Source organism: Xenorhabdus japonica, from assembly GCF_900115195.1.
Classification (GTDB): domain Bacteria; phylum Pseudomonadota; class Gammaproteobacteria; order Enterobacterales; family Enterobacteriaceae; genus Xenorhabdus; species Xenorhabdus japonica.
Window position 1 is genome coordinate 1 of the sequence record NZ_FOVO01000031.1, and the last position, 41,039, is coordinate 41,039.

A 41,039-nucleotide genomic window follows, 5' to 3' on the forward strand; every position below is an offset into this window, starting at 1 on the left:
TACACCGGATTATTAACCATCTTGGCGAAATTCTGGCCCTCAAAATCACGGCCGGAAATACGGATGATAGGAAAGTGGTTCGGGAATTAGCAAAAGAATTAATCGGTTCCTTGTATGGCGACAAAGGTTATCTTAGTCAGGAAGTGGCAGACGATTTAGCGAAAAACGGTGTCACTTTCATCACGAAAAAGCGGAGTAATATGAAAGCGAGTGTGCTGGAATATTGGGATAAGATAATGTGATCAAGGCGTTTTATTATCGAAACGGTTAATGGGCAATTAAAAAATATTTGTCAAATAGAACATGCTCGTCATCGAAGTATAAAAGGATTTCTGTTGACTGTTTTAACGGGGTGAATGGCTTATTGTCATAAAAAGAAGAAACCATCACTGAAAGTTTTCTACTCAGAAGAAAAAGATATTCCAGTGACGGCTTAAACAGAATTGGGGTTAACTAGTTTTAATCAAAAATGATTATTTATTCGGGCGCATTGCCGGGAACAGAATAACGTCACGAATGGTGTGGCTGTTAGTAAACAACATCACCATACGGTCGATACCAATCCCCAAGCCTGCTGTTGGTGGCAGACCGTGCTCCAGCGCAGTCACGTAGTCTTCATCATAGAACATCGCTTCGTCATCACCTTCATCTTTTTGACGAACTTGCTCTGCGAAACGTTCTGCCTGATCTTCCGCGTCGTTCAGCTCCGAGAAGCCATTACCAATTTCACGACCACCGATGAAGAATTCAAAACGATCAGTAATGAATGGATTGTCATCGTTGCGACGTGCTAGAGGAGAAACTTCTGCCGGATATTCCGTAATGAATGTCGGCTGAATCAAGTGGCTTTCAGCGGTTTCTTCAAAAATTTCACACTGAACACGACCCAAGCCCCAGCCCTTTTCAAGGTCGATACCTAAAGATTTCGCGATAGCAACTGCTTTACCCATATCATCCAAATCTGCCATGTTGGTTTCTGGACGATATTTGCAAATCGCTTCTTTCATGGTCATCTTGACAAAAGGCTTACCGAAATCGAATTCTTGTTCGCCATATTGCACCAATGTTGTACCCAGTACATCTTGAGTCAAAGTACGGAACAGATCTTCGGTCAGTACGATCAGATCTTGGTAGTCCGCATAAGCCATGTAGAGTTCCATCATGGTGAACTCTGGATTATGGCGCGGAGAAACACCTTCGTTACGGAAGTTGCGGTTGATTTCGAAAACGCGCTCAAAACCACCTACCACCAAACGTTTCAGGTACAGTTCCGGTGCAATACGCAGGTACATGTCGATATCCAGCGCGTTATGGTGCGTGATGAATGGACGCGCACTTGCACCACCAGGGATCGCCTGCATCATTGGTGTTTCAACTTCCATGAAGTCTTTTTTGATCATGAAACTACGCAATGCAGACATCACGCGGGAGCGGATCTGGAATGTATTGCGTGATTCATCGTTCGCAATCAGATCCAAATAACGCTGACGGTAACGGGTTTCCTGATCTGCCAAACCGTGGAATTTATCCGGCAGTGGACGTAGTGCTTTAGTCAACAGACGCAGCTCAGTACAGTGAATGGAAAGCTCACCTGTTTGAGTTTTGAACAACTTACCTCGTGCGCCTAAAATGTCACCTAAATCCCATTTCTTGAACTGAGTGTTGTAAATGCCTTCTGGCAGATCATCACGGGAAACGTAGATCTGAATGCGTCCACCCATGTCTTGCAGGGTTGCAAAAGATGCTTTGCCCATGATGCGGCGTGTCATCATGCGACCGGCAACAGTCACTTCGATGCCCAGCTCTTCCAGTTCTTCCTTAGTCTTGTCATCGTATTCTGCATGCAGATCTTCGGAAATGTTTTCGCGACGAAAATCATTTGGAAAAGCAATGCCGTTGCTGCGCAGTGCAGCCAGTTTTTCACGGCGGGTTTTCAGTTCATTATTTAAATCAGGAGCCTGTTCAGCTCCCTGATGTTGTTGTGACATTTTAGTTCCTCATAGGCCAGCTTTTAAGCTTGCTTCAATGAATTTGTCCAAATCCCCATCCAGCACAGATTGCGTATTGCGGGTTTCTACACCGGTGCGCAAATCTTTAATACGGGAATCATCTAAAACGTAAGAGCGGATCTGGCTGCCCCAACCGATATCCGATTTGTTCTCTTCCATTGCTTGTTTATCTGCATTCTTCTTCTGCATTTCCAGTTCGTACAGTTTCGCTTTCAACTGTTTCATCGCCTGATCTTTGTTTTTATGCTGAGAACGGTCTGTCTGGCATTGAGTTACAATACCAGTCGGTACGTGAGTGATACGTACAGCAGATTCAGTTTTGTTAACGTGCTGACCACCAGCACCAGAGGCACGATATACATCAATGCGTAAATCAGCCGGATTGATTTCGATATCAATATCATCATCCACTTCTGGGTAGATAAAGGCGGAGCTGAATGATGTATGGCGACGACCACCTGAATCAAAGGGGCTTTTACGTACCAAGCGATGAACGCCCGTTTCTGTGCGTAGCCAACCGTAAGCATATTCACCAATGATCTTAATGGTTGCAGATTTCAAACCAGCAACGTCACCATCAGACTCTTCAATAATTTCCGTCTTGAAGCCCTTGGATTCAGCCCAACGCAGGTACATACGCATCAACATGCTGGCCCAATCCTGAGCTTCTGTTCCACCTGATCCCGCCTGAAGATCCAAATAGCAGTTTGCGCTATCATATTCGCCAGAAAACATGCGACGGAATTCAAGTTGACCCAGTTTCTCTTCTAACTGTTCCAATTCAGCGACTGCTTCATTGAAGGTTTCTTCGTCATCAGCTTCAACTGCCAATTCCAGCAAGCCGTTCACATCTTCTAAACCCTGAACGAGCTGATCAATTGTTTCCACGATGATTTCAAGTGACGAACGCTCTTTACCCAACGCCTGTGCCCGCTCCGGTTCATTCCAGACATCAGGCTGTTCGAGTTCAGCATTGACTTCTTCTAAGCGCTCTTTCTTGGCATCATAGTCAAAGATACCCCCTCAGAACTGCTGTCCGCTCAGACAGGTCCTGAATGTGATTTTTTACCGAATTAATTTCAAACATATTTTGTGTCTTATACGTTGTGTATTATGAATAAATAATGGTCGCATGGATATTTTCGAACCGCGTATTGTAACGGATATATCAAAGGGTTTATACCCTTCATCTTTTAAAGTGCAGCTTTATTGGCTGCTACTTAAAAGATGAAGAGTAAAAGCTAACTGGGTATATAACATTGCCGGAGATTTGATAATTCAGTAGGGCCAAATATGCTGGATCAAAAGCTGAACATCACGATTACCCCGAAATTCGTTAATATCCAGTTTATAGGCTAGTTCTACCGTTTTGACACTATTATCCGGCCAGCGGCTGGCATCAATGTTAAATGCAATGCCATCTAACATAGGCCCACCATTTAATGGCTCAAGCATGACTTTCAGGTGATTTTCACCAACGATGCGCTGTTGCAGTAGTTTGAATTTACCGTCAAAAATCGGTTCTGCAAATGCCTGCCCCCACGGCCCCCCGTCACGCAGGATTTCAGCAACTTCCAGTGATAGTTCTCCTAACGCCAATTCACCATCGCTCCAGATCACACCTTCTAATTGGGCAATATCCAGCCAGTCTGCCACCAGCTCGGAAAAATGACGCTGAAACAGGTCGAATTTGTCTTGTTCGATTGACAAACCTGCTGCCATCGCATGACCACCAAATTTCAACATCAACCCCGGATACAGGGTATCAAGGCGTTCAAGTGCATCACGCATATGCAGACCATTTATGGAACGTCCCGAACCTTTCAAATTGCCATCACCTGCCGGAGCAAAAGCAATAACCGGACGGTGAAAACGCTCTTTAATTCGTGATGCCAAAATTCCCACTACGCCCTGATGCCATTCAGGATGGTAAATTGCTAACCCGTAAGGTAACTGAATATGGGTCTGCTCGATTTTATCGCAAATATGCAAGGCCTCTTGCTGCATGCTCTGCTCGATCTCCCGACGAGTTTGGTTCAGGCCATCCAATTCACAAGCAATCTGGCGAGCCTGTGCCATATCATCAGTCAACAATAACGCCACTCCAACAGACATATCATCCAAACGTCCGGCGGCATTTAATCTTGGTCCCAATGAAAAGCCCAAATCACTGGCTGCTAATTTTGTTGATTCCCGTTTGGAAACTTCGAGCAATGCCCTTATCCCCGCACAGCAACGCCCTGCTCGAATGCGGTTTAATCCTTGATATACCAGAATTCGATTATTGGTATCAAGAGGAACTACATCGGCCACTGTACCCAATGCCACTAAATCCAACAACTCAGCCAAATTAGGTAATGGAATGCCTTGTTGTTCAAACCATGCCAATTTGCGCAATTCTGCCCTGAGTGCAGACATCAGATAAAATGCGACGCCAACGCCCGCTAAGGATTTAGAAGGAAAGGCGCAATCTATTAAATTGGGATTAATAATGGCATCCGCGGCTGGCAATGTTTCACCCGGTAAATGGTGATCAGTAATAATCACCTTGATACCGTGTTGATGTGCCGCTGCAACACCATCATGGGATGAGATCCCATTATCCACGGTGATAATCAAATCCGCGTTTTCTTTGACAACTTCATCAACCACCTGAACGCTTAATCCATAACCATCTTCAAAACGGTTTGGAACAAGATAATCAAGGTGACGATATCCCATTGCACGTAAAGCGCGAATGCTCAATGCTGTGCTGGTTGCTCCATCTGCATCAAAATCCCCAACAATCACAATGCGCCAATGTTCATGTAATGCTGTAACCAGCAAGGAAACGGCCTGCTCAATGCCATTAAGGGATTGATAATTGAGGAGACCCTTTGCGCCACGTTCCAGTTCATCAGCTTGGTGTATGCCACGCATAGCGTATAAACGGCGCAATAACGGATGGATATTGTGGGGAAGATGGCTGGAATCCGCCGTTGGTCGGCGGCGGAGTTGTGTTTCTCTATTCACAGGTTTCTATTCACTAGCTTGCATTCACTGAATGGGATGCATTATCGATTTCAATTAGTTGCTATGTTTCTTCAGCACATCCAGTAAATCTTTCGGTGCTAAATAACCCCTAAGCACGTAACCATCTTTCAGGATAATGGCTGGCGTACCCTGAACACCAAATTGGTGGCCTAGCTGATATTGTTTCATGATATCAATTTTGCATTCTTTAATTGGAGAGACTTTTTCACCTTTAAAAACAGCGTCCAATGATTTTTTCGGTGTCGCACTGCACCAAATGGACTGCATATCTTTAGCTGATTGATGGTGCTCCCCATGACGAGGGAACGCCAAGTAACGGATAGTGATCCCCAGATCGTTATATTCTTTCATGTCCTCATGCAATTTCTGGCAATAACCACAAGTGATATCAGTAAAAACAGTGACAACATATTTTTCTTTTGGCGCTTTGTAAATAATCATTTGATTTTTAAAAGATTCCAATTTTTTAACTAAAATCTGATCGCCAATATTTTTCAATATCTTGCCACTCATATCATAAAGTTGCCCCGTTAACGTATATTTACCATCATTAGACATATAAATGACGCCACTCTCGGTTAAAATTGCACTCACACCAGGAAATTGTGATGGAGTAATGCTTTCAGCGGTTATTTTCCATTTAGACAGTGACTTATTGATAGCACTCTCACTAGCAAAAGCATTGCTGGCAACAGCAGTCAACAATAATGAAAGGCAAAACGTAATCTTCTTCATAATTTGTTCCCTTATATTCATCTAACTCTGAAGCTATCCACGGGGATGATGTTGTTGATGAAGCGCTTTGAGACGTTCGGTTGCTACATGAGTGTATATTTGAGTTGTCGAGAGGTCACTATGACCTAATAACATTTGCACAACACGTAAGTCAGCGCCATGATTGAGTAGATGTGTTGCAAAAGCATGGCGTAATACATGGGGTGACAAGCGTTCAGTGTCAATCCCTGCCAATACGGCATAGTGTTTGATACGATGCCAGAATGTCTGGCGTGTCATCTGCGTCCCCCGCTTACTGGGAAAAAATACATCAGAGACAGAGCCATTCAATAACCACGGACGCCCATATTCCAGATATTTTTCCAACCAATAAACAGCCTCTTCCCCCAGAGGAACCAATCTTTCTTTATTTCCCTTACCCACAATTCTGATCACTCCCTGACGTAAGTTCACATCGGACAGGGTCAGGCCAACCAATTCTGAAACTCGTAACCCACAAGCATAAAGCACTTCTAACATAGCTTTATCCCGCAATTCAATTGGTTGGCCAGCCAAAGGGACACCAAGCAAATCTTCAACTTGTTTTTCGCTTAAATCCTTGGGCAAACGCTTAGGCAATTTAGGCGCAGATAATAACGCTGTTGGATCATCTTCCCGCATTCTTTCACGATAAAGATATTGAAACAACCTTCGCATCGCGCTCAGTAATCTGGCTGAACTACTCGCTTTATAACCACTATCCACTCGTTCAGCCAAAAATGATTGTAGTTCTACTGACTGTACTGAAAGTAAATCATGACCATAATGCACTAGCCAATTATTCAAGGCTTGTAAATCAAGTCGATAAGAAGCCAAAGTGTTTTCGGCCAGATCTTTTTCCAGCCATATAGTATCGAGAAATTGCTCTATCAGAGGATTGTCCGATGAATATGGCTCCGTTGAATTTTGTTTAAGTGAATTATTTTCCGATGAATGGTTGTCTGACAGGTTGTGTTCTTTTGGCATAAGCCCTCCTTTCTGTCTGCCTATCTACGCCTTCCTATCGGCCATTATGCCTGAAAAAGCAATTATTCTGTTACAATACCGCCCCTGATATTCAAAACTCCCTGATAAATAATGATGAAAATTGGTCTCTTTTACGGTTCCAGTACATGCTATACAGAAATGGTAGCAGAAAAAATACGCGATATACTCGGTGAAGATCTGATCGACATACATAATGTCAAGGATTGTGATCCCCAATTGATGGAAGAATATTCTGTCCTGATCCTCGGTATCCCAACTTGGGATTTCGGGGAGTTGCAGGAAGATTGGCTGGCTATTTGGGATCAGCTTCTCTCATTGGATCTGGCAGGAAAAATCGTTGCCATGTATGGAATGGGGGATCAAATCGATTATAGTGAGTGGTTTCTGGATGCATTGGGAATGCTGTATCACCACTTGCTACCGACAGGTGTACAGTTTATTGGGTTCTGGCCGACAGAAGGTTATGAATTTACCAGCCCGAAACCTTTGTCCGAAGATGGCAAACAATTTGTCGGGCTGGCTTTGGACGATGTAAACCAATTCGAACAAACAGATGAACGTTTAAGTGAATGGTGCATGCAAATATTGGCTGAAATGGAAGCGCTGTTTTAGCTGTCCATTTTAGCTATCAGGGTATTGGCGCATTAGTTGATTCAAATGACGCCACGCCTCGGATGACATACTATCTGATGCCACCCATAATCGGATTGGCGGTTGATAGCGCACATTTTCTGTTTGATTAAAGGCATGGAGCATAACGACCATTCCATAGCGATGGAACCACGGTGGCTGAGTAATGCTCCAAGCGGCTTTTTGCCAATGCACTTTGTTGCCTTTGAACAGCACCAACCTGCCCTGACATTGCCGGATATTTTTCTGACTCCACATCCAACTGCTTATGATGATGGCAAACATTGGAAGCCAAAAGTAAGCACTGTTAATTGGCCAGGGAGTCAATAAAGCCGCAATAGCAACTGCGCCATGTACGCCCGTGGAAAACAGGCGAGTATGGCGAGATTCTTTTAGTTTATTGTTCCACAGGACCACGGGCTTGGTTTCTGCTTTGGATTAATTTCACCATATGATAAAGCTCGTCATCTTCAGGTCGTCCATAATTCATCAGCCAATTGAAAAGATCAGGGTCTGGACATTCCAGTAAACGAACAAAAATCCGTTTGTCATCATCATTCAATGAATCATATTCATACTCAAAAAATGGCATGATAGAAATATCCAGTTCACGCATTCCACGACGACATGCCCAGTGAATACGTGCTTTATTATCAATATCCATGTTTAAAAAGCCTCTTTATCATTTTCATTCGTGCCATTGGGACAGCAATATTAAGATCAGGGAAGAATAAGATCGTGACAATTAGATCACGAAAGATTAACAAGTTACCCATCGTTTTAAATATGATCACGGTTGCAAAATTTCATAGTCGGGCAAGATTATCAACGATTCTGGCCTGTTTTTCATCACCAACCGGGGTGGAATCACTAGATATATCGACAAGTTGCGAAGTATATCGCAACAAGTTGGTAATAAATTCATTATCCATAAATAACAGGAATAACCCCTTTGCATTAAGCTACTTCTCTTTTACCATTAGCATTATTTCTCAGATAGTTTACTGGCAGGAGCTGCTATGGCTTACCAAATTCCGTTTTCTGCACAATATCCATCCCCTTCTGCAACACTCCCACTGACTTTAATTTCCCTTGATGACTGGGGAATCGTGACAGCTACTGGAGCTGATGCAGAAAAGTATCTGCAAGGACAAATTACAGCAGATCTTACCTCTCTGAATGATAACCAGCATGTGTTAACCGCACATTGTGATGCCAAAGGCAAGATGTGGAGTAACTTACGGCTGTTTCAGCTTCAGCGAGATGAAGGTTTTGCCTATATTGCACGCCGTTCATTATTGGAAACACAATTAACTGAATTAAAAAAATATGCCGTGTTTTCCAAAGTGACGTTTGCCAAAGATGAAGAAAATATCTTGCTTGGTGTAGCCGGAACAGGAAGCCGGGAAGCGCTGGCAACACTCTTCCCAACCCTGCCCGATGCTAAATCTCCCGTTATTCAGCACGAAACCACAACGCTTCTCCACTTCACACTTCCCGCTGAACGTTTCCTTTTAGTTACAGACAGAACAACTGCCGTTAAATTAACTGAAACATTAATCGAAGAGTTCCAGTCGCAGTTGAATGACAGCCAGCAATGGCTGGCACTGGAGATTGAAGCAGGATTCCCGGTGATTGATGCAGCCAGCAGCGTACAATTTATTCCACAAGCGACAAACCTTCAGGCAATCGAAAATAGTATCAGCTTTAAAAAAGGCTGTTATACCGGTCAGGAAATGGTGGCTCGAGCCAAATATCGTGGGGCAAACAAGCGAGCCATGTATTGGCTGGCAGGTAATGCCTCGTCTCTGCCTGTCGCTGGTGACGATTTGGAATGGCAATTAGGCGATAAATGGCGTCGGACGGGTTCAGTGCTGGCGGCGATCAAACTGGTTGATGGTTCAATCTGGGTACAAGTGGTCATGAATAATGATATGGAAATAGAAAGCGTATTCCGTATCCGTGAAGATGAAGGTAGTACAATCACCATTCAGGCATTGCCTTATTCACTGGACGAAGAAAAATAATTATTGAGGTTTTATATGTCATTATCTATATCTTCTGTTGATTTCGGCCCTTTCACCGATGTCATTGCGTTTATCATGGAGCTGGATAAGTTAAAATATGTCCATCGCAAAACGAAATTATTGAATAACACGCGCCATGAAAACTCTGCAGAACATAGCTGGCATTTTGCTCTTGCTGTGCTTGGTTTTGCTCCTTATGCCGGGGATGTCAATATTGGTCGCGTCGTGCAAATGGCTTTGATTCATGACATTGTTGAGATCGATGCAGGTGATGTTATCGCGTTCGATCTGGCCGCCCGTGAAGCTATTTACGAACAGGAAGTTAAAGCGGCTAACCGTATTTTTGGGTTATTGCCGGAAACCCAGCGCGATTACTTTCTGGAACTTTGGCACGAATACGAAGATTCCATCACTCCTGAAGCGCTATTTGCCAAAACACTCGATAGAATTATGCCGGTATTTATGAATCTGCATAACCAAGGGCAGAGCTGGGTTGAGAACAATATTCGTTTTGAGCAAGTTTACAACCTGCTTCAATTTGTTTCCGAAAGTTACCCTGAGCTATGGGAATATTTGCTGCCACAATTGGAAGCCGCAAAAGAAAAAGGTTGGTTAAAATAACTCCCGCCTTGATCTTCTAAATCAAGCTGTCAGAATCAGTCTATACAAACTCTGACAGCTTCAAGTTAAATTTTTAAACATACTCAAGTCATTAAACATATTCAGTTAACCCCCGTCCTGCTGGACGAGGGCTTAATTGCATATTCATAAATCGCTATTAACGATAATCTTCAATGGGCGCACAGGAGCAATGTAAATTGCGGTCACCGTAGACATCATCAAGACGTTTAACTGTCGGCCAATATTTATTGGCTTTGGTTTCCACGGTTGGGAAAACGGCAGTTTCACGACTGTATGCATGATTCCAATCAGCGATCAGTTCAATCTGGACATGTGGTGCATTGACTAATGGGTTATCTTCCAAAGGCCATTCTCCTCTTGCCACTTTGCTGATTTCTTCCCGAATTGCCAGCATTGCGTCAATGAAGCGATCAATTTCAACTTTGCTTTCTGATTCCGTTGGCTCAACCATCAAAGTTCCCGCAACTGGGAATGACATAGTCGGGGCATGGAAACCGTAGTCAATCAAACGCTTGGCGATATCCATCTCACTGATACCGAACTCTTCTTTCAATGGGCGAATGTCCAGAATACATTCGTGGGCAACATATCCATCACGTCCGGTATAGAGGATCTCATAGGCTCCTTTCAGGCGGGATGCGATGTAATTTGCATTCAAGATCGCAACTTGGCTGGCTTGTTTCAGTCCTTTTGCTCCCATCATGCGAATATACATCCAGCTAATTGGCAGAATAGATGCACTACCAAATGGCGCTGCGGATACTGCACCTAATGTAGTGACTCCGTCTATTTCTACCACTGAATGACCCGGCACAAATGGGGCAAGGTGTTTTTTCACGCCAATCGGCCCCATGCCTGGGCCACCGCCGCCATGTGGGATACAGAAGGTTTTGTGCAGGTTCAAGTGCGAAACATCTGCGCCAATAAAACCCGGTGTAGTAATCCCCACTTGAGCGTTCATATTCGCGCCATCAAGGTAAACCTGACCGCCATTTTGATGAATGATATCGCAAATTTCACGGATGGTTTCTTCATATACACCGTGAGTTGAGGGATAAGTCACCATGATACAAGCAAGATCATTACTGTGTTCTTCCGCTTTTTCGCGCAAATCAACCAGATCGATGTTGCCTTCTTTATCACAGTTCACAACGACAACGGTCATGCCCGCCATATGTGCAGAAGCAGGGTTTGTACCGTGAGCCGAGCTTGGGATCAGGCAAACATGGCGATGTTGTTCACCGCGGCTGGTGTAATAGCGGCGAATTGCCAGCAGACCAGCATATTCCCCTTGTGCACCGGAATTGGGCTGCATGCAAAATGCATCATATCCGGTCAGCAGTACCAACCAATGGGAAAGCTGGCTGATCAGCTGATGATAACCCTCCGCTTGCTCTGGTGAGCAGAAAGGGTGCATATCGGTAAATTCAGGCCATGTAATCGGTGTGATTTCCGCTGCTGCATTCAGTTTCATGGTACATGACCCCAGCGGAATCATGGCTTGATTCAGCGCCAGATCTTTACGCTCAAGACTGTGCATATATCGCATCATATCGGTTTCACTGTGGTAACGACGGAAGTTGTCATGTGTCAAAATTTCGTCATTACGCAGCATGGAGGCAGGAATAGATTGGCTGTCTGCCGCTATTTCAAGATCAAGAGCATTGATATCCAGTATTGAGTCAGAACCCGTTATCACTTGAAACAGGGTTATCAAATCTTCACGGCTGGTTTTTTCACTCAATGATACCCCAACAGCACCAAGAATATCGGTACGCAGGTTAATGTGCGCTTTTTCCGCTCTTGCCAGTACCTGAGCCTTATCTGATACTTCAATGGTCAATGTATCAAACCATGTTTTATGACGCAGTGTGACACCTGCTTTTTGCAAGCCAGCAGCCAGAATGTCTGTCAGACGATGGATACGACCAGCAATGCGCTTCAGACCTTCTGAACCGTGGTAAACAGCATACATTCCTGCAATGTTCGCCAGCAAAACTTGAGAAGTACAGATATTGGAGTTCGCTTTTTCACGGCGAATATGCTGCTCACGTGTTTGCATCGCCATGCGCAGTGCCCTGTTGCCTGCCGCATCACGGGAAACACCGATAATACGCCCCGGCATGGAACGCTTGAATTCATCACGGCAGGCAAAGAAAGCTGCATGAGGGCCGCCGTATCCCATCGGTACACCAAAACGCTGTGCAGAACCAAATACAATATCAGCACCTTGTTTACCCGGCGCTGTCAGTATGACCAGTGCCATAAAGTCCGCAGCAACACTAACGATGATTTTACGTGCTTTCAATTTTGCAATAAGGTCACTGTAATCGTGAACTTCGCCCGTTGTTCCCACTTGTTGCAGCAGGGCACCAAAGATCCCTTCCAGTTCCAGTACTTTTTCTGCTTTATCAACAATGACTTCAAATCCAAATGTTTCAGCACGGGTACGCACAACATCCAACGTCTGTGGATGAATGTCATCTGCCACAAAGAAACGCTCAGCGCCTTTCAGCTTGCTGATCCGTTTTGCCATTGCCATAGCTTCTGCTGCTGCTGTTGCTTCATCCAATAATGAAGCAGAGGCAAGATCTAATCCCGTCAGGTCAATGGTAACTTGCTGGAAATTCAGCAAAGCTTCTAATCGGCCTTGAGAAACTTCTGGTTGGTAGGGGGTATATGCGGTATACCAGCCAGGGTTTTCCAGCAAATTACGCAAAATAACAGGGGGAAGTATTGAGGGTGCGTATCCCATACCGATATACGATTGATAGCGTTGGTTCTGGCTCGCTATCGCTTTCAATTCAGCCAATGCCTGTTGTTCAGTCGCTCCTTCACCAACCGCAGGAGGCTCTGATAATGCGATATCACGGGGAACGATTTTATTGGTCAGATCATCAAGAGAATTTGCACCGACTATCGCCATCATTTCTGTTTGCTGTTCAGCAGAAGAACCAATGTGGCGACGAATGAATTCACCTTGATTTTCAAGTTGGATTAATGTCTGAGTCATTGATGATAATTTCCTGAAACTAGCTATACCTTTTATCTTCCAAGTTACATTTTTGTGTTCTGTCACTTGAAATCTATTGGCTATAAAAAACAAGTACATAAAAAAGCCCCATTCACAATGTGATATGGGGCAATCAAACTCAATTACTCGTCTTCTTCCAAGAGGGACTGATAACCTTCAGCATCAAGCAAATTAGTGAGTTCACTCTCATCAGTTATTTTGATACGGAACAGCCAACCTTCGTTATAGGGTTCACTGTTCACTAATTCGGGAGAACCTTCCAGCCCAGGGTTAACAGCGATAATCTTACCGCTCAGTGGCGCGTAAATATCAGATGCCGCTTTGACTGATTCTACAACAGCACAATCATCACCACTATTTACCTCTATGCCTATTTCAGGCAAATCAACAAATACCATATCTCCCAATAATTTTTGGGCGTGTTCGGTAATACCTACGGTATATTCACCATCGCCTTCCGAACGAACCCATTCATGTGATTCTGTATATTTTAATTCTACTGGTACATGACTCATAGTTGCCATCTCCTTGTTTTTTGTTCATAGAGCAAAACGTTACAACAACTAAAACATTACAATAATCAAAATATTACGACAAAAAACTACTCTACTAGCGATTTACCCATCCGCACAAAGCCCGGTTTAACAACCTGAACGGGAATTTCACGATTACGGATCTGGACAACCGCCTGTTCACCAATACCTTGTGGTACACGTGCAAGAGCGATGCTAAATCCTAAGGTTGGGGAGAATGTTCCACTGCTAATAACTCCGGAACGCATTTCGCCTGAATCATTAGTGAAACTAACCGTTAAACCGCCACGCAATACTCCTTTTTCACGCATGACCAATCCAACCAATTGTTCAGTGCCTGTTTCACGTTGCTTCTCCAATGCTTCGCGGCCAATGAACTGACGATCTTCCGGTTTCCAGGCAATTGTCCATCCCATGTTGGCTGTCAGTGGTGAAATGGTTTCATCCATTTCTTGGCCATAAAGATTCATACCTGCTTCGAGACGCAATGTGTCACGTGCCCCCAATCCAGCAGGTTTCACGCCTACTGCCAATAACTGTTGCCAGAAATCTGCCGCTTGTTCTTTAGACAATGCGATTTCATAACCTGCTTCACCGGTATAACCCGTCGTTGCAATAAATAGATTTCCCGACTGAACGCCAAAGAAAGGTTTCATCCCGATTACTGTTTGCTTCTGTTCATCACTTAGCAATAATTGAACTTTGGCTTGCGCGTTTGGACCCTGAACAGCAATCAGAGCCAAATCATCACGCACGGTAATCTCAACGTCATATTCCTCAGCATGATGGTTAATCCATGCTAAGTCTTTTTCACGGGTCGCCGAGTTAACAACCATCCGATAAAAGTTATCAGTGAAGAAGTAGACAATCAGATCATCAATGACGCCGCCAGAAGCATTTAACATTCCAGTATAAAGTGCCTTGCCCTGCTCGGTCAGCTTGGCAATGTCATTGGCCAGAAGGTAACGGAGAAAATCACGGCAACCAGTACCGTGTAGATCCACAATTGTCATGTGGGAAACGTCGAACATCCCGGCATCAGTACGCACTGTATGATGCTCGTCGATTTGTGAACCATAGTGCAGAGGCATCATCCAGCCATGAAAATCTACCATGCGTGCTCCGCATGCCAGATGTTGATCATATAGTGGGGTGTGTTTTGACATTATTTCCCTCTTTCCATTCTTGACATGAAAACATTCGTGACCTGAAAAAACATACGGCGTATTAACCGACAGGTGTTGGATCATGAAGCAAAGAAGCGGTTAATAACGCAAACAATACCTTGGAATCAGAAGTTATCACTGAAACAGGAAATGAACCATAAAATAAATTATCTACACTGTAGTGACAACCTTAAAAAACACTCACTATCATGCATAATTTTTATCTAATTTATTGTGTCAGAACCCTCAAGATTTTTAATAAGGCAGTAAGAAACAATATATTCAAGTTAAAAAAAGGCTAAAGTGTGAAGTAAATCTACTTAACACACCTTAGACTAACATTAGAAAAACTAATTATAAACAATGAGCTGAATTAGATCTTTTCAACTGAAGAGGTTTGAGAAGTCAGCCAATCAGGGAGATCATTGAGCCCCATTGCATAGCGAAGCAATTGCGGTTTCATTCCTGGTAAGTGATCAGCCAGTGTTAACCCAATTCCCCGCAATAATTTTTTAGCCGGATTATTGCCATCAAATAACTGGCGGAAACTCTGCATACCCGCGAGCATAACCGCAGCACTGTGTTTGCGGCGACGTTCATAGCACCCCAAATAGAGATACTGACCGATGTCTTTTCCTTGCTGGTTCAAGCGATTCAATTCACCGATCAATTCTGCTACATCCATAAAGCCGAGATTGACGCCCTGACCAGCCAGTGGGTGGATAGTGTGTGCTGCATCACCCAATAGTGCCATTCGATGAGCAGCAAAATTGCGCGCATAACGTCCCATCAATGGTATGGTTTGTCGATCACTGATCAGTTCACATTGACCAAGACGCATATTAAATGCCACGCTCAGTTGCCGATTAAACAGTTCCGGTTCCATAGATTTACGCTGTTGCGCAAATCCAGACGGTAATGACCAAACAATCGAACATAGGTGAGGATCTGGCAGTGGCAAGAAAGCCAGTATTCCATCACCGTGGAAAACCTGACGTGCAACATTGGCATGAGGTTCCTCAGTACGAATTGTCGCCACCAACGCATGGTGTTCATAATCCCAGAAAGTCAGCGGTATATCTGCATATTGACGCAACCAAGAATGAGCTCCGTCTGCGCCAACAACTAAACGTGAAGTCAGCATTCTTTCATCAGATAAAGTGATGAAGGCTTCGTTTTCCCCCCAGACAACATTCTTAAGAGAGGATGGAGTAAAAATCATCACGTCTGGCAGACTTTCCACACGTTGCCAAAGCGCTTGTCGGATTACATGGTTTTCGACGATATGGCCCAAGTGTGTCAGGCCATTTTCCGCCACATTGAACTGAATACGCCCGAAACTATCCTGATCCCAAACTTCCATACCCTGATAAGGTCTGGTTCGCATCGCAAGGATATCCTGCCAAACACCAAGGTGGGTTAGTAATCGTTCGCTGGCTGCATTGATGGCTGAAACCCGCAACGCATATTCATCATTGGCATCAAATGGCTTTGTCGGTGGGTATTCTTCTACAATCGCGATGCGCAAACCGCTACCTTGCAAACCACAGGCCAGCGCAAGGCCAACCATTCCGCCCCCTGCGATCACCACATCAAATGATTGCATTTTTTCTTTCCTCTTAATCTGCCAATGGTGACTGTGCAACCCAACCCAATGTCCGACAGGCAAATAGATCCCGCATTGGTGGTAATATTTCCATCGTCATCAAGCCCAAATTCCGCCCAATTTTTAACGGTAAATAGTCATTGGCGAATAACCTGACCAATCCATCTGTGATCCCAATGGTGGTTTTACGATCTGCCTGACGCTGTTGCTGATATTGTGTCAGGGTCTTATGGGAACCAATGTCTTGCCCTGAAGCAGCCGCTGCTGAAATAACCTGTGCCAGAGCCATAACATCACGCATCCCTAAGTTAAAACCCTGACCGGCGATCGGATGCAAGGTTTGGGATGCATTGCCTACCAAGGCCAGACGGTGGCTAACCTGCCTACTGGCTGTCGACAAAGCCAACGGATAACTGTATCGTTGGCCGGTTTCCAGCATTTTCCCCAAACGCCAGCCAAATGCTTTTTGCAGATGTTGGAGAAATTCGTTTTGGTTCCAGTTATTGATTTCTGATTGTTTTTCCAGTGGGTGACACCATACCAGCGAACTGCGCCCCTCGGACATAGGTAACAGCGCCAATGGGCCATGTTTGGTAAAACGCTCGAATGCCCTTCCTTGAGGATGTTCAGAAGTCAGTACATTGGCAATAATTGCTGTCTGTTCATAAGATTGCCGCTGGAATGGTATATTGCACGCTTGAGCTATCGCAGAGTGACTACCATCCGCAGCCACCAGCAATTCTCCTGTCAGTTTTTCGCCATTATCCAGCGTAACCACCACAGAACTTTCCAAACGGTCAACAGAACTCACTCTGGCCGGACAGTGAAGTTTAATATTTGAAGATTGTTTTAATAAATCAAAAAGATGGATTCCAGCATCATGCAATTCAATCACATTGCCTAATGCCGGTATATCATAATCATCGGCGCGGATATTGACGAAACCGCTATTACCACGATCGCTGACATGAACGTGAGTTATTGGGGTAACACTATGTTGTAGCACAGGCCAGATGCCTATCTGATTCAAGCGCTGACATGTCCCATAAGCCAAAGCAATAGACCTTGCATCAAAACCGGGATGCTCCTGAATGGGTTCTGCTGCTTCAATCAAGGAGACTTGCAATTGACCCCGACTCAGCGAAGCAATAGCCAGAGCCAATGTAGCCCCAGTCATTCCTCCGCCCACAATAATCACGTTCATTAATAGCTTCCTGATTACTTTAACTTTTTCTGATTACTTTTATCTTAATTGTGCTTTGCCTGTGCCATCAGAGCTTCTATCTCATCCGGATCTTTCACGACAAATTCAGTCAGGTTTTCATTTCCTGTTTCCGTTATCACAATGTCATCTTCAATGCGGATACCGATACCACGGTATTCCAGCGGGACATCCGCATCTGGTGCAATGTAAAGCCCGGGCTCTACAGTCAGCACCATACCGGGTTCAAGGATGCGATTACGATCAACACCGTAATTGCCTACATCATGCACATCCAGCCCCAGCCAGTGACTCAAACCATGCATGAAAAATTGGCGATAAGCATTGGTTTCGATCAATTGTTCGACTTCGCCATGCATAATTCCCAATTTAACTAATCCCTCTACCATGACGCGTACAATTTGCTCCGTAACCTTGTTTATGCTGGTACCCGGTCTGTACAGTTCAAGGGAAAGGTTGATGGCTTCCAGCACAATGTCATAGATTTCACGTTGGGGACGCGTAAACTTACCATTTACTGGGAATGTCCGCGTAATATCACCAGCATATCCCTCATATTCACCCCCGGCATCGATCAACACTAAATCACCGTCTTTCATGCGACGATCATTTTCAGTGTAATGCAGGATACACGCGTTTTCTCCCGCCCCAATGATGGTGTTATAAGCCGGGTAACGGGCACCCTGACGGGTAAATTCATAGTGAATTTCGGCTTCAAGCTGGTATTCAAACATGTCAGGACGGCAAACCTGCATCGCTCTGGTATGTGCTTGGGCACTGATTTCTCCAGCTTTACGCATGATTTCCAATTCTGTTTTTGATTTAAACAGACGCATTTCATGTACCCACGGACGCCAGTCTGCCATAACCATTGGAGCACTGAGATTACGACGACCGTTTTTGCGCAATTTATCCAAAGCACCAAATACGATTTGGTCAGCGTACTCAAATTCTCCTTGAGCATGATAAATCACTTCCAGACCATTCAGTAACAAATAAAGTTGTTCATTGATATCATCGAATGGCAGGGCACGATCCACCCCCAATTTTTCTGGTGCAGCTTCTTGACCAAGACGGCGACCAAACCAAATTTCCGCAGTCAAATCACGAACTCGATTAAACAACACACTATGATTGTGAGTTTCATTGCTTTTGATCAGTATCAGAACGGCTTCCGGCTCATTGAACCCTGTCAGATAAAGAAAATCACTGTGCTGACGGTAGGGATATTCACTATCTGAATTACGTGTCGCAGGCGAGGCAGAAAAAATAATGGCGGCACTGGCTGGTGCCATTTTTGACAATAATGCCTGACGACGGGATAAATATTCTTGCTTATTAGTCATACCCTCTCCTGCAATTCCATTGTTAGTTATTATGCCCTTTATCGTTCAAGTCGCTGTTTGGTTAGTCGTATTAATTCTCCGAATCACATAATCAACTGCGCTCCTGAGAGTTTCTTTCAGCCATTACGCTGCAACTTGAAATCTATTAGATAAATATCGCCAATCAGTGCAACGTTGGCTTTTCATTTTTGCCTGCTGTTTTAGGTATCGCTAACGCGATATAGCAGAGTTGAACTGCAACACGAACATATTCCAGTATTTCTTCAAGAGCTTGGGATAATTCTTCCTGATCTTCACTTTCGTCATAGCCCAACATACCGATATTACGTAAATCGGTAACAATTTCCTTAACTTCCGGCCTTTCTGTCAACTTGGGATTCGCTACTCCCAATCCCAGCAGAAAGTGATTCACCCATCCCGCCAACGCATCTGCGCATTCAAAAATCCCGGCCTCTTCATTAGGAAGTAGCAGATGAAACGAGAAATTACTGTTATCCAGTGATTCAAATGTTGTTTCATACAATTCCCTGAGCGGCTGAGCCAAAACCTGAGAAAATGCCAAACCATCATTAGCGAGATCATGCACCAATGTCTGCCAACTACTATCATGATTTCCACCACATAGTAATCCACTGATTAAGCCATGCATTTCTGCTGCTGTCAGCGCAACGGACTGTTGATGCAAAATTTCATCAAATGACTGATAATTAGGTAATGAGTTTTGTATAGACATGTATATTGATCATCGTTGGCGATATAAGTTCATGCTATGCTACCATCAAGGGGAGTCGCTATACCAGACAGCACACACCGATATATCCTCAATAGATTTCGAGTTGCAGCGTGATGGCAAGGACATCCATCCCCAGAAATATAGATTATTTTGTATCTATAGCTAACTGGGATGAGTGAACATTGTCCAAAAGCAATGGCTTGAAAGATGAAGGGAAGAAAAAGGGAAGCTTTTGGTATTGTACGGTAATGATTGGTGTCGGCCTTGTTTTTATACCAAAATGTATTTATGCCCAATAGATTTCAAATTGCAGCTCCATCAAATAAAGCCGCAATTTGAAAGATAAGGGGTATATGTCAAAATCAAGGTGTCGGCACAGTAATAAATCAGGAAGGTGTCATGTCTGCACAGCCAGTAGATATTCAGATTTTTGGGCGGTCATTACGTGTCAATTGTCCACCAGAGCAGATTGAAGCATTGCAAGCTGCTGCTGAGGAACTTGATCAGCGTTTGCATAACCTCAAAGAACGCACCAGAGTAACTAACACTGAGCAACTGGTTTTTATTGTGGCACTGAATGTCTGTCACGAATTGGCACAGGAGAAGGTGAAAACCCGTGATTATGCCTACAATATGGAACAAAAAATAAGAATGCTCCAGCAGTCCATTGAGAAAGCACTGTTAGAACAGGGTAAAATTACCTGATACTCCGACCCATCAGCTAAATTTTGTTGATAAATCAGGCAGTAATCACGATAGATTAATATAAGCAGTTGCTTTCTTCATTTAGTTCCATACAATAGGCTTCATAGCGTTGCTTAGAGTCTATTTAGGTAGTTAAGCAGCAAAAAATTTCTCTGAGGTGTTCGTGAGCAGGTAAGTCCCCTGAGCCGATATTTCATATCCATAGAATGTGGTGCTCTGTTTCTTGTGAGCATGCTTGGCCCAGACCAAGAAGCCTAATAGAAACGACTCTGCGTTCACCTTGAACCAAGGGTTCAAGGGTTACCACCTGCAACGGCATCTTGGAGAACCCCATATTTTTATCTGTTTTGTATCCTTTTCTGCATTAATTAATAGGCAGGTATTATGCAATCAGATTCTTTCTTTTCTCTCCGCAAATCCATCAGAAAAAAAATTCGCCAACTACGTCAAAGCCTGTCTCCTGAACAACAATTACAGTTTTCCCGGCAAGCCGTTAAACAGGTCATGTCTCACCCTAAAATCCAGCAAGCAGATAAAATCGCCCTTTATCTCTCCTTTGATGGGGAATTAGATACACGACCGCTGATTCAACAACTTTGGCAACAAAATAAACAGGTCTATTTGCCAATCTTGCATCCCTTCAACCGGAATCACCTGCTGTTTCTTCGTTATTGCGCCGATACCTCCCTTATTCGGAACCGCTTTAACATAGAAGAGCCTCAGTTGGATGTCCGACAGGTTTTACCCATCTCTGAACTGAATGTCATGCTTATTCCACTTGTCGCTTTCGATTGTACAGGGCAACGTTTAGGTATGGGAGGTGGTTTCTACGATAGAACCCTCGCAAGATGGCAACAACAGAATTTTTATCCTATTGGACTGGCTCACAATTTTCAGTTAGTTGAGAAATTACCCAATGCGAGTTGGGATATCCCTCTGCCAGAAATTATTACACCAGAAAAAGTATGGCGATGGGTATAAATCTCTAAATAATTAACAGGGGCTATTATATTTTCAATAGCACGTCTTCAATAGCCCCTTTTCTAATAAATCTCGTCTTAATCAATAATTGCTCTTGTTAACGGGCAATTATATTTCAGCCAATCATATTTCAGTAAAGCAAACGAGAACGGATAGTACCCGGCAAGGCTTTCAATTTCTGCAAGACCAATTCAGCTTGGGCTGGATTTTGCGTCGTGATATCAATCACCACATAACCAATATCACCGTCAGTCCGTAAATATTGAGCATCAATATTGATTTCTTGCTCAGTGAACACTTGGTTAATGCTAGTTAAAATACCAGGACGGTTTTCATGGATATGCAGTAATCGGTGACTATCCTTGGCATGAACAGGAAGTGACACTTCAGGGAAGTTAACTGCCGACAATGTAGAACCATTGTCAGAGTATTTGACCAGCTTACCTGAGACTTCATAACCGATATTTTGCTGGGCTTCTTGTGTTGATCCTCCAATGTGTGGTGTCAACAGTACGTTATCAAACTTGCTTAATGGTGAGATGAAAGGATCGTTGTTTGTTGTAGGTTCCTGAGGAAAAACATCAATAGCTGCACCAGAGAGATGTCCTGTTTCCAGCGCTTCGCTGAGTGCCAAAATATCAACTACAGTACCACGTGATGCATTGATCAAAATTGAACCTGGCTTCATTAATTCTAATTCTGCCACACCAATCATATTCTTAGTTGAAACTGTTTCAGGGACGTGCAGGCTGACAACATCACTCATATTCAACAATTCAGATAAATGATGAACTTGTTGTGCATTACCCAGTGGTAATTTATTTTCAATATCATAAAAATAGACATTCAAACCAATATTTTCAGCTAAAATACCAAGCTGTGTGCCAATATGTCCGTAACCGATAATACCTAATTTTTTTCCACGCGCTTCGTAGCAGCCTTTTGCCTGCTTATCCCATACCCCGTTGTGTGCTTTTGCATTTGCCTCAGGAATACGACGCAATAGCAGCAACAATTCACCCAATACCATTTCAGCTACCGAACGAGTATTGGAAAAAGGTGCATTAAATACAGGAATACCACGTTTTGCAGCGGCTTTTAGATCAACTTGGTTAGTACCAATACAAAAACACCCGATTGCAACCAGCTTTTCCGCTACGGAAAAAATCTCTTCCGTCAGCTGAGTACGAGAACGAATCCCCACAAATCGGGCATCACAAATCGCTTCTTTCAACGCTTCAGGCTCTAATGCCCCTTTGTGATACTCAATATTGCTGTATCCTGCCGCTTTTAAGTTGTCTACTGTGCTTTGATGAACGCCTTCCAGTAGCAGAAATTTAATTTTATCCTTTTCTAAAGATACCTTAACCATTTGCCCGCCCTAGTTATACTAAATTTGTACTAACTTTCATAATGCATATCGATTCCACCAAAATAACAAAAAAAACAGCAACGGCAATACAATCGATTGCTTATATTACAGAATAAGCAACAGTAAATAAGTTGTTATGCAAAGTAAAATAATTCGTTACGGAATAAAGACGGGATTTCGAGTTTTCTTTAGACAACAGCGTGATATATATCACTAAATTTCTTTTTTTGAATAAATACAAAAATATTTTGAGGGCAGGATATTCCACCCTCAAAAACGATTATTTAGCGAGCACTCTAACACCATCCGCAGTACCTACCAGTACCACGTCAGCTCCTCGATTAGCAAAAAGACCCACCGTTACCACGCCAACGATTCCATTGATTTTATTTTCTAACGCCACAGGATCAACAATAGAAAGGTTGTGAACATCCAGAATATCATTGCCATTGTCTGTCACTACGTTTTCACGATAAACGGGTGTTCCACCTAGTTTCACCAACTCACGGGCCACATAAGCTCGTGCCATCGGGATGACTTCAATTGGCAGGGGGAATTTGCCTAACACATCGACTTGCTTAGACGAATCAATAATACAGATAAATTTCTTTGCAACCGCTGCAATGATTTTTTCTCGGGTTAATGCTGCACCACCGCCTTTGATCATCTGCATTTGATCATTAATTTCATCAGCGCCATCAACATAAATATCCAAAGTGTCAACCTCATTGCAGTCAAACACAGGGATGCCAAGACTTTTCAATTTTTCTGTTGATGCTTCAGAGCTAGATACTGCACCTTCAATTTTATCTTTGATAGTTCCTAACGCATCAATAAAATGCGCAGCCGTAGAGCCTGTACCAACACCGACAATTGTGTCTGGCTTAACGTATTCCAATGCCGCCCAACCTACTGCTTTTTTCAGTTCATCCTGAGTCATATCGATCACAGCCTATAATCAGTTACAAGAAAAAATCTGATAGCTAGTATAAACAATATTGGCTCATATCATGAAAAAATATGGCATAGTGCTATTTAGGCCACATAATGGTTTTAACGCTTCAAGATCTTAGGCTATATCACACAAATTGGGCTACATCACAAAAGAGCAAACACGGAGAATCTTATTTTCAATGAAACGTCCTGATTATCGATCATTGCAAGCATTAGATGCAGTGATTAGAGAACGTGGTTTCGAGCGAGCAGCGCAAAAACTTTGTATTACCCAATCAGCGGTATCCCAGAGAATCAAACAATTAGAAAATATGTTTGGTCAACCGCTATTGGTACGCACTGTGCCTCCCCATCCCACAGAACAAGGGCAAAAGCTGCTTGCGCTATTACATCAGGTAGAACTGTTGGAAGCGCAATGGCTCGGCGATGAAAATAGTAATGAGATCCCGTTATTACTTTCCCTTGCAGTTAATGCAGATAGCTTGGCAACATGGCTTTTACCAGCTCTCCATCCTGTTTTGTCTGATTTGCCCATTCGACTAAATATTCAGGTGGAAGATGAAACCCGGACTCAAGAGCGTTTACGGCGGGGCGAAGTCGTCGGGGCGATTAGTATTCAGTCTCAGCCTCTGCCAAGCTGTTTGGTTGATAAATTAGGTGCTCTGGATTATCTGTTTGTTGCCTCTCCAGAGTTTGCAAACCGTTTTTTCCAGAGTGGAGTCACCCGTTCGGCACTACTGAAAGCTCCTGCTGTTGCATTCGACCATTTAGATGATATGCATCAAGCATTTTTACAGCAGAATTTTGATTTATCACCGGGAAGTGTGCCCTGCCATATCATGAATTCTTCCGAAGCATTTGTTCAATTGGCAAAACAAGGTTCGACTTGTTGTATGATCCCACACCTGCAAATCGACAAGGAGCTGAAAGCCGGTGAGTTAGTCGATCTAACTCCAGGGCTGTACCAACGCCGTATGCTTTATTGGCATCGTTTTGCCCCAGAAAGCGGAGCGATGAGAAAAGTCACTGACGCCCTGCTAAAACTAGGGCGCCAGATGTTACGTCAGGAAGATGATGCTAATTAACGCTGTAACTCAAAAACCGCATCAACATGATCAGAAAACTCAATGCTCTGAGGTTCGTAAGTTTCACTGGCCGAATCAGAAGCTGGTGCTGCCAACAGAGCTGTCCGATATTTCAGACGGCTCATTGGTACAGGCACAGCTTCAGGTGCACGATAATTAATACTATATACAGGGCCTAACTTACCGTTGAACCCTTTTGCCAACACAGTTGCCTGTTGAATGGCATTCTGAATAGCTTTTTGTCTGGCTTCATCACGATAACGTTGTGGATTATCTACACTAAACTGAACGGAGCTAATTTCATTCAAACCTGCTTTCAAGGCTCCATCCAGTAAAGCATTCAGTTTATCCAATTTGTGAACTTTCACTTCAACTGAACGTGACGCTTTATAACCCGTAATACTTGATTTTCCCGTCTTTTGTTCATATTGATATTCTGGCTGAGTGCGCAAATTGGCAGCATCAATATCTTTCTTTTCGATGCCACTACTTTTCAGAAAATCAAAATATTTCGCGACGCGTGCATCTACTTTTTTCTTTGCATCTGCCGCACTTTTTTGAGTTTCACTCACATAGATCATCAACGTAGCCATATCTGGTGCCGCTTTAACTATCGCGTTGCCAGAAGTGGAAATATGTGGAACAGAGAGCGAATCAGCAGCGGAAGCAGTTATGTAAGATAAGCTTCCCAAAGCCATTATCGTGGCTAATACCAGTGATTTACGTTTCACAAAACCTCCTTAAATACAACAAAGTTACATTAGTAAGGTGCTTGCAAAAACATTAGCACACTATTTATAGAGAAGTATTGTAATCAATAAAAAATCTATATCCTTGCTTAATTAATCCCCAAGCGATGTACCACATCACACAGCCAACAAAAATATTGATAATTCGTTGTGATCGAGGCTGATTAAGCACAGGTGAAAACCACGCGGACAAGTATGATAATGCAAAAAACCAGCTGATCGATGCCATTACCGCTCCGGTGGTGAACCACGGTCTAAGCTCTGCTGATAATTGTCCCCCTACGCTTCCCAATACAACAAAGGTATCCAAATAAACATGGGGATTCAGCCATGTTACTGCGAATAACGTTACTATGACTCGCCAACGGCTTTGAATAATTTTTTCAGTACGGGACAGTTCGACTTCCGCTGATAGCGCTGTTCGAAAAGCTCCCCATCCATACCATAATAAAAACGCAACACCGCCCCATGTTACAGCCTGCAATAAAAGTATCGATTGCCCCAGCAAAGCACTTCCACCAAATATCCCCGCAGCAATGAGGAGAGCATCACTGGCAGAGCATAACGCGGCACTCATTAAATGGAACTGCTTCCTGCTCCCTTGCTGCATTACAAATACATTTTGTGGCCCAAGCGGGAGAATCATCGCAGCACTGAGAAAAAAGCCCTGGATAAATATCGAAAACATGCAAAGATCCCTAATAAATATTCAATTAGTTACGTTATCCATGCATATTAGGCAAGATTAGGTATTAGGAGAAATGAATCATTCTAATGCATCATCAGAAAAAATAATGGTAGTTTTATTCAAACTTAAAATCAAAAAATGAGAGAAACCTAATTTGGTGTGAGAAAGAGAAATTCTCACACCGCGATATTTTAATTATTCATCTGCCTTCTTCTGTAAGGCCATATTTTGCTGATGCAGATAAACATCCATTTGTGGGAATGGAATATTGATATTGTGCTTATCCAAAGCACACTTAAAGTTTTCCATCAAATCCCAATATACATTCCAGGCATCACCATTGATAGTCCATACACGAACCACAAAATTCAATGATGAAGGCGCCATTTCATGCAGGCGAATAGTGACACCTTTTTCATGTTGAATGCGTTTATCTTCTTTAATCACATCACCCAACACTCTTTTTACTTCATCAATATCCGCGTTATACGCAACTCCCACCATAATTTGGGTACGGCGGTTAGGTTCACGGCTGGTATTAATAATATTGTCCGCAATAATCTTCCCGTTGGGAATCACAACGATACGGTCATCTGCCGTGAGCAATGTTGTCGAGAAAATCTGTACTTGCACGACAGTTCCTTCCACCGCTCCAATAACGACATATTCACCAGTACGAAGTGGACGAAAAATCACCAATAAAACACCGGCTGCAAAATTAGACAGTGAACCTTGTAATGCCAGACCAACCGCCAAACCTGCGGCACCGATTACTGCAATCACAGACGCAGTCTGAATTCCCAATTTCCCAAGAACGGCGATAATCGTAAACGCTATAATGGCATAACGAATAATCGCGGATAGAAAATCAGAAATAGTGGCATCAATGCCACGCAATGACATAACACGCTTAACTGCTTTACTAACCAATTTAGCTACAAATAAGCCAACGATAAGAATCAAAATGGCAGATACAATGTTTACCGCATACTGAATCAATAGATCCTGATTGCTGGCAAACCAACTTGCCGCTTTATCAATCTCATTTGACAGATTGATCTCTTCCATACAAAGCCCACCGTTATTGTTGGAACCTATTCCCATTCAATGCTGTAACTCGCAAGCAACACCAGCAACAGACATAAGTTCCTATTCAAAAATAGGTTCCTGTTCAAAAAATAGAAAGCCACTGTCACAACACAAGCATGTGATAGATATAGATTATGGCAGAAAGCCTCCATTGATTGAACATTAATACTTATTCTCTCTTTTTTTGCAAAATAAATTCTCTGTAATCAGCCAACATATTGATAAAATCGTCTGTCCCACAAAAAGCCAAACTCTCATTATCATAGTAACTCATTCCTTCTTCTATAACTTCTGTATCAAATTGGAGTTGGTTAGCCCTGACCATAATCTCATCTTCGCTCATCAATAGCGTATATTCATGACCAGACAACTGCCACTGACGCTCACTACCTTTAATCTCTTGCAAAGCTACAGTGATTTTATCCAATATACTCAAATCATCTTTCACTTCTTCATTCAACCAATGACCGATAGCTTCATGATCCATTGAAAAGAATGTTGTTACCTGACCGGTAATATCCTGCATAAATTCATATTCCATCACATACCTCCCATTATTACAGACTCCAAATAACCCGTTTGGATTTTAAACATTTCTGCTACTTCCACCTCTGAGGCAGTCCACAAACTGATACAAAAAATGACAGACACAAAAAAGGGAGGCATTTGCCTCCCCATTCATTGCAATATACTTTTTTATACTGCGGTTTGGAAGATCACATCATCCGCTTTTTCAGTGTATTGGCTCAGTTGATCAAAATTGAGGTAGCGATAAGTATCTGCTGCGGTTTCATCAACCTTATCCATAAACTGCAAATACTCTTCTGGCGTTGGCAAGCGCCCCAACAAAGAAGCTACTGCAGCCAATTCCGCAGACGCAAGGTAAACATTTGCACCTGTACCAAGGCGGTTAGGGAAGTTACGGGTAGAAGTGGATACTACGGTTACACCATCAGCCACGCGCGCCTGATTTCCCATACACAATGAACAACCTGGGATCTCAATGCGTGCCCCACTCTTGCCAAAGACGCTGTAATAGCCTTCTTCCGTTAACTGTGCTGCATCCATCTTAGTCGGAGGAGCAACCCACAAGCGAGTCGGTAGCTGGCCTTTGTGCTGATCCAGCAATTTACCTGCTGCACGGAAGTGACCAATATTGGTCATGCAAGAGCCAATGAAAACTTCGTCAATTTTGCTGTTAGCAACTTCAGATAACAAACGCGCATCATCAGGATCGTTAGGCGCGCACAAAATGGGTTCTTTAATGTCCGCCAGATCGATTTCAATAACAGTAGCGTATTCAGCATCTGCATCCGCTTCCAACAATTGAGGATCTTTCAGCCAGTTTTCCATGCCTATAATACGGCGCTCCAATGTCCGGCGATCACCATAACCTTCCGCAATCATCCATTTCAGCAATACAATGTTCGATTGCAGATATTCAATGATTGGTTCTTTATCCAGTTTAATGGTACATCCTGCCGCAGAGCGTTCCGCCGATGCATCAGCCAACTCAAATGCCTGCTCGACTTTAAGTTCTGGCAAACCTTCAATCTCAAGAATACGGCCAGAGAAAATGTTTTTCTTGCCTTTCTTCTCAACAGTCAACAGACCTTGTTGGATCGCATAGTAAGGAATGGCATGAACCAGATCACGCAAAGTAATTCCTGGCTGCATTTTTCCTTTAAAACGAACCAGTACGGATTCTGGCATATCCAATGGCATTACGCCCGTTGCGGCAGCAAATGCCACCAGCCCTGAACCAGCCGGGAAAGAAATGCCAATTGGGAAACGAGTATGGGAATCTCCGCCTGTGCCCACAGTATCTGGCAGCAACATGCGGTTCAACCATGAATGGATAATACCATCACCCGGACGCAGAGATACCCCACCACGGTTCATAATGAAATCAGGCAAAGTGTGATGTGTAGTCACATCCACAGGTTTTGGATAAGCGGCTGTATGGCAGAATGACTGCATAACCAGATCCGCAGAGAAGCCCAGACACGCCAAATCTTTCAATTCATCCCGTGTCATTGGCCCAGTGGTATCCTGAGAGCCAACAGAGGTCATCTTAGGTTCACAATATTCCCCCGGACGGATACCGACTGTACCACAAGCACGGCCAACCATTTTCTGTGCCAATGAGAAGCCACGATCGCTTTTCGCAACTGCTTTTGCCTGACGGAATACATCACTATGTGGCAAATCCAGTGATTCACGTGCTTTGCCAGTCAAACCACGACCGATAATCAATGGAATACGGCCACCGGCACGTACTTCATCAATCAGGACATCGGTTTTCAATTCAAAAGTAGATAGCAACTCATTTGTTTCATGATCGCGGATTTCACCTTTATGGGGGTAGATATCAATCACATCACCCATATTAAGTTTAGAAACATCTACCTCAATTGGTAACGCACCTGCATCTTCCATAGTGTTGAAGAAAATGGGGGCAATTTTTCCACCCAGTACCACGCCTGCCCCACGTTTATTGGGTACAAACGGAATGTCTTCTCCCATGAACCACAAAACGGAGTTAGTTGCCGATTTACGAGAAGACCCCGTACCAACAACATCACCAACGTAGGCTAATGGATAGCCTTTTTTGTTCAGTGCTTCGATTTGTTGAATCGGCCCTACAACACCGGCTTGATCAGGCTCAATACCTTCACGGGCATTCTTGAGCATTGCCAAAGCATGTAGAGGAATATCAGGACGTGACCACGCATCAGGAGCAGGAGATAGATCATCGGTGTTTGTTTCACCCGTGACCTTAAAGACTGTAACTGTGATTTTTTCTGCCAATTCAGGGCGTTCAAGGAACCATTCTGCATCAGCCCATGATTGAATGATCTGTTTGGCATGAGCATTACCCGCTTTTGCTTTTTCTTCCACATCATAGAAACTGTCGAACATCAGCAAAGTATGAGAAAGTGCTTTCGCCGCAATCGGAGCTAGTTTTTCATCATCAAGGGCATCAATTAAAGCGTGGATATTATATCCACCCTGCATAGTCCCCAATAATTCAATGGCTTTTTCCTTTGTAACCAAAGGAGAGGCCGTTTCCCCCTTAGCAACGGCAGCAAGGAAACCTGCTTTCACATAAGCGGCTTCATCTACACCAGGGGGAACACGATTGGTCAGTAGATCTACCAGGAAATCTTCTTCACCTTTAGGTGGGTTCTTCAGTAATTCGACCAGCGATGCTACTTGAGCTGCGTCTAACGGTTTAGGGACGATGCCTTGAGCTGCACGCTCGGCTACGTGCTTGCGGTATTCTTCTAGCACGACTTTCTCCTCGCTCTCATTGTCATTTTATATACCCGGCTGTCTGCACCCGGTAACGATCATTGAAAACGATCATCCAAAAACAATCACCTAAAACAATCATCAAGGGTGCCAGGTCAGAGGATTTTGCTCGCATAACATTGGAATTATGCCCAGCTTCGGGCGCTTAGCATACCAAAATTTGAATAGCATGTTAATTCATTCACATAAAATCAACATTGAACAATGATAAAACTTCAACGTTCAGAGTAGATTATTTCTGCACCATTAGTGATATTGATTAAAATTATATGAAGATTCTACTTATGAACAATCCGGTCTTTAAGGTAAATTAAAGTCTAAAAAATTATATGTTCAATTACGGTGAAATCTCACATGCAAAATCCTTTCTAATCGCTGATTGAAGATTTTCTTTTGTTTCCCTTATCCAGGTTCTACTTTGCTCATTCATGATAAAAAGTACCGGAGAACTATTTTCAACAAGCATTTTCATCTTGTTATAAATGGGATATTCACGTCCCAACGTAACAAAAATGGATTTTCGCAAGGGCATGAGATACTGCGGGTTTGACTCAGGTCCCTGTAAAGCACCCGGAATAGGCTTTGAGCTTGAAACCATATAATCTTTTGATGCCATAACATTCGCCAGCTCTTTGACCTTTGATAGCTCTTTATCAGTTCGATTTTGCTTCGGATACACTCCGACAATATCAGCATAAAATAGAGAATTACTTTCGGTATTATTCGATAATGGCATCACTTTGAACTCGATATTATCTAGGGTTCCACTACTCATAACTGCCATTGATTCAGTGAAACCCACAAACGCTCTGCCATGCCCTTTTTCAAACCATTCACCATGCTGATAACTAGCTGTCTCCTTAGTGGAATTGTCATAGCTAGACATCTCCATAATGGATCTTAAATTTGCTGTTGCATCAGCATCAAACTCAGCAGAATTGAATGGCAGGTTCATTGGCATCTGATTATAGATACTATAAACTGCCTGCAAATATAAGCTGGCATTTGTCGTTGAACCACTCATATCCACCATTAATCCTGTCTTATTCGGTGGAACCTGACCTGTATATTGGCAGGAATTTAATGTTGTTTTTAGTTGGGTTAATGTCTGAGCTATATGCACTTCAGTATCATTAGCCTGATAAAACAACAGACGAGCACATCCCACTTGAGGAATTCCCCAATATAATTCCGTGCCTACCATTTTGATTCCATCTACTGCGTAATCAAAGAAATCATCAAAATCATCAATATCCGACTTTACCAGAGGCAACAACCAGCCATTATGAGCAAAATAATTCATATTAATTGCATCAAATACATAAACATCCAATTGGTCTGATGGATTTGTATTATAGCCCCCGTCCCAAACTTCCTTAGATACAAAAATGAGGTTGTCATCTGGATATCTTTGTTTCCAAATTTTAGTCAGTTCTGTCTGAAACTGCTCTACGCGAGGTACCCAAGGATATAAACCGACACTAATATCTTGAGCAAATGCTGAACCAATTGCCAAGATAGAAACAAACCAAGATACAATGAGATACTTAACTTGCCTAAACTTTAAAATATTCACATTTATTCCCTTACAATTGAGGAGATTAGTCTCTGGTGTAATGTAATTTGGTTTTTATAAATTTCATCAAAAATGACCAAATTGCCGATAGAACAACCAGAGCCATTCCCCAAAAATGATAACTACTGAATGGCTCTGATAGTATGAAAACTGCCATAAGAGCTGTTGCCGCCGGACCAAATGCTCCCATAACTGCAACCTGATTAGTGCCAATGCAATTAATGGCTTCACTCAAGAGAAAAGAAGGGGCAATAGTACAAACTATTGCGATCGTCAAAGAAAGTAACAAGACTTGTAGGGTTAGATTTATGTCTTTCCATCCCTCTTCTGTTAGAAAATGTATAAATACACATACGCTCGCGGCCCCCATCGCAATACTAGTGAACATAGTGCTTGGTATTTTAGACATAAAACGTTTACTAAAGACCATGTAACAAGCAAAAGCCAGTGCCCCTCCAACGGCATATACTGCTCCAAACAATACACCGGAAGTATCTCCGAAGTTGAACTCATACGATAAGAGCAGAATAATACCGCTATAACTCAAGAAAAGCGTCAACCACATATCTTTTTTAAATGTTTCTTTAAACAAAAACCAATTTATAAAACAAACAAATATTGGATAGGTAAACGAGAGTAATCCGGAAAGTTGCGCACTTAAATAATTCAGACTTTTCAGATCGAAGAAGCTTGATAAGTAGTAACCAACAACACCAATCAAACAACACAAGTACCAGTTAGACTTAATTGATTGCGCCTGTTTGAAAGTAAGTTTTGCATAAACCCTTATTCCAATAAGGATGTAAATTGGCAATATAAAGAACATCCTGAGTGCCATAACACTGATGCTATCAATACCATTTTTATACATAATTTTCACAATAATGCCTTTAAGTGAATATAGGCAAGTTGCTATCACTGCCAATAATAAGCCAAAAGCATATCTGTTGGATCTCAATCTACTTAAACTCACTAATACCATCTTAATTTACCTTCGAAACTAATCATGTAGAACCCATTATCAGCATCGTTGTAACAAGTAAAGGATTTCACCAACAAATATCGAGCATCTAGAATTTAGTAGCTTTGAACATTACGAAAGGTGGATAATATTGTAGGCCTTCAGTATCCTTTGAAGTATCCACGTCACTGTATTCAAAAAGTTCAATAGTTTTAAACCCGGCCTCGGTCAAAATTTCGTAATATGTATCTTTATGCCAATGCGTGTCTGAAATCTCAAAAATACTTCCATCTGGCAGATCTAAATACACTAATCTTCGTTCTCCATCATTATATTTTTTATTTGGCTCACCGTTCATGAAAGAACTGAACTTAATCCCGGTTGAATCCGGATTAGTATCCAATACGTAAAAAATGCTACCAGATTTTAATGTCCTATGAACTTCTTTAACTATTTTCAAAAGATCAGATTTTTCATTATTATTGATGAAAACATAACAACATATAGCGGCGTCGAAAGTATTATCCTTGAAGCTAAGGACACCCGTATTGATTTGATGATAAGAACTATTACCACGATTGATGTTATTGGAAGCTTTATCCACCATAGTTTGTGAGATATCCACCCCCGTTACCGCCTTTATGCCTCCAGCAATTAGCCGACGTGACACTTTCCCACCACCACAACCGTAATCAAGAACTGATATATTTTGGCCCAAGCTCTCCTTAAGGTTCTCAATTAACGGTTTGTACCCAAGTCTCTCCTCCAAATAATCATCATATTGATCAAATAAGTTTGAAACCTCTTCATTCATCCAATTAGTACCCATTTATTACCTCATATTCATTTATGTGTAGTAATAATCAACAAAGTCTAGATTTGACCTATTTCAATCTGTTCAATAAAAAAGATCTGTGAAATGGATGGACACTTTCAATCAGCATATCAGGCACACTCCTCCCAATTTGGAAATAAGTATTTACTTTAAAGAGACGGAGAATTTCTATCCAATACTCGTCTAATGGAAGATGATTTATATCGTTCAAAGACAATTCAGAGCAACGAATTTTCTTCTCATATTCGAGAACTTTGGATACCACTGAAAAATCTGATTTAGGCATTACAGGCAGTGAACATATTGGCTCAAATGTTTTAAATGGAAGCTCGAGTATGGATTGGACTTTCTCTTGATTAGGCTGGTATATATGAATCGAGCCCACGTTATGAGTATATTGCCCCACTTCACACCCAAGCATTGAAGCTATGAACTCTTGAATGAAAGTGAATGAAAAAATATCTCCTAACATACCCACATACGCATCATTAGCCCGCATATATGCAACCATGTGTAGTTTTCCTTCACGCAAGAGCAATTGCAGTCCTAAAGTGCATGATACGTCTATATTAGTCTTATAGATATCTTCATCAGCACTGAATATTTGGATAAATACTCTCTTACTATCAGCGTCATCATTTTTGATAATATCGACAGCTCTAGCAATTTGGTTCAGGTCGTCAGATCCGAAGTGCAACAGTTTTTTTCCATAGCCAGTGCCAGGCAGAGTTTTCCCATCTGCTGAATATTTGGCCATAGACGGAGCATACCAATATATAAAATCAAGATCATTCTTTCCTGAAAGATACCATAGAGCTTCTGCATAATTGAAAATTACATTTTGCTTTCTCATAGGATGAAAGCAATATCGCGATAATGGGTTTGTCAATTTACAACTAAAACCAAGAACCTCACGTTCGGAATGCCCACGTGGGCTATTTTCAAATTCATAGTTATTACTAATCAGATCAAGTGTCTCAATGTACAATTGATTAAATGTGTCATAACGATTCATGAACGTTCTCGAATTCTTCAATTAACATCTCTATTTGGGTGATATCAACACCAGCTTCTTTTCTGTAACTCAATATCTTAACTGACGTGATTTCACCCAACCCTTGGACTAAAAAAGCGTATTCTTCGTTCTCTTCAAGCAAAAGCACTATTGGCTTTTTCATCGCTGATGCCCAACCCATTTCAATATGAGTACCGGGTGAGGCAGGGGCTCCAGGGAAGGCTACAAAATAGTCACATTTACTAATTTCTTCGTAATCAATGAGTGTGCATTGAGAAGGTGCCATAAACTCACGTCCCCATTTTTCACGCTTATGAGCACAATGCACAGACCATCCTCGCTCTTCAAAATATTCGATGATACTTTGGAATTGATCGATATCTTTATGTGACATAACATGACATTCAGGATCTACTAATGCTTTAAACGGTCCAGCTAAAAACATCTTTTTCATATATTATGGGCCTTATTCTGATGTTAATTAGCTCGTGTTCTGATAATTGCTTCAGCTTCCCGAGCTACTGTTGCAACATGTTCAATTAGTGTTTCTGATTGACTGTAAATATCTCTGAAACTCATCCAGCGGCATTCCAGTGCATCGTCTCCAGCAACAGGAGTTCCCGATAAATAACTACAGAGAAGTGGTACTAAGATAAAGTGGTGGTGGATACCGTCACTATCAAATTCATTGACTTCGACTATAGAAAGAATTTTTTCTACTGTAGCTATTAATTGAGTTTCTTCTTTGAGTTCTCTTAGAGCACCATCCTTTAGACTTTCACCAGGCAGTACAGAGCCGCCAGGAAAACCCCAACCAAGCCGCTGAGGTTGTTTATTCCTCTTAACCAATAAGATTTTGTCGTTATGATATACAATGGCTAACGTAGCAACCTTGGGCTCAGATAGCGCTTTGGGGCCTTCATTTGCTCTCATAATCAAACTCACCTCTTTGATATTACTGAATTTAAAATTTAATCCTTATCTGGCTTCAAGACTTGCCATAGCGATGAGCGCGATATCTCCATCCCAATAATTACGAAGATTTCTCGCTGCATTCCACGCACGTAAGCCGGATCTACACGCTAAAACAGCTCTCTGCCCAGACTCTGGAATAAAGCTTCCATCACAAAACTCATCAACCGACATCCTTAACGCATCAGGGTATACAGGAGTTGGCGCTTCATCTTTCCCCCGAAGATCTATTATCAGATCCTTGGAAGTTAGTGATGATATTGATATGAAATAGAATGGGGCTGATTTTGGCTCTTCAGCATTATCAAAGCGAAAACTTGAAAATGCATAAGTATCTAAATCAGCAATTACCATTTGACCCAAAGGCGATGAAGATAAGTGCAGTAAAGTCCCGATTGCCATTTGTGCCTGCAAAGCACCTATTATTGCGACTACAGGACCTAAGACTCCCGCCGTGGCACAAGTAGCCGTATTATTTGGTATATCAGGGAAAACGGCTCTGAAAGAAGGAGCGGATGCGCAAAACCCTCCCACATAACCTTTAAGGCCAAGAACAGTGGCAGAGATAAGCGGCTTTTCTAGCAATGAACAAGTATCCGATAGCATGTAGCTAACTGCATAACTATCAGCACAGTCTAAAACGACATCGGCATTACTCACCAATAAACGAGCATTATCTGGATGTAATGTCGTGGCATGGGTAAGAACTTCAACTTCAGAATTAAGTTTATTTAGAACTATCTTTGCGGCATCTACTTTCTTCAGGCCGACTAAGCTCTCGTTATAAAGAGGTTGTCGATGCAAGTTAGTAAGCTCCACAACATCAGGATCAACGACAACTAAGGTACCAACTCCAGCTCCGCACAAATATTGAAGTACTGGTGAAGCAAGGCCACCAGCACCAATAACCAAAATCTTAGCGTTAGAAATCCTTGCTTGCCCGCTCTTTCCCACTTGCTGTAGTACTTGCTGCCTATCATAACGATTCAATGCCTTGCCCTCTTGTTATAGTGAGCCACTCTTTCACTCGATTTACTGGATCAACATTCAATGTAATATCCGTTAATACAGAAATGATGTCAGCGCCTGCGTCAAATACGTCGTTTGCAAACTCTACCTTCATTCCACCAATAGCAACCAACGGAATGTCACCAAGGGCTTGCTTCCACTTTGATACTCGACTTAATCCTTGGGGACTCCACTTCATTTTCTTAAGAATAGTTGGGTAGACTGGACCAAAAGCAATATATTCAGGGTTTAATGCGATCGCCTTTCTTAGATCTTCATCATCATGTGTGCTGACCCCCAACCGCATGTTTGCACGACGAATTTGGTCTAAATCTGCTTCTTCCAAATCCTCTTGACCAAGATGAATAAAGTCACACCCTTCCTCAATGGCGATTTGCCAATAATCATTAACGATCTAGGTACAGTTAAATCGAGAACATATTATTTTCGATTTCCTGATTTCGTTACGTATATGCTTAATATCTTCATCTTTAATTCGTAATTGGATTTGCTTTATTCCTAACGGGACTACTAACTCAACCCACGTCGCACTATCGACAATTGGATAAAATGGATCTAGTTTCATGTTAAATAGGCCTTACCAAATACAGGGGTAGAAGGCTCTGCCATATCTCTCTTTTCAATTGGCTTAGCCAAATAACAAAATCGACCTGCCTCAACTGCATTAGCAAATGCCTGAGCCATCATTACTGGATCACCAGCACGCGCTACAGCGGTATTTAGCAGGATCATGTCATAGCCTAATTCCATTGCCGCCGCCGCATGAGAAGGCAAGCCTATTCCTGCATCAATAACCAAGGGAATATCAGGAAAGTGGGCGCGGAGAGTTCTCAAACCGTAGATGTTATTTAGTCCTCGGCCAGAACCGATCGGAGCACCCCAAGGCATAAGGATTTCACAGCCTGCTTGCAGTAATTTCTCTGCTACTGAGAGATCTTCAGTGCAATATGGAAAGACTTTAAAGCCATCAGCACATAAAATCTTTGCTGCTTCAGCAAGACCGTAAACATCAGGCTGTAAAGTGTCTTCGTTAGCAATAATTTCTAATTTGATCCAGTCAGTGCCAAAAATTTCTCTTGCCATGTGCGCAGTAGTTACTGCTTCTTTTACCGTATGGCAGCCCGCTGTATTAGGGAGCACTCGAACATTTAATGTTTTAATTAATGACCAGAAACTTTGTCCTGCCTTATTTTTCCCTGACTCTCTACGAAGAGAAACGGTGACAATCTCCACTCTGGAGGCTTTAACGGCTTCTGACAAAATTGTTGGCGATGGATATTGAGATGTTCCAAGCATCATACGGCTGTACAGTTCTGTATCGTATATTTTGAGCACATTAGCCTCCTTGCATTGGTGCCAAAATTTCAATTTTGTCTGCACTTTTTATTTCAAATTCATCACGCTCTTGCACACTTACAAAATTACCGTTTACAGCTGTTACTAGAACTGTATCTACATACCCAAGCTCTTCAAGAATTTGTCCCAAATTAGAACCTGAAACAGATACCTCTAAACCATTAACTAGAATATTCATCGATTGACTCCGGAATGTTAGCGCCTTCAAAAACAGCTTTTGCCGCCATTTGTGCCATTGAAGGTGACAATAAAAAGCCATGACGATAGAGACCATTCACACAAAGAATCTCACCTTTCCAATAGACACGCGGGAGATTGTCTGGAAATGCAGGTCTTGCATCGACACCTATTTCTATAATTTCAGCTTCATGAAAACTTGGATGAAGAGCAAATGTTGAACCAAGTAGTTCAAACATGGATCGTGCAGAAATTCGTTCACGCTCTTCATTCTCAATCATAGTTGCACCAACCATATAATCACCATCACCACGCGGCACTAAGTACAAAGGTATTCTTGGATGCAGTAATCGAATGGGTCTGTTAATCTTTATGTCATTACTGTGAATCAAGAGCATTTCACCTTTGACCCCGCGTAATGTTTTTGATATGTCACGAGCCTCCAGGCCGCGGCAATCAACAACTAAATCGGTTCCTCTAACATCGCTGATATTAGCTTCATTATTGAATACAAACTCGACGCCCAATCTCTCCAATTTTTCAGATAACTGAATAATTGCTTTACGAGGGTTTAAGAAAGCCTCGTCTTTAAAAAAAAGTCCCCTATGAAAGCGATCGGCAAGGTCTGGCTCAAGTTCTGCAATTTGGTCTGAATAAACACTTTCGTAATTCTCAGTTTTATTGGCAAAAGTCTTCAGTTCAGAAATATCACGTCCCAAAGCAAGTACAAGGGTACCTGATGAGACAAGTGTTTCGGTATGATTCGCCCACCAATCAATAGCACGTTGTCCTAAGTTAACGACTGAAAGCTCCGCACTTTCACCTTCACACCATGGTGCCAGCATTCCACCAGCCCACCAAGAGCACGCCTCAGCGCCCACTCTAGACCCACGCTCAAGAATCCGGACATTTCCCCCTCTCGCAGTGAACTCTGCCGCACAAGCAAGACCCGCAACACCAGCCCCTATGATTGTAATGTGCATAGTTTCTCACCCCATTTATTAAAAAAGTGATGAACTGGGCCATGACCGAAACCTATTCTTAACTTATTAGATTCTAAGATAGCCTGATGTAAATAATCTTTTGCCTCGGTTACTGCTTCAACTAAGCCCAATCCATTCGCCATAAAAGCGGCGATCGCAGCAGAAAGAGTGCATCCAGTACCATGCGTATTCTTAGTATCGATTCTTATTGCCGTGAGATTTATTGTCTGCTGTTCGGGTAAAATGAGTAAATCCACGCAATTATTGCTATTGAAATGTCCTCCTTTCATCAATACACCTTTAGCTCCAAGTTTTAGTAATTCTCTTCCTTGGCTTTCAGCTTCAGCCAAAGTTCTGGCTTCTTCTTGCCCAAGCAAGACCGCTGCTTCAGGTAAATTAGGTGTTATCAACGTTGCCAACGGAAGCAAATCTGTTCTAAAGATTGACATTGCTTCCTCTTGTAGCAAGGCGTCACCAGATTTGGCCATCATCACTGGATCAAGGATTATAGGTCCACAATAAAACCTTAAAACCTCGACTATCGCTTTGATAATTTCAAAAGTGAGAACCATTCCAATTTTGATTGCATGAACAGCAATATCCTCTAAGACGGATTCTAATTGTGTTGCCACAGAAATAGCTGGAACACTATAAATGTTCCTAATTCCAACTGTGTTTTGGGAAGTTAAAGCAGTGATCACTGTCGTCGCATAAACATCTAAGGCACTCATTGTTTTAATATCTGCTTGAATTCCAGCACCACCACCGCTATCAGAACCCGCTATTGACAAAGCTACCGGAGTTTTAATTAAGAGTATGTCTTCGTGGCACATCGTTATATCCTTAAATTTACAACTTCGACAAATAAGCTCCTTTCAAATCTAATTTTGAAAGTTCTCCAAAAAAATAACCGAATCAAATGAATAGGATTAACGGAATCTAAAATAACTAACAGATTATTATCTATAACTTTAATATATGTTGATTTTTTCTTTAATTTATCATCACCCCCTATAATCCATAAATTAAACTAGATAATAAAACATCAAAATAAAAAACATCACCGTATATGAATGGGGGTTATTTATAATATATTTATTTAAGCTATATCGTTACTTTTGGTTACATGATTTTATATATAATCAATCAGTTTGACTCCCAAACTTCCAAAAAACAGGTGTATTATCGTTAGGGAGTTTTATTTGCCATTTTTAATCTAGGTATTCTAAAAATCCTAACATATTGCATATATATTCTAACTTCTACATATATACTTCGTTTTTCAAGTTGTCTCTTTGTTGACGATGTAAAAAAGCAATATAGTAATAACACAAATATAACCATATTAATATGTATATTACTTGGATTCACATATTAAGCGCAACACCGTAATGAACGAAGTAAATGAGTGGGTATTCCTTTAAATAACTCATTCGGTGTTTTGTAATCTCGTGT

The 41,039-nt window shown here is 42.3% G+C and carries 39 protein-coding genes, 1 other RNA gene and 1 pseudogene; 8 read left to right on the top strand and 33 right to left on the bottom strand.

Features of this window, described 5'->3' with window-relative positions; all coding sequences use genetic code 11:
• Positions 1 to 437 (top strand): annotated as a pseudogene (locus tag BM135_RS11975) (IS982 family transposase); the annotation flags it as partial.
• A 36-nt stretch (positions 438 to 473) separates the two neighbouring features.
• Here the strand turns inward: BM135_RS11975 and lysS are convergent.
• The 5 genes from lysS to xerD all read right to left on the bottom strand — a co-directional run bounded on the left by lysS (position 474) and on the right by xerD (position 6,782).
• Positions 474 to 1,988: a lysine--tRNA ligase gene (gene lysS / locus BM135_RS11980; protein WP_092519948.1), complete on the bottom strand. Its 1,515-nt coding sequence runs from the start codon at positions 1,986 to 1,988 to the stop codon at positions 474 to 476.
• Between the two features lie 9 nt (positions 1,989 to 1,997).
• Positions 1,998 to 3,096, bottom strand: a protein-coding gene (gene prfB / locus BM135_RS11985; RefSeq protein WP_139204103.1) for a peptide chain release factor 2 whose coding sequence is annotated in 2 segments (ribosomal slippage) — positions 1,998 to 3,020 and positions 3,022 to 3,096 — 1,098 coding nt in all. Because the reading frame shifts where the segments join, the coding sequence is not laid out codon by codon here.
• A 191-nt stretch (positions 3,097 to 3,287) separates the two neighbouring features.
• Positions 3,288 to 5,021, bottom strand: coding sequence for a single-stranded-DNA-specific exonuclease RecJ (gene recJ, locus BM135_RS11990; protein WP_092519949.1), 1,734 nt, complete (start codon positions 5,019 to 5,021; stop codon positions 3,288 to 3,290).
• 54 nt (positions 5,022 to 5,075) lie between these two features.
• Complete coding sequence (gene dsbC / locus BM135_RS11995; RefSeq protein WP_092519950.1) at positions 5,076 to 5,777, bottom strand: bifunctional protein-disulfide isomerase/oxidoreductase DsbC; 702 nt, start codon at positions 5,775 to 5,777, stop codon at positions 5,076 to 5,078.
• Between the two features lie 33 nt (positions 5,778 to 5,810).
• Complete coding sequence (gene xerD / locus BM135_RS12000) at positions 5,811 to 6,782, bottom strand: site-specific tyrosine recombinase XerD (RefSeq protein ID WP_092519951.1); 972 nt, start codon at positions 6,780 to 6,782, stop codon at positions 5,811 to 5,813.
• Positions 6,783 to 6,896: 114 nt separating this feature from the next.
• On the opposite strand from xerD, the gene fldB reads away from it, so the two are divergent.
• Positions 6,897 to 7,415: a flavodoxin FldB gene (gene fldB, locus BM135_RS12005; RefSeq protein WP_092519984.1), complete on the top strand. Its 519-nt coding sequence runs from the start codon at positions 6,897 to 6,899 to the stop codon at positions 7,413 to 7,415.
• 9 nt (positions 7,416 to 7,424) lie between these two features.
• On the opposite strand, the gene BM135_RS12010 is transcribed toward fldB, so the two are convergent.
• The gene (locus BM135_RS12010) at positions 7,425 to 7,850 is read right to left on the bottom strand and encodes a protein YgfX (RefSeq protein ID WP_092519952.1); all 426 of its coding nucleotides are present in this window, start codon (positions 7,848 to 7,850) and stop codon (positions 7,425 to 7,427) included.
• Positions 7,831 to 8,097, bottom strand: coding sequence for an FAD assembly factor SdhE (gene sdhE / locus BM135_RS12015; RefSeq protein ID WP_092519953.1), 267 nt, complete (start codon positions 8,095 to 8,097; stop codon positions 7,831 to 7,833). Before sdhE ends, BM135_RS12010 begins: the two co-directional genes overlap by 20 nt.
• Positions 8,098 to 8,452: 355 nt before the next feature.
• Here sdhE and ygfZ point away from each other — a divergent pair, with 355 nt between their 5' ends.
• Together ygfZ and BM135_RS12025 are read left to right on the top strand one after the other, a co-directional pair.
• Positions 8,453 to 9,460: a tRNA-modifying protein YgfZ gene (ygfZ, locus tag BM135_RS12020; protein ID WP_092519954.1), complete on the top strand. Its 1,008-nt coding sequence runs from the start codon at positions 8,453 to 8,455 to the stop codon at positions 9,458 to 9,460.
• 15 nt (positions 9,461 to 9,475) lie between these two features.
• A complete protein-coding gene (locus BM135_RS12025; RefSeq protein ID WP_092519955.1) occupies positions 9,476 to 10,081 on the top strand; it encodes an HD domain-containing protein in 606 nt (201 codons plus the stop codon).
• Positions 10,082 to 10,238: 157 nt separating this feature from the next.
• On the opposite strand, the gene gcvP is transcribed toward BM135_RS12025, so the two are convergent.
• The 7 genes from gcvP to BM135_RS12060 all read right to left on the bottom strand — a co-directional run bounded on the left by gcvP (position 10,239) and on the right by BM135_RS12060 (position 19,742).
• A complete protein-coding gene (gene gcvP / locus BM135_RS12030; protein WP_092519956.1) occupies positions 10,239 to 13,115 on the bottom strand; it encodes an aminomethyl-transferring glycine dehydrogenase in 2,877 nt (958 codons plus the stop codon).
• 143 nt (positions 13,116 to 13,258) lie between these two features.
• A complete protein-coding gene (gcvH, locus tag BM135_RS12035) occupies positions 13,259 to 13,651 on the bottom strand; it encodes a glycine cleavage system protein GcvH (RefSeq protein WP_092519957.1) in 393 nt (130 codons plus the stop codon).
• Between the two features lie 86 nt (positions 13,652 to 13,737).
• A complete protein-coding gene (gene gcvT / locus BM135_RS12040) occupies positions 13,738 to 14,835 on the bottom strand; it encodes a glycine cleavage system aminomethyltransferase GcvT (protein ID WP_092519958.1) in 1,098 nt (365 codons plus the stop codon).
• 373 nt (positions 14,836 to 15,208) lie between these two features.
• Positions 15,209 to 16,441 carry an FAD-dependent 2-octaprenylphenol hydroxylase gene (ubiI, locus tag BM135_RS12045; RefSeq protein WP_092519959.1) on the bottom strand — a complete coding sequence of 411 codons (1,233 nt, stop codon included), beginning with the start codon at positions 16,439 to 16,441 and terminating at the stop codon, positions 15,209 to 15,211.
• Between the two features lie 13 nt (positions 16,442 to 16,454).
• Positions 16,455 to 17,645, bottom strand: a complete 1,191-nt coding sequence (gene ubiH, locus BM135_RS12050; RefSeq protein ID WP_092519960.1) for a 2-octaprenyl-6-methoxyphenyl hydroxylase — start codon at positions 17,643 to 17,645, stop codon at positions 16,455 to 16,457.
• Positions 17,646 to 17,689: 44 nt separating this feature from the next.
• A complete protein-coding gene (gene pepP, locus BM135_RS12055) occupies positions 17,690 to 19,009 on the bottom strand; it encodes a Xaa-Pro aminopeptidase (protein ID WP_092519961.1) in 1,320 nt (439 codons plus the stop codon).
• 163 nt (positions 19,010 to 19,172) lie between these two features.
• Positions 19,173 to 19,742, bottom strand: a complete 570-nt coding sequence (locus tag BM135_RS12060; protein ID WP_092519962.1) for a YecA/YgfB family protein — start codon at positions 19,740 to 19,742, stop codon at positions 19,173 to 19,175.
• 399 nt (positions 19,743 to 20,141) lie between these two features.
• Here BM135_RS12060 and zapA point away from each other — a divergent pair, with 399 nt between their 5' ends.
• The 3 genes from zapA to BM135_RS12075 all read left to right on the top strand — a co-directional run bounded on the left by zapA (position 20,142) and on the right by BM135_RS12075 (position 21,428).
• The gene (gene zapA / locus BM135_RS12065; protein WP_092519963.1) at positions 20,142 to 20,447 is read left to right on the top strand and encodes a cell division protein ZapA; all 306 of its coding nucleotides are present in this window, start codon (positions 20,142 to 20,144) and stop codon (positions 20,445 to 20,447) included.
• A 146-nt stretch (positions 20,448 to 20,593) separates the two neighbouring features.
• Positions 20,594 to 20,778: non-coding RNA, 6S RNA (ssrS, locus tag BM135_RS12070), on the top strand.
• A gap of 53 nt (positions 20,779 to 20,831) precedes the next feature.
• Complete coding sequence (locus BM135_RS12075) at positions 20,832 to 21,428, top strand: 5-formyltetrahydrofolate cyclo-ligase (protein WP_092519964.1); 597 nt, start codon at positions 20,832 to 20,834, stop codon at positions 21,426 to 21,428.
• A 130-nt stretch (positions 21,429 to 21,558) separates the two neighbouring features.
• Here BM135_RS12075 and serA read toward each other — a convergent pair whose 3' ends face one another.
• The gene (gene serA / locus BM135_RS12080) at positions 21,559 to 22,800 is read right to left on the bottom strand and encodes a phosphoglycerate dehydrogenase (protein ID WP_092519965.1); all 1,242 of its coding nucleotides are present in this window, start codon (positions 22,798 to 22,800) and stop codon (positions 21,559 to 21,561) included.
• Between the two features lie 280 nt (positions 22,801 to 23,080).
• Positions 23,081 to 23,740 carry a ribose-5-phosphate isomerase RpiA gene (rpiA, locus tag BM135_RS12090; RefSeq protein ID WP_092519966.1) on the bottom strand — a complete coding sequence of 220 codons (660 nt, stop codon included), beginning with the start codon at positions 23,738 to 23,740 and terminating at the stop codon, positions 23,081 to 23,083.
• 193 nt (positions 23,741 to 23,933) lie between these two features.
• Here rpiA and BM135_RS12095 point away from each other — a divergent pair, with 193 nt between their 5' ends.
• On the top strand, positions 23,934 to 24,839 hold the full coding sequence (locus BM135_RS12095; protein WP_092519967.1) for a LysR family transcriptional regulator ArgP: 906 nt from the start codon (positions 23,934 to 23,936) through the stop codon (positions 24,837 to 24,839).
• Here the strand turns inward: BM135_RS12095 and BM135_RS12100 are convergent.
• The 17 genes from BM135_RS12100 to thiD form a co-directional block, all read right to left on the bottom strand.
• A complete protein-coding gene (locus tag BM135_RS12100; RefSeq protein ID WP_092519968.1) occupies positions 24,836 to 25,570 on the bottom strand; it encodes an oxidative stress defense protein in 735 nt (244 codons plus the stop codon). The two genes, BM135_RS12095 and BM135_RS12100, sit on opposite strands and share 4 nt — an antisense overlap.
• A 64-nt stretch (positions 25,571 to 25,634) precedes the next feature.
• On the bottom strand, positions 25,635 to 26,276 hold the full coding sequence (gene argO / locus BM135_RS12105) for an arginine exporter ArgO (protein WP_092519969.1): 642 nt from the start codon (positions 26,274 to 26,276) through the stop codon (positions 25,635 to 25,637).
• A 195-nt stretch (positions 26,277 to 26,471) separates the two neighbouring features.
• Positions 26,472 to 27,344 (bottom strand): small-conductance mechanosensitive channel MscS, encoded by an 873-nt coding sequence (gene mscS, locus BM135_RS12110; RefSeq protein ID WP_092519970.1) that lies wholly within the window; start codon positions 27,342 to 27,344, stop codon positions 26,472 to 26,474.
• Positions 27,345 to 27,534: 190 nt separating this feature from the next.
• A complete protein-coding gene (locus tag BM135_RS12115; RefSeq protein ID WP_092519971.1) occupies positions 27,535 to 27,906 on the bottom strand; it encodes a YacL family protein in 372 nt (123 codons plus the stop codon).
• A gap of 155 nt (positions 27,907 to 28,061) precedes the next feature.
• The gene (gene acnB / locus BM135_RS12120) at positions 28,062 to 30,659 is read right to left on the bottom strand and encodes a bifunctional aconitate hydratase 2/2-methylisocitrate dehydratase (protein ID WP_092519972.1); all 2,598 of its coding nucleotides are present in this window, start codon (positions 30,657 to 30,659) and stop codon (positions 28,062 to 28,064) included.
• Positions 30,660 to 31,017: 358 nt separating this feature from the next.
• Positions 31,018 to 32,256, bottom strand: coding sequence for a thiamine pyridinylase (gene bcmE, locus BM135_RS12125; RefSeq protein ID WP_175486118.1), 1,239 nt, complete (start codon positions 32,254 to 32,256; stop codon positions 31,018 to 31,020).
• A gap of 25 nt (positions 32,257 to 32,281) precedes the next feature.
• Positions 32,282 to 33,238: a DMT family transporter gene (locus BM135_RS12130; protein ID WP_092519974.1), complete on the bottom strand. Its 957-nt coding sequence runs from the start codon at positions 33,236 to 33,238 to the stop codon at positions 32,282 to 32,284.
• 88 nt (positions 33,239 to 33,326) lie between these two features.
• Positions 33,327 to 34,046, bottom strand: coding sequence for a class I SAM-dependent methyltransferase (locus BM135_RS12135; protein WP_092519975.1), 720 nt, complete (start codon positions 34,044 to 34,046; stop codon positions 33,327 to 33,329).
• Positions 34,047 to 34,101: 55 nt separating this feature from the next.
• Positions 34,102 to 35,067, bottom strand: a complete 966-nt coding sequence (locus tag BM135_RS12140; protein WP_092519976.1) for a thymidylate synthase — start codon at positions 35,065 to 35,067, stop codon at positions 34,102 to 34,104.
• Positions 35,054 to 35,521 (bottom strand): nucleoside 2-deoxyribosyltransferase, encoded by a 468-nt coding sequence (locus tag BM135_RS12145; RefSeq protein ID WP_092519977.1) that lies wholly within the window; start codon positions 35,519 to 35,521, stop codon positions 35,054 to 35,056. Before BM135_RS12145 ends, BM135_RS12140 begins: the two co-directional genes overlap by 14 nt.
• 23 nt (positions 35,522 to 35,544) lie before the next feature.
• A complete protein-coding gene (locus tag BM135_RS12150) occupies positions 35,545 to 36,000 on the bottom strand; it encodes an NUDIX hydrolase (RefSeq protein WP_092519978.1) in 456 nt (151 codons plus the stop codon).
• Between the two features lie 45 nt (positions 36,001 to 36,045).
• Positions 36,046 to 37,029 (bottom strand): HesA/MoeB/ThiF family protein, encoded by a 984-nt coding sequence (locus tag BM135_RS12155; protein ID WP_092519979.1) that lies wholly within the window; start codon positions 37,027 to 37,029, stop codon positions 36,046 to 36,048.
• Positions 37,016 to 37,462, bottom strand: coding sequence for a thiamine phosphate synthase (locus BM135_RS12160; protein WP_217644299.1), 447 nt, complete (start codon positions 37,460 to 37,462; stop codon positions 37,016 to 37,018). The genes BM135_RS12155 and BM135_RS12160 overlap by 14 nt, the downstream gene beginning before the upstream one ends.
• A 167-nt stretch (positions 37,463 to 37,629) precedes the next feature.
• Entirely contained in the window at positions 37,630 to 38,403 is a 774-nt protein-coding gene (locus BM135_RS12165; RefSeq protein WP_092519980.1) for a thiazole synthase, read from the bottom strand.
• A gap of 1 nt (position 38,404) precedes the next feature.
• A complete protein-coding gene (gene thiS / locus BM135_RS12170) occupies positions 38,405 to 38,602 on the bottom strand; it encodes a sulfur carrier protein ThiS (RefSeq protein WP_092519981.1) in 198 nt (65 codons plus the stop codon).
• Positions 38,586 to 39,584: an FAD-dependent oxidoreductase gene (locus BM135_RS12175; protein WP_092519982.1), complete on the bottom strand. Its 999-nt coding sequence runs from the start codon at positions 39,582 to 39,584 to the stop codon at positions 38,586 to 38,588. Before BM135_RS12175 ends, thiS begins: the two co-directional genes overlap by 17 nt.
• Positions 39,566 to 40,417 (bottom strand): bifunctional hydroxymethylpyrimidine kinase/phosphomethylpyrimidine kinase, encoded by an 852-nt coding sequence (gene thiD, locus BM135_RS12180; protein ID WP_092519983.1) that lies wholly within the window; start codon positions 40,415 to 40,417, stop codon positions 39,566 to 39,568. Before thiD ends, BM135_RS12175 begins: the two co-directional genes overlap by 19 nt.
• Positions 40,418 to 41,039: the final 622 nt, after the last annotated feature.

What these genes read in the sequence shown, in the direction of transcription:
- lysS (WP_092519948.1), bottom strand. Translation starts at nt 1,988, where the DNA reads ATGTCACAACAACATCAGGGAGCTGAACAGGCTCCTGATTTAAATAAT.
- dsbC (WP_092519950.1), bottom strand. Translation starts at nt 5,777, where the DNA reads ATGAAGAAGATTACGTTTTGCCTTTCATTATTGTTGACTGCTGTTGCC.
- xerD (WP_092519951.1), bottom strand. Translation starts at nt 6,782, where the DNA reads ATGCCAAAAGAACACAACCTGTCAGACAACCATTCATCGGAAAATAAT.
- fldB (WP_092519984.1), top strand. Translation starts at nt 6,897, where the DNA reads ATGAAAATTGGTCTCTTTTACGGTTCCAGTACATGCTATACAGAAATG.
- sdhE (WP_092519953.1), bottom strand. Translation starts at nt 8,097, where the DNA reads ATGGATATTGATAATAAAGCACGTATTCACTGGGCATGTCGTCGTGGA.
- ygfZ (WP_092519954.1), top strand. Translation starts at nt 8,453, where the DNA reads ATGGCTTACCAAATTCCGTTTTCTGCACAATATCCATCCCCTTCTGCA.
- BM135_RS12025 (WP_092519955.1), top strand. Translation starts at nt 9,476, where the DNA reads ATGTCATTATCTATATCTTCTGTTGATTTCGGCCCTTTCACCGATGTC.
- gcvP (WP_092519956.1), bottom strand. Translation starts at nt 13,115, where the DNA reads ATGACTCAGACATTAATCCAACTTGAAAATCAAGGTGAATTCATTCGT.
- gcvH (WP_092519957.1), bottom strand. Translation starts at nt 13,651, where the DNA reads ATGAGTCATGTACCAGTAGAATTAAAATATACAGAATCACATGAATGG.
- gcvT (WP_092519958.1), bottom strand. Translation starts at nt 14,835, where the DNA reads ATGTCAAAACACACCCCACTATATGATCAACATCTGGCATGCGGAGCA.
- ubiI (WP_092519959.1), bottom strand. Translation starts at nt 16,441, where the DNA reads ATGCAATCATTTGATGTGGTGATCGCAGGGGGCGGAATGGTTGGCCTT.
- ubiH (WP_092519960.1), bottom strand. Translation starts at nt 17,645, where the DNA reads ATGAACGTGATTATTGTGGGCGGAGGAATGACTGGGGCTACATTGGCT.
- pepP (WP_092519961.1), bottom strand. Translation starts at nt 19,009, where the DNA reads ATGACTAATAAGCAAGAATATTTATCCCGTCGTCAGGCATTATTGTCA.
- BM135_RS12060 (WP_092519962.1), bottom strand. Translation starts at nt 19,742, where the DNA reads ATGTCTATACAAAACTCATTACCTAATTATCAGTCATTTGATGAAATT.
- zapA (WP_092519963.1), top strand. Translation starts at nt 20,142, where the DNA reads ATGTCTGCACAGCCAGTAGATATTCAGATTTTTGGGCGGTCATTACGT.
- BM135_RS12075 (WP_092519964.1), top strand. Translation starts at nt 20,832, where the DNA reads ATGCAATCAGATTCTTTCTTTTCTCTCCGCAAATCCATCAGAAAAAAA.
- serA (WP_092519965.1), bottom strand. Translation starts at nt 22,800, where the DNA reads ATGGTTAAGGTATCTTTAGAAAAGGATAAAATTAAATTTCTGCTACTG.
- rpiA (WP_092519966.1), bottom strand. Translation starts at nt 23,740, where the DNA reads ATGACTCAGGATGAACTGAAAAAAGCAGTAGGTTGGGCGGCATTGGAA.
- BM135_RS12095 (WP_092519967.1), top strand. Translation starts at nt 23,934, where the DNA reads ATGAAACGTCCTGATTATCGATCATTGCAAGCATTAGATGCAGTGATT.
- argO (WP_092519969.1), bottom strand. Translation starts at nt 26,276, where the DNA reads ATGTTTTCGATATTTATCCAGGGCTTTTTTCTCAGTGCTGCGATGATT.
- mscS (WP_092519970.1), bottom strand. Translation starts at nt 27,344, where the DNA reads ATGGAAGAGATCAATCTGTCAAATGAGATTGATAAAGCGGCAAGTTGG.
- BM135_RS12115 (WP_092519971.1), bottom strand. Translation starts at nt 27,906, where the DNA reads ATGGAATATGAATTTATGCAGGATATTACCGGTCAGGTAACAACATTC.
- BM135_RS12130 (WP_092519974.1), bottom strand. Translation starts at nt 33,238, where the DNA reads ATGGTATTAGTGAGTTTAAGTAGATTGAGATCCAACAGATATGCTTTT.
- BM135_RS12135 (WP_092519975.1), bottom strand. Translation starts at nt 34,046, where the DNA reads ATGGGTACTAATTGGATGAATGAAGAGGTTTCAAACTTATTTGATCAA.
- BM135_RS12140 (WP_092519976.1), bottom strand. Translation starts at nt 35,067, where the DNA reads ATGAATCGTTATGACACATTTAATCAATTGTACATTGAGACACTTGAT.
- BM135_RS12145 (WP_092519977.1), bottom strand. Translation starts at nt 35,521, where the DNA reads ATGAAAAAGATGTTTTTAGCTGGACCGTTTAAAGCATTAGTAGATCCT.
- BM135_RS12150 (WP_092519978.1), bottom strand. Translation starts at nt 36,000, where the DNA reads ATGAGAGCAAATGAAGGCCCCAAAGCGCTATCTGAGCCCAAGGTTGCT.
- thiS (WP_092519981.1), bottom strand. Translation starts at nt 38,602, where the DNA reads ATGAATATTCTAGTTAATGGTTTAGAGGTATCTGTTTCAGGTTCTAAT.
- BM135_RS12175 (WP_092519982.1), bottom strand. Translation starts at nt 39,584, where the DNA reads ATGCACATTACAATCATAGGGGCTGGTGTTGCGGGTCTTGCTTGTGCG.
- thiD (WP_092519983.1), bottom strand. Translation starts at nt 40,417, where the DNA reads ATGTGCCACGAAGACATACTCTTAATTAAAACTCCGGTAGCTTTGTCA.